At 63.2% G+C, this 55,770-nt stretch carries 56 protein-coding genes and 5 pseudogenes (1 of these 61 only partly in view); 33 read left to right on the forward strand and 28 right to left on the reverse strand.

Translation table 11 applies throughout. The annotated features are described in order from the left end of the window. Positions 1–379 precede the first annotated feature (379 nt). Positions 380–841, reverse strand: coding sequence for an Lrp/AsnC ligand binding domain-containing protein (locus X760_RS61545; protein WP_023720584.1), 462 nt, complete (start codon positions 839–841; stop codon positions 380–382). A 158-nt stretch (positions 842–999) separates the two neighbouring features. Here X760_RS61545 and X760_RS61550 point away from each other — a divergent pair, with 158 nt between their 5' ends. Beyond that, positions 1,000–2,007, forward strand: a complete 1,008-nt coding sequence (locus X760_RS61550; protein WP_023720585.1) for an ornithine cyclodeaminase family protein — start codon at positions 1,000–1,002, stop codon at positions 2,005–2,007. 80 nt (positions 2,008–2,087) lie between these two features. Here the strand turns inward: X760_RS61550 and X760_RS61555 are convergent, their stop codons facing one another. Continuing rightward, positions 2,088–3,020, reverse strand: a complete 933-nt coding sequence (locus X760_RS61555; protein ID WP_023720586.1) for a dimethylarginine dimethylaminohydrolase family protein — start codon at positions 3,018–3,020, stop codon at positions 2,088–2,090. Between the two features lie 33 nt (positions 3,021–3,053). Next, positions 3,054–4,646, reverse strand: a complete 1,593-nt coding sequence (locus tag X760_RS61560) for a metal-dependent amidase/aminoacylase/carboxypeptidase (RefSeq protein ID WP_023720587.1) — start codon at positions 4,644–4,646, stop codon at positions 3,054–3,056. 75 nt (positions 4,647–4,721) lie between these two features. Here X760_RS61560 and X760_RS61565 point away from each other — a divergent pair, with 75 nt between their 5' ends. The 6 genes from X760_RS61565 to X760_RS61590 all read left to right on the forward strand — a co-directional run bounded on the left by X760_RS61565 (position 4,722) and on the right by X760_RS61590 (position 10,054). Next, positions 4,722–5,612 (forward strand): LysR substrate-binding domain-containing protein, encoded by an 891-nt coding sequence (locus X760_RS61565; protein ID WP_023720588.1) that lies wholly within the window; start codon positions 4,722–4,724, stop codon positions 5,610–5,612. A gap of 124 nt (positions 5,613–5,736) precedes the next feature. After that, a complete protein-coding gene (locus X760_RS61570; protein WP_023720589.1) occupies positions 5,737–6,831 on the forward strand; it encodes an ABC transporter ATP-binding protein in 1,095 nt (364 codons plus the stop codon). Between the two features lie 67 nt (positions 6,832–6,898). Further along, a complete protein-coding gene (locus X760_RS61575; protein ID WP_031194461.1) occupies positions 6,899–8,014 on the forward strand; it encodes an ABC transporter substrate-binding protein in 1,116 nt (371 codons plus the stop codon). Between the two features lie 17 nt (positions 8,015–8,031). Beyond that, positions 8,032–8,865: an ABC transporter permease gene (locus X760_RS61580; RefSeq protein ID WP_031194462.1), complete on the forward strand. Its 834-nt coding sequence runs from the start codon at positions 8,032–8,034 to the stop codon at positions 8,863–8,865. Between the two features lie 4 nt (positions 8,866–8,869). Beyond that, the gene (locus X760_RS61585; RefSeq protein ID WP_023720592.1) at positions 8,870–9,676 is read left to right on the forward strand and encodes an ABC transporter permease; all 807 of its coding nucleotides are present in this window, start codon (positions 8,870–8,872) and stop codon (positions 9,674–9,676) included. Positions 9,677–9,766: 90 nt separating this feature from the next. Continuing rightward, positions 9,767–10,054 (forward strand): DUF982 domain-containing protein, encoded by a 288-nt coding sequence (locus X760_RS61590; protein ID WP_023720593.1) that lies wholly within the window; start codon positions 9,767–9,769, stop codon positions 10,052–10,054. A 41-nt stretch (positions 10,055–10,095) separates the two neighbouring features. On the opposite strand, the gene X760_RS61595 is transcribed toward X760_RS61590, so the two are convergent. The 3 genes and pseudogenes from X760_RS61595 to X760_RS61605 form a co-directional block, all read right to left on the reverse strand. Next, positions 10,096–10,404, reverse strand: coding sequence for a HigA family addiction module antitoxin (locus X760_RS61595; RefSeq protein ID WP_031194464.1), 309 nt, complete (start codon positions 10,402–10,404; stop codon positions 10,096–10,098). A gap of 114 nt (positions 10,405–10,518) precedes the next feature. Continuing rightward, positions 10,519–11,583 carry a glycosyltransferase gene (locus X760_RS61600; protein WP_023720595.1) on the reverse strand — a complete coding sequence of 355 codons (1,065 nt, stop codon included), beginning with the start codon at positions 11,581–11,583 and terminating at the stop codon, positions 10,519–10,521. A gap of 473 nt (positions 11,584–12,056) precedes the next feature. Further along, a pseudogene (locus X760_RS61605) lies at positions 12,057–13,458 on the reverse strand (dicarboxylate/amino acid:cation symporter). A 236-nt stretch (positions 13,459–13,694) separates the two neighbouring features. Here X760_RS61605 and X760_RS61610 point away from each other — a divergent pair. Both X760_RS61610 and X760_RS61615 read left to right on the forward strand, forming a co-directional pair. Then, on the forward strand, positions 13,695–15,554 hold the full coding sequence (locus X760_RS61610) for a sensor histidine kinase (protein WP_031194465.1): 1,860 nt from the start codon (positions 13,695–13,697) through the stop codon (positions 15,552–15,554). Between the two features lie 6 nt (positions 15,555–15,560). Further along, positions 15,561–16,916 (forward strand): sigma-54 dependent transcriptional regulator, encoded by a 1,356-nt coding sequence (locus tag X760_RS61615; protein WP_023720598.1) that lies wholly within the window; start codon positions 15,561–15,563, stop codon positions 16,914–16,916. Between the two features lie 24 nt (positions 16,917–16,940). Here X760_RS61615 and X760_RS61620 read toward each other — a convergent pair. Further along, positions 16,941–17,682, reverse strand: a pseudogene (locus tag X760_RS61620) (2OG-Fe(II) oxygenase). A 240-nt stretch (positions 17,683–17,922) separates the two neighbouring features. On the opposite strand from X760_RS61620, the gene X760_RS0138685 reads away from it, so the two are divergent. The 3 genes from X760_RS0138685 (at position 17,923) to X760_RS75045 (ending at position 21,705) form a co-directional block, all read left to right on the forward strand. Further along, a complete protein-coding gene (locus X760_RS0138685; protein WP_198030521.1) occupies positions 17,923–19,608 on the forward strand; it encodes a tetratricopeptide repeat protein in 1,686 nt (561 codons plus the stop codon). Positions 19,609–19,788: 180 nt separating this feature from the next. Then, complete coding sequence (locus tag X760_RS61625) at positions 19,789–20,514, forward strand: 3-keto-5-aminohexanoate cleavage protein (protein ID WP_023720602.1); 726 nt, start codon at positions 19,789–19,791, stop codon at positions 20,512–20,514. A gap of 207 nt (positions 20,515–20,721) precedes the next feature. Beyond that, complete coding sequence (locus tag X760_RS75045; protein WP_084642845.1) at positions 20,722–21,705, forward strand: acyltransferase; 984 nt, start codon at positions 20,722–20,724, stop codon at positions 21,703–21,705. Here X760_RS75045 and X760_RS61630 read toward each other — a convergent pair. After that, entirely contained in the window at positions 21,592–22,794 is a 1,203-nt protein-coding gene (locus tag X760_RS61630; protein WP_023720604.1) for an IS256 family transposase, read from the reverse strand. The genes X760_RS75045 and X760_RS61630 overlap by 114 nt on opposite strands. Here X760_RS61630 and X760_RS76520 point away from each other — a divergent pair. Next, positions 22,765–23,151, forward strand: coding sequence for an acyltransferase family protein (locus tag X760_RS76520; RefSeq protein WP_156948148.1), 387 nt, complete (start codon positions 22,765–22,767; stop codon positions 23,149–23,151). The genes X760_RS61630 and X760_RS76520 overlap by 30 nt on opposite strands. A gap of 164 nt (positions 23,152–23,315) precedes the next feature. Here the strand turns inward: X760_RS76520 and X760_RS61635 are convergent, their stop codons facing one another. Beyond that, entirely contained in the window at positions 23,316–24,170 is an 855-nt protein-coding gene (locus X760_RS61635; protein ID WP_023720606.1) for a hypothetical protein, read from the reverse strand. A gap of 385 nt (positions 24,171–24,555) precedes the next feature. On the opposite strand from X760_RS61635, the gene X760_RS61640 reads away from it, so the two are divergent. The 6 genes from X760_RS61640 (at position 24,556) to X760_RS61665 (ending at position 29,353) form a co-directional block, all read left to right on the forward strand. Then, on the forward strand, positions 24,556–25,059 hold the full coding sequence (locus tag X760_RS61640; RefSeq protein WP_023677254.1) for an Lrp/AsnC family transcriptional regulator: 504 nt from the start codon (positions 24,556–24,558) through the stop codon (positions 25,057–25,059). Continuing rightward, positions 25,056–26,219 carry a saccharopine dehydrogenase C-terminal domain-containing protein gene (locus tag X760_RS61645; RefSeq protein WP_023720607.1) on the forward strand — a complete coding sequence of 388 codons (1,164 nt, stop codon included), beginning with the start codon at positions 25,056–25,058 and terminating at the stop codon, positions 26,217–26,219. The genes X760_RS61640 and X760_RS61645 overlap by 4 nt, the downstream gene beginning before the upstream one ends. 110 nt (positions 26,220–26,329) lie before the next feature. Continuing rightward, complete coding sequence (locus X760_RS61650; RefSeq protein ID WP_023720608.1) at positions 26,330–27,118, forward strand: ABC transporter substrate-binding protein; 789 nt, start codon at positions 26,330–26,332, stop codon at positions 27,116–27,118. A gap of 134 nt (positions 27,119–27,252) precedes the next feature. Beyond that, on the forward strand, positions 27,253–27,924 hold the full coding sequence (locus X760_RS61655) for an amino acid ABC transporter permease (RefSeq protein ID WP_023720609.1): 672 nt from the start codon (positions 27,253–27,255) through the stop codon (positions 27,922–27,924). Beyond that, positions 27,921–28,595: an amino acid ABC transporter permease gene (locus tag X760_RS61660; RefSeq protein WP_023720610.1), complete on the forward strand. Its 675-nt coding sequence runs from the start codon at positions 27,921–27,923 to the stop codon at positions 28,593–28,595. The genes X760_RS61655 and X760_RS61660 overlap by 4 nt, the downstream gene beginning before the upstream one ends. Then, positions 28,592–29,353, forward strand: a complete 762-nt coding sequence (locus X760_RS61665) for an amino acid ABC transporter ATP-binding protein (RefSeq protein WP_023720611.1) — start codon at positions 28,592–28,594, stop codon at positions 29,351–29,353. Before X760_RS61660 ends, X760_RS61665 begins: the two co-directional genes overlap by 4 nt. A gap of 143 nt (positions 29,354–29,496) precedes the next feature. On the opposite strand, the gene X760_RS61670 is transcribed toward X760_RS61665, so the two are convergent. Together X760_RS61670 and X760_RS76525 are read right to left on the reverse strand one after the other, a co-directional pair. Then, positions 29,497–29,919: a hypothetical protein gene (locus tag X760_RS61670; RefSeq protein ID WP_023720612.1), complete on the reverse strand. Its 423-nt coding sequence runs from the start codon at positions 29,917–29,919 to the stop codon at positions 29,497–29,499. Between the two features lie 302 nt (positions 29,920–30,221). Then, a pseudogene (locus tag X760_RS76525) lies at positions 30,222–30,428 on the reverse strand (gfo/Idh/MocA family oxidoreductase); the annotation flags it as partial. Between X760_RS76525 and X760_RS0138700 the strand changes: the two are divergent. After that, a pseudogene (locus X760_RS0138700) lies at positions 30,411–30,608 on the forward strand (polar amino acid ABC transporter ATP-binding protein); the annotation flags it as partial. The pseudogenes X760_RS76525 and X760_RS0138700 overlap by 18 nt on opposite strands. Before the next feature lie 24 nt (positions 30,609–30,632). On the opposite strand, the gene X760_RS61675 reads toward X760_RS0138700, so the two are convergent. After that, the gene (locus X760_RS61675; protein ID WP_023720614.1) at positions 30,633–31,064 is read right to left on the reverse strand and encodes a DUF4440 domain-containing protein; all 432 of its coding nucleotides are present in this window, start codon (positions 31,062–31,064) and stop codon (positions 30,633–30,635) included. A gap of 310 nt (positions 31,065–31,374) precedes the next feature. Then, positions 31,375–31,851 (reverse strand): RidA family protein, encoded by a 477-nt coding sequence (locus X760_RS61680; RefSeq protein WP_023720616.1) that lies wholly within the window; start codon positions 31,849–31,851, stop codon positions 31,375–31,377. A gap of 183 nt (positions 31,852–32,034) precedes the next feature. Here X760_RS61680 and X760_RS79155 point away from each other — a divergent pair. Both X760_RS79155 and X760_RS61685 read left to right on the forward strand, forming a co-directional pair. Further along, a pseudogene (locus X760_RS79155) lies at positions 32,035–32,202 on the forward strand (TetR family transcriptional regulator); the annotation flags it as partial. After that, entirely contained in the window at positions 32,190–32,852 is a 663-nt protein-coding gene (locus tag X760_RS61685) for a TetR/AcrR family transcriptional regulator (RefSeq protein WP_031194470.1), read from the forward strand. The pseudogene X760_RS79155 and the gene X760_RS61685, both read left to right, overlap by 13 nt. A 143-nt stretch (positions 32,853–32,995) precedes the next feature. On the opposite strand, the gene X760_RS61690 is transcribed toward X760_RS61685, so the two are convergent. The 4 genes from X760_RS61690 to X760_RS61705 form a co-directional block, all read right to left on the reverse strand. Next, positions 32,996–34,090 (reverse strand): Gfo/Idh/MocA family oxidoreductase, encoded by a 1,095-nt coding sequence (locus tag X760_RS61690; RefSeq protein WP_023720618.1) that lies wholly within the window; start codon positions 34,088–34,090, stop codon positions 32,996–32,998. Positions 34,091–34,145: 55 nt separating this feature from the next. Beyond that, a complete protein-coding gene (locus X760_RS61695; RefSeq protein ID WP_023720619.1) occupies positions 34,146–34,931 on the reverse strand; it encodes a ThuA domain-containing protein in 786 nt (261 codons plus the stop codon). A 196-nt stretch (positions 34,932–35,127) separates the two neighbouring features. Beyond that, the gene (locus tag X760_RS61700) at positions 35,128–36,657 is read right to left on the reverse strand and encodes a DUF2778 domain-containing protein (protein WP_023720621.1); all 1,530 of its coding nucleotides are present in this window, start codon (positions 36,655–36,657) and stop codon (positions 35,128–35,130) included. Positions 36,658–37,268: 611 nt separating this feature from the next. Continuing rightward, positions 37,269–38,081, reverse strand: a complete 813-nt coding sequence (locus X760_RS61705; protein WP_031194473.1) for a methyltransferase domain-containing protein — start codon at positions 38,079–38,081, stop codon at positions 37,269–37,271. Positions 38,082–38,269: 188 nt separating this feature from the next. Between X760_RS61705 and X760_RS61710 the strand changes: the two genes are divergently transcribed. Further along, positions 38,270–38,692, forward strand: a complete 423-nt coding sequence (locus X760_RS61710; protein ID WP_023720624.1) for a hypothetical protein — start codon at positions 38,270–38,272, stop codon at positions 38,690–38,692. A gap of 198 nt (positions 38,693–38,890) precedes the next feature. On the opposite strand, the gene X760_RS61715 is transcribed toward X760_RS61710, so the two are convergent. Then, on the reverse strand, positions 38,891–39,487 hold the full coding sequence (locus X760_RS61715; RefSeq protein WP_023720625.1) for a cation diffusion facilitator family transporter: 597 nt from the start codon (positions 39,485–39,487) through the stop codon (positions 38,891–38,893). Between the two features lie 113 nt (positions 39,488–39,600). Between X760_RS61715 and X760_RS61720 the strand changes: the two genes are divergently transcribed. The 8 genes from X760_RS61720 to X760_RS76530 all read left to right on the forward strand — a co-directional run bounded on the left by X760_RS61720 (position 39,601) and on the right by X760_RS76530 (position 45,003). Beyond that, positions 39,601–40,008 carry a hypothetical protein gene (locus X760_RS61720; RefSeq protein WP_031194474.1) on the forward strand — a complete coding sequence of 136 codons (408 nt, stop codon included), beginning with the start codon at positions 39,601–39,603 and terminating at the stop codon, positions 40,006–40,008. Between the two features lie 131 nt (positions 40,009–40,139). After that, positions 40,140–41,576 carry a multicopper oxidase family protein gene (locus X760_RS61725; RefSeq protein ID WP_023720627.1) on the forward strand — a complete coding sequence of 479 codons (1,437 nt, stop codon included), beginning with the start codon at positions 40,140–40,142 and terminating at the stop codon, positions 41,574–41,576. 28 nt (positions 41,577–41,604) lie between these two features. Further along, positions 41,605–42,045 (forward strand): DUF411 domain-containing protein, encoded by a 441-nt coding sequence (locus X760_RS61730; RefSeq protein WP_023720628.1) that lies wholly within the window; start codon positions 41,605–41,607, stop codon positions 42,043–42,045. A 7-nt stretch (positions 42,046–42,052) separates the two neighbouring features. Continuing rightward, positions 42,053–42,580: a TlpA disulfide reductase family protein gene (locus X760_RS61735; RefSeq protein ID WP_198030522.1), complete on the forward strand. Its 528-nt coding sequence runs from the start codon at positions 42,053–42,055 to the stop codon at positions 42,578–42,580. Between the two features lie 67 nt (positions 42,581–42,647). Then, positions 42,648–43,331 carry an SCO family protein gene (locus tag X760_RS61740; RefSeq protein WP_023720630.1) on the forward strand — a complete coding sequence of 228 codons (684 nt, stop codon included), beginning with the start codon at positions 42,648–42,650 and terminating at the stop codon, positions 43,329–43,331. A gap of 51 nt (positions 43,332–43,382) precedes the next feature. After that, the gene (locus X760_RS61745; RefSeq protein ID WP_245278647.1) at positions 43,383–44,162 is read left to right on the forward strand and encodes a DsbA family protein; all 780 of its coding nucleotides are present in this window, start codon (positions 43,383–43,385) and stop codon (positions 44,160–44,162) included. Continuing rightward, positions 44,159–44,725 carry a hypothetical protein gene (locus tag X760_RS61750; RefSeq protein ID WP_023720632.1) on the forward strand — a complete coding sequence of 189 codons (567 nt, stop codon included), beginning with the start codon at positions 44,159–44,161 and terminating at the stop codon, positions 44,723–44,725. The genes X760_RS61745 and X760_RS61750 overlap by 4 nt, the downstream gene beginning before the upstream one ends. Before the next feature lie 113 nt (positions 44,726–44,838). Further along, positions 44,839–45,003 (forward strand): hypothetical protein, encoded by a 165-nt coding sequence (locus tag X760_RS76530; RefSeq protein ID WP_023720633.1) that lies wholly within the window; start codon positions 44,839–44,841, stop codon positions 45,001–45,003. A 123-nt stretch (positions 45,004–45,126) separates the two neighbouring features. Here X760_RS76530 and X760_RS61755 read toward each other — a convergent pair whose 3' ends face one another. Genes X760_RS61755 through X760_RS61765 form a run of 3 tightly spaced genes read right to left on the reverse strand, consistent with a single transcriptional unit; the run spans position 45,127 to position 48,121 of the window. Next, a complete protein-coding gene (locus X760_RS61755; protein WP_023720634.1) occupies positions 45,127–46,347 on the reverse strand; it encodes an FAD-dependent oxidoreductase in 1,221 nt (406 codons plus the stop codon). Next, positions 46,344–47,057: a methyltransferase domain-containing protein gene (locus X760_RS61760; protein WP_023720635.1), complete on the reverse strand. Its 714-nt coding sequence runs from the start codon at positions 47,055–47,057 to the stop codon at positions 46,344–46,346. The genes X760_RS61755 and X760_RS61760 overlap by 4 nt, the downstream gene beginning before the upstream one ends. Beyond that, positions 47,054–48,121, reverse strand: coding sequence for a type III polyketide synthase (locus X760_RS61765; RefSeq protein WP_023720636.1), 1,068 nt, complete (start codon positions 48,119–48,121; stop codon positions 47,054–47,056). Before X760_RS61765 ends, X760_RS61760 begins: the two co-directional genes overlap by 4 nt. Before the next feature lie 263 nt (positions 48,122–48,384). On the opposite strand from X760_RS61765, the gene cueR reads away from it, so the two are divergent. Together cueR and X760_RS61770 are read left to right on the forward strand one after the other, a co-directional pair. After that, positions 48,385–48,783, forward strand: coding sequence for a Cu(I)-responsive transcriptional regulator (gene cueR / locus X760_RS0138710; protein WP_031194477.1), 399 nt, complete (start codon positions 48,385–48,387; stop codon positions 48,781–48,783). After that, positions 48,780–49,337 (forward strand): cytochrome c, encoded by a 558-nt coding sequence (locus tag X760_RS61770; RefSeq protein WP_023720638.1) that lies wholly within the window; start codon positions 48,780–48,782, stop codon positions 49,335–49,337. Before cueR ends, X760_RS61770 begins: the two co-directional genes overlap by 4 nt. Positions 49,338–49,342: 5 nt before the next feature. Here the strand turns inward: X760_RS61770 and atzF are convergent, their stop codons facing one another. The 7 genes in view from atzF to X760_RS61805 are tightly spaced (at most 14 nt apart) and all read right to left on the reverse strand, a layout consistent with a single transcriptional unit that may run on beyond the window. Further along, positions 49,343–51,151 (reverse strand): allophanate hydrolase, encoded by a 1,809-nt coding sequence (atzF, locus tag X760_RS61775; protein ID WP_023720639.1) that lies wholly within the window; start codon positions 51,149–51,151, stop codon positions 49,343–49,345. Continuing rightward, the gene (locus X760_RS61780) at positions 51,148–51,498 is read right to left on the reverse strand and encodes a cupin domain-containing protein (protein ID WP_023720640.1); all 351 of its coding nucleotides are present in this window, start codon (positions 51,496–51,498) and stop codon (positions 51,148–51,150) included. The genes atzF and X760_RS61780 overlap by 4 nt, the downstream gene beginning before the upstream one ends. After that, the gene (locus tag X760_RS61785; RefSeq protein WP_023720641.1) at positions 51,491–52,159 is read right to left on the reverse strand and encodes an isochorismatase family cysteine hydrolase; all 669 of its coding nucleotides are present in this window, start codon (positions 52,157–52,159) and stop codon (positions 51,491–51,493) included. Before X760_RS61785 ends, X760_RS61780 begins: the two co-directional genes overlap by 8 nt. Further along, entirely contained in the window at positions 52,159–53,691 is a 1,533-nt protein-coding gene (locus tag X760_RS61790) for an ABC transporter ATP-binding protein (protein ID WP_023720642.1), read from the reverse strand. The genes X760_RS61785 and X760_RS61790 overlap by 1 nt, the downstream gene beginning before the upstream one ends. Before the next feature lie 10 nt (positions 53,692–53,701). Beyond that, on the reverse strand, positions 53,702–54,403 hold the full coding sequence (locus X760_RS61795) for an isochorismatase family cysteine hydrolase (protein WP_023720643.1): 702 nt from the start codon (positions 54,401–54,403) through the stop codon (positions 53,702–53,704). 14 nt (positions 54,404–54,417) lie between these two features. After that, positions 54,418–55,344: an ABC transporter permease gene (locus X760_RS61800; protein ID WP_023720644.1), complete on the reverse strand. Its 927-nt coding sequence runs from the start codon at positions 55,342–55,344 to the stop codon at positions 54,418–54,420. Then, on the reverse strand, positions 55,344–55,770 hold the final stretch of the coding sequence (locus tag X760_RS61805) for an ABC transporter permease (protein ID WP_023720645.1). It continues 698 nt past the right edge of the window; only the last 427 of its 1,125 coding nucleotides appear in the window; its start codon lies beyond the right edge, outside the window; it ends in the stop codon at positions 55,344–55,346. The genes X760_RS61800 and X760_RS61805 overlap by 1 nt, the downstream gene beginning before the upstream one ends.

A 55,770-nucleotide genomic window follows, 5' to 3' on the forward strand; every position in this document is an offset into this window, starting at 1 on the left:
CCTACACGACGCTCTTCCGATCTGTCGAGGCGATCTTTCGAGATGTCGATTCCGAGCGTTCGTGCTATGATTGCGGTCATCTTTTCCGTGTCCCGTGCTTGTCATCCGGGCCGTTCGTTCAGGCCTCATGGAAAAGAGAGGGGCGATCATACTCTAGCTCGGTCCATCACGACCGACGGTTCATCGATCCCACCCCTCCCGCCGCCTGCGGGTGGTGAAGGCCCGCAGGCGGCAACCCACTTTGGCCTCGAAACGACGGAAAATCATAAGACAAGCCGGTCTCCGGCATCTCTGCACCAGGAGGCGCGCTAGGGGGAGCGACAAGGTGGCGAAGATGCGTTCAACGTCGCCCTGAACAGCATTCCCCTCCTCCATCTGATTACACCGGCAAGAGGGCGTTCGGCTTGACATCGGCGATGGAGGCGAAAGTGTGCGTTTCGCGCACGCCGGGCAGAGGCAGGATGACCCGCTGCAGGAAATCCTGGAACACCGCCATTTCAGCGATCCGCGCCTTGACCAGATAATCGAAACCGCCAACCACCATATGGCACTCCAGAACCTCCGGAGCTTTCGCCACGGCTTCGGCGAAGCGGTCAAAGACATGCGGCGCCGTGTGGTCAAGCCTGACCTCGATGAACACCAGCGTTCCCCTGCCGACCTTGCGCGGATCGAGCATAGCCCTGACCGCGGTGATGAACCCGTCGCGGAACAGGCGCTTCACCCGCTGGCTGGTTCCGGTCGGCGACAGCCCGACACGCCCGGCAAGATCAAGCGTCGTCCGGCGCCCATCCTCCTGCAGCAGCCGGAGCAGGCTGCGGTCTATCTGGTCGAGATCGTCCATTCACAATCCACTCTATCTCAGGGATTTGTGTGCTTAATTCACGCACAGATGCCAAAATCAACGTATTTCATCACAAAAAACCTCGCAATAGCCTGCGCTTCCCTCACCCACTCAAAGCAGATGTGGTGAGCCGATTTCGACGAACACAGGAGTGCAGGATGACCAAGGAAGCGTGCAGCCCAGCCGGCAAGAGTGCGGCGGAAATCAGCAAGGGAGCGACCGAGATCCTGGTGCTGAGCGAAGCCGACGTGATGGCGTGCATCGACCTCAGCCAGCTTCTCGACGTTCTGGAAGACGGCTTCAAGGCGCTGTCACAAGGTAAGGTCGTCAATCCACCCCGACCACAGCTCGACATCCCCGGAGCCGGCTACAGCCTCGCCATGCCGGCCTGGATGGAGGACATGAACCTGACCGTCAAGATCGTCAATGTCTTCGAAGGCAACCTGGCCAAGAACCTGCCCAGCCATCTCGCCACCATCAGCCTGTTCGATCCGCTGTCCGGCCTGCCGGTCTGCATCATGGACGGCACCTTCATAACCGCGGTGCGAACCTCCGGCTCCGCCGTGCTGTCGGTGCGCGCGCTTGCCCGCCGGGATGCCAGGATAGCGACAGTGATCGGCGCCGGCGTGCAGGCCAACCAGCACCTGCATCTGTTGCCGCTGGTGCGCGACTTTGCCGAAATCCGGGTCGCTTCGAAGAGCTTCGACGATGCGGCAGCGCTTGCCCGGCTGCATCCGTCGGTGGTGGCGGTCGCCGACCTCGAGGCGGCAGTGCGCAGTTCGGACGTGGTGTGCCTGGCGACCCACTCCTACCAGCCGGTGATCGACGCAGGCTGGGTCCAGCCGGGCACGCATGTCTCGTCGGTCGGGGTGGCGCCGCCCGGCGGAGAAATGCCGATCGAGCTCATCGGCAAATCCAGTCTTTTTGTCGAAACCAAGGATGCGTTCAAACCGACCCCGGTCGGTTCTTGCGAGCTTGCCGGCTTCGACCCGGATTTCGGCACCGAGCTTGGCGCCATGCTGCTCGACCGCGCGCCGGGTCGCGTTTCGAATCAACAGATCACCACCTACAAGGCGATGGGCATTGCGATGGAAGACATGGTCGCCGCCGACCTCGCCTATCGTTGCGCCAAGCGTCTGCGCAAGGGAAAGCTCATCGTGCTGTAGGCGCGTGCCGCGAGCCAGGCGGGTTCGACGTTGCTGACAATGGCGCTTTCGTGGGAGCGTTGGGGCTAAAGGCCGGCCCCTCAGGCCGGCTCGCGCTTCAGCGCCTGTGCCATGCAGTGGATGCCGCCGCCGGTCTTCGAGATCTCGCTCATATCGATGGCCGCGACCTCGAAGCCGCGTGCCTTGAGCTGGCCGATCAGCGCCTGGCTGGACGTCGGCGCGATCACCCTGTCCTTGCCCAGCGACATGAAGTTGCAGCCGAGCGCCATCGTGTCCTGGAACGGCACGTCGATAATCTCGTGGCCCTTGCCCTTCAGCCAGTCGACGATGCCCGGCTCCGTGCAGGCGAGGCAGACGGCGGTCAGCTTCTCGGCGATCGGCACCACCATCAGGTCGATATGGACGTAATATTCGTCGATGAACGCGATGCGGGTCTCCCAGCCCTCCTTGTCGAACCAGGCCTGCACCTGGCGGGCGCCCTCCTCCTGCGTGCGGGCGCCGCCGCAGCCGATCAGCACCACGCCGTCCTCGATGACGTTGAAGTCGCCGCCTTCGAATGTGCCGGCGGTGACCATGTCATAGATCGGGATGCCGAGCTTCTCATAGGTGCGGATCGCCGCGTAGTTCTCGCCGCGCCGCCACCAGTTGGCCATCGCGGTGATGATGACGCCATATGGCGTCATCACGCTGGAATCGCGTGAATAGACCTGCATCGGCAGTTCCGGCGTCGGCTCATGCCAGTGGATGTTGACGCCGAAATGCTCATAGGCGGCGACAAGGTCCTTGTGCTGCGCCTGCGCGATCTGGACATTGCAAGGCGCCTCGCGCAGATGTTTTCGCGATAGCGAGCTGGTCGAGAGATGGCGCAGGAAATTGGGCGAGCCGAGCAGCACGTCGGTCAGCACGTCGGTCTCGTTGGCGAAGCCCCAGGCGGTCAGCTTCTTGGTGCCGCCGGCCGGGTTGCGGCGCTGCAGCGAAAACGGCTCGGTGACGATGCGGTCATGGACGGTCATGGGTTCTCCTCGTGAAGGGGCGGCTTGGTTGAGTCATGCGGCTTGGTTGCTCGGTATCCACCAGTCCCGTCCGCGCGGGGTGGTGATGTATTCCGGCCAGCGAAATCCAATTGGCGGCTCGTAGTCGCAGAGCGGCGCGATCCAGTTCGAGCCGCCGATGCCGCCACCGGTGCGGGCGACGAATTCGTCCATCGCCGCGTCGCGCGCGGCCTCGTCTTCCAACAGGCGAAGTGCTGCCAGCGCGACCGTCTTTGCGGCACAGATGACCATCGGGTCGATGGTGGCAGAAATGCCGCCCAGCGCATTCATCGCCCAGGACGGAAAGGCGTGACCGTTCTCCGAGCGCAATGCCGGGCGAGCGACATAGAACCGCGCCGTCGGCGTATGCCACGACATGTCGGTGTAATCGTCTGAGGTCGAATTGAGCTGCGACGGCGGCAGGTCGCGGCGCAGCACCGCCTCGGCCGCCTGTGGTGCAATCAGCCGCTCCAATTCGTCGATGAATGGTTCCTCGCTCGCCACCCCGCCGGCATTGATCTGGATTTCGCGGGCGATCGCCTTAGCCGTCTCGTCCCAGCGCGGCGGCCCGACCGCCGCCAGCGCGTCGAAGGCAATGCCAGCCATTACGTGATTGGCGAGCCCCGGCCGCGACTTCGACACCCAGTGCCGCTCATAGCGGCAGCCGCCCATCACCGCGACGGCTTCCGCATTGCGGTCAAGCACGGCGGTGACCTGCTCGGCCATCGCCAGCGTCGGCACGCGGATCATGTACTGGATCTCGGCCAGCCCGGCCGGCAGATTGTCGGCGGTCGCCTGCCCCGCCGTCAGGATCGCCTCGCTGATCGACCAGCCGCCCTGATGCGGCAGCATGGAATCGCGTAGCGCCTTCGAGGCCATGTACATCATCATGAGCGCGTCGTTGGCGCCCGGCGCCCGGACCGCCGAATGCTCCTGCGGGATCGGCGCCGCGTTGCCTGCCGCCCTCGACCAATGTTCCGGCTCGTCGCAGATGAAGCGGTAGATCATCGCATAGGCCGCACCGCAATGCGTGTCCCAGCGCGCCGTGTTGCACAGCGGCAGCATGTAAAAAGGATGGAAGGAGATCATGCCCGCCAGCCCATCGTAATAGCCCTTCGCGGCATGGATCGGCTTCGATCCCCTCACCTTCTCCGCCGGCTCTCCGGTGAAGCGCAGCGTGCCCGATATGCCGTGGCGCTGCATCGCCGCCTTGGTCGCCAGCAGCCCGCCGAGGCTGGCAATGCCGAGCCCGGAATGCGGATCGGTGTGGCCGCCGGCCTGTTCGCCGAGGCCCGGACGCGGTCGCTTCACCGTCGCCGCATCCTGGCAATTGCCAGGCACCGCGTCGTACTCGGCATACATGCCGATTGTCGGGCCGGTCCCGTTGGTCCAGTGGGCGCAGAAGGCGGTCGGCATGCCGCCAGAGCCCTCTTCAACGGTAAAGCCTTCGTGCTTCAGGCGCTCGACATACCAGGCGGCCGACTGGTATTCGCGCCAGGCGGTCTCGCCGAAGTCGAAGATGGTCCGCGTCCACGCCGACAGCGACGGCTGGATGTCGTCCAGACAGGCAAGCGCGGTCGCTTGCGCCGAGGTCACCGGTTTCTCCATGGCGGAAAGAAAGCAGTGAAGCGCCTCTCCAAAAAGTGATATGTTTTCCCGGCTCATGCAAATTCGGTTCACCTCTTGAGAATTCCCTCGACGCAGGCGCTGCGCGCGCTCGACAGTTTTGCCCGCCACGGCAGCGTCTGGCGCGCCGCTGACGAACTGCATCTGACCCGCAGTGCGGTCAGTCATCAATTGCGCCTGCTCGAACGCGATCTCGGCTTCGACCTGCTCGCGCGCATCGGCAAGGGCGTGGCGCTGACGCCACGCGGCCAACGCTATGCCAGCGACGTGCGCAAGGCGCTGACGGTGCTAGGCGACGCGGTGACACGCCATGCCGGCACCGGCATCGGCGGCTCGTTCAGTGTCAGTTGTACGCCGGGTTTCGCCTCGCTGTTCCTGTGCACCCATATCGGCGAGTTCCGGCAGATGTACCCCGATGTCGCACTGCGCATCCTGACGCCGCGGCGCCTCGACGACGTCAGCAATGCCGAGGCCGACGCCTTCATCGCCTTCGGCGTCGGCAACTGGCCGAACCGCGTGGTCGAACCATTGTGCGAAATCTCCTTCACGCCGCTGTGCAGCCCCACGCTGCTCAACAAGATCGGCGGCTTCTCCAAGCCGGCAGACGTGCTGCGCGCCAATCTCCTGCATCTCGGTGAAACCGAGGACTGGGCGCGCTGGCTGGCCCTGTCCAAGGTCGAGAACCCCGATCCGGAAGGCGGCATCTTCTTTTCCGACATGAACCTGGTCTTTTCGGCGGCGATTGCCGGCCAGGGCATCGCCATGGGCGACGAGCTGACCAGTCGCCGGGCGCTGAGCGAAGGCCGGCTGGTCCGCCCCTTCGACATAGCGATCAATTCGCCGCGCTCGTATTTTCTGGTCTCCGAGCACGCCAAGGCAGCGCATCCGGTGCTGGAGGCGTTTGGGAGATGGCTGAGGTCGAAGCTGTCCGAGAACAAGGAGCGCTAATCTCCCCCCTCGAGGAGGAGATTGGTGCATAGATGAATCAAATTTGCCGATCAGGCGAAAACTATTCGGTTGCGGTGAGCCGCCGCCCTGCCTACGATTTCGCCTACGCTAAGGAAAGGGCAGGATGCAGCAACCCGGCCGGGCCGCAGAGATCAAGGCAATCGGGATCGGCAAGAGCTTCGGCTCGTTCCGTGCGCTGGACGATCTGACGCTCGATATCGGCCGTGGCGAGTTCCTCACCCTGCTCGGCCCCTCCGGTTCCGGCAAGACCACCTTCCTGATGATCCTTGCCGGCTTCGTTCAGCCGACCGACGGCCGACTTTACAGCGACGGCGTCGACATCACAGAGCGGCCGGCCGAGCAGCGCGCCGCCGGCATGGTTTTCCAAGGCTACGCACTGTTCCCGCATATGAGCGTCGAGGCCAACATCGCCTTCCCGCTCAAGGTGCGCAAGAAACCGGCGGCCGAGATCAAACGCCACGTCGGCGAAATGATCGAGCGCGTCGGGCTCAAGGGCCACGAGAAGAAACTACCGTCGCAATTGTCCGGCGGCCAGCAGCAGCGCGTGGCGCTGGCGCGTGCGCTGGTGTTCGAGCCGGGCGTGCTTTTGCTCGACGAGCCGTTTTCGGCGCTCGACAAGGGCCTGCGCGGCCAGATGCAGGCCGAGATGAAGCGGCTGCACCAGGAGACCGGCACCACCTTCGTCTTCGTCACCCATGACCAGAGCGAGGCGCTGGCGTTGTCGTCGCGCGTCGCCATCTTCAATCATGGCAAACTGCTGCAGGTCGGCGCACCGGACGAGGTCTACGACCGGCCGGACAACCGCTTCGTCGCCGAGTTCCTGGGCGAGATCAACATGCTGCCGCTGAAGGGCGTGCGCCCGGCCGACAATGGCTCGACGGGCCTCTGCGAAGACCGCGCGATCAGCATGCGCTGCAAGGCCGAGAAGGTCCGGGGCGACGCCATCCTGGCGATCCGGCCCGAATACATGTCGATCGCCCGCGAAGCCGCCGCAGGCGAGAACGGCATTGCCGCGACTGCCGTCGCCTCGACCTATCTCGGCGCTGCAACGCGGCTCGATCTGACGACGCGCCAAGGCGCCAAGATGACGGTCTCGGTGCCGAACGAGGTTGCCGCTTCCGCGCTCAGCCAAGGCAATTCCGTCTGGCTGACCTGGCCGGCGGAGAAAGGTTTCCTCCTTCCGGATGGAGGACAATGACGATCGGCGTGGCGAATTCGCCAAGCTGACTTTCAGGAAATACCAACGACAAAAAAGGGGAACTGACATGACAAACCAAACCAAGAAACATTCCATCGAGGCGCTGTCCGCCAGGGCCGTGCGCGGAGAGATCTCGCGCCGGCAGTTCACGCAGCTGGCCGCGCTGGTGCTGGCCGGCACGCCGATGCTGCTGCGCTCGACCGGCGCCTTTGCCGCGGCGAAGGAACTGGTGCTGGTCAACTGGGGCGGCGACGCCATCACCGCCTATGACGCGGCTTACGGCCAGGCCTTCACCAAGGAGACCGGCATCGTCGTTAAGATGGATGGCTCCGGCCCGACCGAAGGCGCAATCGCGGCGCAGTTCAAGAGCGGCGCCCCGACCTGGGACCTGGTCGACGTCGATCCGTTCTCGGCCATCACGCTCGGCGCGCAGGGCATGCTTGAGCCGATCGACTATACGATCGTCGACAAGAAGAAGATGCGCGAGGGCTTCGGTTGGGAACACGCCGCCTCGACCTATTTCTTCTCCTATGTCATCGCCTACGATGCCGAGAAATACGGCAGCCAGGCACCGACCGGCATGGCCGACTTCTTCGACGTGGCAAAATTCCCCGGCAAGCGCTCGCTCTACAAATGGGGCGTGTCGAGCTGGGAAGCGGCACTGCTTGCTGACGGCATCGCGCCGGCCTCGCTCTACCCGCTCGACCTCAAACGCGCGCATGACAAGATCGCCGCCTTCAAGGAAAACGTCGTCGCCTATTGGGGTGGCGGCGCCGAAAGCCAGAGCGTGCTGCTCAATGGCGAGGCGTCGATGGCGATCGTCTGGTCGACCCGGGCTTCGCTCATCGAGCAGGATTCCGGCGGCAAGATCAAGTTCATCTGGGACCAGGGCCTGATCTCGCCCGGCGCGCTCGCCGTGCTCAAGGGCAATCCCGGCGGCAAGGACGCGGCGATGAAGTTCATCGCCAGCACCCAGGACCCGGAGAAGGAACTCATCATGTTCGACAAGCTCGGCCAGGGTCCGGCCAATCCGGCCACCGATGCGCTGATCCCCGCCGACAAGAAGCGCATCAACCCGGTCGATCCCGAGAACATGAAAAAGCAGATCCCGCTCGACATGGATTGGTACGCCAAGAACTATGGGGCAGCACTCGACGAATACACGAAGATCATCTCCGCCTGACAAGCCGGGATAACCGGATGAGAGCATACCTCTCCGACAGGATGGGCGCGGCGCTGTTGATGGCGCCGCTGCTCCTCTTTCTTGTGCTGGCCTATGCCTGGCCATTCCTCGGCGTGGTCAAATGGAGTTTTACGCTGCCCACGCCGGGGCTGGGGCAGTACAATGCGCTGCTCACGGATCAGTTGGTGCAGTCGGTCTTTATCCGCACGCTGCGCATCGCGGCGATCGTGACGATCGTTTCGGTTGCCGCCGCCTACGCCATCACCGTTGTCTGGGTGCGCGGCACGCCGGTGCAGCGCGTCGTGGCCGAATTCTGCATCCTGGTGCCGTTCTGGATCTCGGTGCTGACCCGCGCCTTCGGCTGGGTGGCGCTTTTGTCCAATCGCGGCCTGATTAACACCTGGCTGCAGGCGGTCGGCTTCATCTCGGAGCCGCTGGCGCTGGTGCGCAACGAGTTCGGCGTCATCGTCGGCATGACGCATTTCCTCATCCCCTTCGCCGTGTTTCCGCTGGCCTCTTCGATGCGCAGTCTCGACGACCGCGTGCTGCTGGCGGCGCGCGGCCTCGGCTCCAGCCGCATGCGGACCTTCTGGTCGGTGTTCGTGCCGATGACCCGCTCCGGCATCATCGGCTCGGCGCTGATCGTTTTCGTCTTTTCGCTCGGCTTCTTCGTCACGCCGGCGATCCTCGGCGGCGGTCGTAGCGTGATGATCGCCGAGTTGATCTATCTCCGCATCTTCCAGAGCCCGGACTGGGGCCTGGGCGCTGCGATCAGCGTGGTGCTGGTGCTGTTCGTCGGCGCGCTGATGGCGCTGCTGTTCCGCTATATCAGACCAAAGCAGTTGGTGTAGCGCGATGCCGACCTATCGCCCCGGTCCCGTCTCGCTGGTCCTCGCCGCCCTGGTCGCGCTGTTTCTGCTGTTGCCGCTGCTCGCCGTCATTCCGGTGTCGCTGACGCCGAGCCGCATGCTGGCGATGCCGTCGGGCGAATTGTCGCTGCGCCATTACCGGGCGTTGATCGAGGATCCGCGCTGGATCAACTCGATCCTGCTCTCGATCAGGATCGGCGTCGTCAGCAGCGCCTTTTCCACCGTGCTCGCGCTCTGCTTCGGCCTCGGCGTCTGGATGTTCCAGCCGCGCTTCACCGCAGCATTGGTCGGCTTCGTGCTGCTGCCGATGGTGGTACCGCCGGTGGTCTCGGCAATCACGCTCTATTTCCTGCTGACCTCGATCTCGGGTTTCTCGTCGTTCTTCGGCTATGACACCTGGCTGGGTGTCGCCATGGCGCATGCGGTGATGACGGTGCCCTTCGCCACGGTGCTGATCCTGGTGTCGCTCAGCCAGCTCGACCGCCGCATCGATCTTGCCGCGCGCGGCCTCGGCGCCACCGTGTGGGAGCGCGCCACCCGCATCATCATGCCCAACATCAAGTTCGGCATCGTCACCGCGGCGTTGTTGTCCTTCGTGCTGTCCTGGGAAGAGATCGGCGTCACCCTGTTCATCACCTCGGTCAACGCCATCACGCTGCCGCGCTTGATGTGGATGGGCCTGCGCGACAACATCGACCCGGCGATCGCCGCACTCTCGGTGATCCTGATCGTCATCACGGTGCTGGTGCTTGTGGCGCGCAGCGTCGTGGTCAGGCTGCGCGCGGCGCAGTGAGGGCCGCCTCACTGCCGCGGTGACTGGCGCGAATGAAACCTTGCGCCACGATTTTCGTTATAGGTAGTTCAACACGTCGAAGGCTTCGCCATGAATCAAGGATGGTTTTCCAAGCCGGTTGCGATTGCGGTCGGCATCGTGGGAGATATCCGCAACATTTCCAACGCACGGCAGGCTGTCGAATTGCTGGAAGCCCACTGGCGCGACGCTGGCAGCGCCAAACACGGCTTGGCACGGCGCACATGCCGCCGCGCTATGAGCGACGACCGCTGGACCGAAGCCGCCAGGGACGCGTTCATCGAGGCCGCGCGGGAAGCGCATGTCCTGGTCGAGCGAGCCGTTGAACCGCAGGACCGGTCCAGGCAGGCGGGACCGTGATCGATTTGTGAGCCTCGGTGGTTCGGCCGATCTATTGCATCTCAGGCAGCATGCAGCCTTGGAATGGCACTGACGTCAACCTCGCGCTCCGCGTGCCACGCATCGTAAGCGGCCTGCATCCTGAGCCAGATCGCGGCGCCGTCGCCGAACATCTTTCCAAGGCGCGCCGCGACGGCCGGCGAGACCGGCTTCTTTTCGCGGATGATGTCGTAAAGCTGCTGGCGCGAGATTCCGAGCAGATTGGCGATTTCCACCTTGGTCTTTCCGGTTGCCGGGATAATGTCGTCGAGCAGCGCCCCAGGGTGGGATGGGCAGCGCTCCATCGGACGCATCGGCTTATAACAGGTCATGGGCTGGTTGTCCTTCGGTTGGGTCGCCACGTGCCCATAGTGATATTGCTCGAAATCTACCCGGGTTGCCAGACCTCCCGAAAACCTGGCGGCGTTGTGTCACTGCGCCACCCACTACCCCATAGCGTGGCGGATTCTCTTGGACAGGCGGCTTAAAAATGCCGGCCTCGACGACGCATCGAGCTTCCACGACAGCACCGCCGTGGCCATTTTCCGCGGCAACACCCCGACCGACAGGAACCATGCGGCAAGGATGACGCGCCGCCGCAGGGATGCGGTCATTTCGAGGCTGGCGACGGCGCCGGCCGCCCCGAGCGCCAGCCGGGAATCGTCGGCCACCGGATGTCGGTCTCTGTCGGCGCAGAGCGACGCCAGCCGCTCCTCCAGGTGGACCGGATCGTGGCGGACAGCATCCGACGGCACGATGGTCAGGCCGATCCCGGAGGCCTGGTCCGACAGTGCCTGCATGCGGCGGAAATCGTGGGTTACCCGCCAGCGTGCCCGCTCGGCGAGCTTTTCGCCGAAGACCGAATGGTTGGCGCCGTGGATCCGGTAGGCGCCGAGGCATTCGTCGATGGATTGGACGTGCCCGTACATCGGCGCCAGCGTTGCCAGATAGCCGTCAGCGCCCTGGCGGAACTCCGGCTCCGGTATCGGCATGATCGATTCGAGCGTTGCGCGGTCAAAGGCGAGCCCGCTGGTCACGGTCGTCTGATAGCGGCCCTTGTGCAGGAGTTTCGGCATGACGTCGCCGCTGTCGAAAGCCAGTTCGGGCGGCGGAAAGACATCCTTGATGCGTTGCCCTTCGTCGACGATGTGCAGTCTGGACTGGACCTGGGCGGTTGCCTCGTCCCAGGTCTCGACGATGGTGGAGACGGCGGTCGGATAGAGATAATCGTCGGCGTCGAGGAACAGGACGATCTTGCCCGAGCTCGCTGCGAAGCCGGTGTTGAATGCCGCGGCGTGTCCGCCATTTTGCGCTCGCGGACATGCGAGGATCTCGTCGCGATACGATTCCATGATTGTCGTGGAATTGTCCTGCGATGCATCGTCGACGACGATGACTTCGACATCCGCGTAGTCCTGCTCGAGGGCGCTGTCGATGCTGCGTTTGAGGAACCGCGCGTAGTTGTAGTTCGGGATGATGATGGATACCGGAATTCTCGGGACAGTCTGCATCGCGTTTGACCTCGCATCTTGCTTTGGTTCGGCAAAGGCCCGCTCATGGGCCTGCCCCCCTCTTCAAGCGCCCTCTTGGCGCGCAACGAGTTCCCTGGGAGAAAGCCTGCGCTTTCTATCAGGAGACGGGTCACGTTTCGCTTTGCGACTTCGTACTGAGGCCGCCATGCCTTCGAGGGCTGCTGCCATGGTAAGGGGTCGGCGGCAGCAAAAGCCCAGACGGTTCGGCCAAGGTGATGTCGCAACCGAGCCCGACGGAAAATGTCTCGCCTCGCGATCAGGTCAGGAGCGAAGCGGACGGGTGCCTTGAAGGCATGGCGGATACTGGCCTTCAAATGCGGCTGGAACAAGCCCCGCATCGAAAACAGGGCCACTTCAGGTTGTGTTACAGGCGGCATGCCGCGACGGGCCGGTGCTTTTGCCCCAGAGCCGGCGAACCGCCTCCGGGGCTTATAGTCACGTGGCCGAGACAGTCAGGCGGCCTGCAAACCCGGCAGCGACAGGTCGACTTCCTCCGGCAAGTCGCCGGCCATGGCGGCGGCAAACTTCGTCTGGTCGAGTTCTCCCTCCCAGCGTGCCACCACCACTGTCGCCACCGCATTGCCGATGAAGTTGGTCAGCGCCCGGCATTCCGACATGAAGCGGTCGACGCCGAGGATCAGCGCCATGCCGGCGACCGGCACGGTGGGGACGACCGAAAGCGTTGCCGCCAGNGTCGACGCCGAGGATCAGCGCCATGCCGGCGACCGGCACGGTGGGGACGACCGAAAGCGTTGCCGCCAGCGTGATGAAGCCGGCGCCGGTGATGCCGGCGGCACCCTTGGAGCTCAGCATGGCGACGGCGAGCAGCAGGATCTGGTCGCCGTAGGTGAGTGGCGTGTCGGTCGCCTGCGCGATGAACAGCGCCGCCAGCGTCATGTAGATGTTGGTGCCGTCCAGATTGAAGGAATAGCCGGTCGGGATGACCAGGCCGACCACCGAGCGGTTGCAGCCGGCGCGCTCCATCTTGGCCATGAGGCCCGGCAATGCCGCTTCCGAGGACGAGGTGCCGAGCACCAGCAGCAGCTCTTCCTTGATGTAGCGGATCAGCGCCAGGATCGAGAAGCCATTGTAGCGGGCAACCGCGCCGAGCACCACCAGCACGAACAGCAGCGCGGTCAGGTAGAATGTGCCGATCAGCATGGCGAGGTTGGCGATCGAGCCGATGCCGTATTTGCCGATTGTGAAGGCCATGGCGCCGAAGGCGCCGATCGGTGCGGCCTTCATCAGGATGGCGACGAGGCGGAAGATCGGCGTGGTCAGTGCCTGCAGGAAATCGACGACCGGACGGCCGCGATCGCCGACCAGTGCCAGGGCGACACCGAACAGCACCGAGAAGAACAACACCTGCAGGATGTCGCCCTGCGCGAAGGCGCCGGTGATGGTGTCGGGGATGATGTTCATCAGGAAGCCGACGATGGTTGTGTCGTGCGCCTTCTCGGCATAGGCCGTCACCTTGGTGGTATCGAGCGTGGCCGGATTGATGTGCATGCCGGCGCCGGGCTGGACGACATTGGAGACGACCAGGCCGACGACAAGCGCCAGCGTCGAGAACACCAGGAAATAGATCATCGCCTTGCCGGCGACGCGGCCGACCTTCTGCAGGTCGGAAACACCGGCGATGCCGGTCGCCACCGTCAGGAAGATCACCGGCGCGATCACCATCTTCACCAGCTTGATGAAGGCATCGCCGAACGGCTTCATCGCCTCGCCGGTTTCCGGATAGAAATGTCCGAGCAGCACGCCGGCGGCGATCGCCGCCAGCACCTGCACATAAAGATGCCGGTAAAAGGGAAGTTTGCCGCGCGGCTCGGCGGCAGCGATTGCTGTCTGCATGACGTCCTCCATGGCGCCCCGATCGAAAGCTCGACTCCCCGGGGCAGTTGTTTTGACCAGCAGCCTCGCGACTGCTGAATTCGTGTTTGCAACAGCCGTGCCAGATACGCAGAAGAGCCTTTCATCATTGATTTTGTTGAGCATTCACAAACGTCCGCACTGCTGGACACACAGACAAGTGCGAATCTCCGCATAGGTCGAATTGTGTTTTGTGCGAGTTCATGCACAAATGGGCGATGCTGCAACGCCCCGCCGGTGCCTTGTCTTCGACGCCCGAGCAACTCGCCAGGCGGGCACGCCGAGCCTGGCTGGTGTTTGCGGCCGTCGCCCTGCTGATCCTCACCGCAACGCTCTACGGCGCCGGCCTTTACGGCCGCACCGCCGAGGTCGGGACCCTGGCGGCGCAGGGGCGTACCGACGCCAATCTGAAGGTCGCGCTGCTGCGCGCCGTGCTCGAAAGCCCGCGCGCCCTGCCGCTGCTTCTGTCCGCGGACCAGCAAGTGCGTGACGCGCTGTCGCAGAAAAATGCCGCGGCAATCGATGTTCTGAACCGCAAGCTCGAGGGGCTGGTCTCCGGCACCAAGGCGTCGGTGCTCTATGTCGTCGGCACCGACGGACTGGCGATCGCCTCCAGCAACTGGCGCGAGCCGATCAGCTTCGTCGGCAATGACTACCGTTTTCGCGATTATTTCTCCGGCGCAATGCAGGCCGGAACCGCCGAGTACTTTGCGCTCGGCAATGTCAGCAAGCGTCCCGGCCTCTACATTTCGCGACGCGTCGGCGATGCCGCCGCACCGCTCGGCGTCGTCGTCGTCAAGATGGAGTTCGACCAGCTCGAAGCCGACTGGCGCGAGGCCAACCGCCCGGCCTATGTCAGCGACGAGAACGGCGTCGTGCTGATCACCAGCGTGCCGTCCTGGCGCTTCATGACAACCGCGCCGCTGGCCGGACCTGAGCAAGCCGCGATCCGCGACAGCCAACAGTTCGGCGACGCGCCGCTGGTTCCGCTGCCGATCATGCACCGGCAGGCGCTCAGCCCGGATGTGTCGATCGTCCACGCGGTGACGCCCGGCGGCAGTGAGGCGGAGTATCTCAGCCTTTCCACGCCGGTCCCTTCGACCCCATGGCAGCTCGACTATCTGATCCCGGCCGAAGCGCCGATCGCCGCTGCCGTCCGCGAAATGCGGCTTCTGGCACTGGGTGCCGTCGTCCCGCTGCTCGGCCTGGCCGCGTATCTGTTGTGGCGGCGGCAGTCGGCGCAGATGCGGATTGCCGCCGAACAGGCGGCGCGCACCGAACTCGAACGCCGCGTCGTCGAACGCACCGAGGATCTGAGCCAAGCCCGCGACCGGCTGCAGGCCGAGATAGCAGGCCACCGCAGCACCGAAGCCAAGCTCCAAATCGTGCAGCAGGATCTGGTCCAGGCCAACCGCCTCGCCATCCTCGGCCAGGTCGCCGCCGGTGTCGCCCATGAGATCAACCAGCCGGTCGCCACCATCCGCGCCTATGCCGACAATGCCCGCACCTTCCTCGACCGCAAGCAGACCGGGCCGGCCGAGGAAAACCTCGGCGCCATTGCAGCACTTACCGAACGCATCGGCTCAATCACCGAGGAGTTGAAGGCATTTGCCCGCAAGGGCCGCACCGCCGCCGAGCCTGTTGAATTACGTGGTGTTGTCGAGGGCGCGGTCATGCTGTTGAGAAGCCGCTTTGCCGGTCGGCTCGACGCATTGGCCATCGACCTGCCGCCGCCGAGCCTCAAAGTCATGGGCAATCGGGTCCGGCTCGAACAGGTGCTGATCAACCTCTTCCAGAACGCGCTCGAAGCACTCGACGGCCGCGACGACGCTTATGTGCAGGTATCGGTCGAGGAGACCGCGGACGGCGTGACGGTCGGCGTGTCCGATAACGGACCTGGCATTCCGCCCGGGATTCTCAAGTCGCTGTTCACGCCGTTCAACACCTCCAAGGAAAAAGGCCTCGGCCTTGGCCTCGTCATCTCGAAGGACATCGTCGCCGATTATGGCGGCCGCATCGAGGTTTCAAGCAACGACGGCGGCACCCGCTTCTCCATCCATCTCATGAAAGCAGCGTAAGCCATCATGACGAACGACAATGCCGCGCCGGTCATCTTGATCGACGACGATCGCGATCTCCTCAAGGCCACCGCGCAGACGCTGGAGCTTGCCGGCTTCTCGATCTCGGCCTCTGCGGTGGCGGCCGAGGCGCTGGCCAGGCTCGACGCCGATTTTGCCGGCGTCGTGGTGTCCGATATCCGCATGCCGCAGATCGACGGCTTGCAGCTTTTCAACCGCATCCTGCGGCTGGATGCCGACATTCCCGTCATCCTCGTCACCGGGCATGGCGACATCGCCATGGCCGTCAAGGCGATCAAGGACGGCGCCTACGACTTCATCACCAAGCCTTTCGCCGCCGACCGGCTGGTGCAGAGCGTGCGTCGCGCAGCGGAAAAGCGCCGCCTGGTGATGGAGAACCGCGCCTTGCGCGAGGCGGCCGGAGAGGCGCAGGACGGCCTGCCGCTGATCGGCCAGACACCGGCGATGGACAGGCTGCGCCGCACACTGCGCCAGATCGCCGACACCGATGTCGACGTGCTGGTGACCGGCGAGACCGGCTCCGGCAAGGAGGTGGTGGCAAGCCTTCTGCATCGCTGGAGCCGCCGCGCCAAGGGCAATTTCGTCGCGCTGAATTGCGGTACGCTGCCGGAGACCGTCATCGAGAGCGAGTTGTTCGGCCATGAGGCCGGCGCCTTCACCGGCGCGCAGAAGAAACGGATCGGCCGCATCGAGCATGCCAGCGGCGGCACGCTGTTCCTCGACGAGATCGAAAGCATGCCGGTCTCGACACAGGTGCAGATGCTGCGCGTCTTGGAGATGCGCGAGGTCACTCCGCTCGGCACCAACGAGGTGCGGCCGGTGGATCTGCGCGTCGTCGCCGCCGCCAAGGTCGATCTCGGCGATCCGCGCCAGCGCGGCGCCTTTCGCGAGGATCTCTACTATCGGCTCAACGTGGTGACGATCTCCATTCCGCCGCTGCGCGAGCGCCGCGACGACGTCGCCCTGCTGTTCTTCTATTTCGCCGAGCGCGCCGCCGCCCGCTTCCATCGTCCGGTGCCGGCAGTGCCGGCGACGGTACATCGCCATCTGAGCGACCATGACTGGCCGGGCAATGTGCGCGAACTGGCGCATTTCGCCGAGCGGTTCGTGCTTGGATTGGAGGAAGGCGCCGAAGCACAACCCCCTGCCCCAACTGAATCGAACGCCGCCATGAAGCTGCCGGAGCGGCTGGAGCGCTACGAGGCCGACATCATCCGCGAGGCGCTTGGCCGCAACGAGGGCGATGTCAGGCGCACGATCGAAGCGCTGGGGATTCCGCGCAAGACCTTCTACGACAAGCTCCAGCGCCACGGCATCGTGCGCAGCGATTTTTCCAGGTAATCGCCGCCGGGCCGAGAGGCTCGGTTACTTGGCGTCGTGGAAGATGATACCGACAGTGTGGCGCATGCCGGAGCGTAGCCGGCTGACGCCGTGCCTGAGGTTGACGCGGTAATTGCCCTTGCTGCCCTGGACCGGACGATTGTGGACCGCGAAGGCGACTGCATCGCCCTGGCGCAGCGGCACCACCTCGGCGCGGCTCTGCATGCGCGGACGCTGCTCGGTCAGCACGAATTCGCCGCCGGTGAAATCCTTGCCGGGCTCGGACAACAGGATCGCCACCTGCAGCGGGAAGGCAAGATCGCCGTAGAGATCCTGGTGCAGGCAGTTGAAGTCGCCGGGGACATTGCAGCAGGAGCGGCGTCGGCCGCGTCTGGCCCTGCTCGTGGCATTGCTCGAGGAACGCGGCGTGTTCGTCGGGATAGCGCTGCGCGATACCCATGCGCTCGTTCCAGTCGTTGGCGACCGCAGCCAGGCGCGGATAGAGCGCGGTGCGCAAGCCGCCGATCAGATCGGGCAAGGGATAGCGGAAATAGCCGTACTCGCCCTTGCCGAAACCATGCCGCGCCATGTGGACATGGCTGCGGAAATGGCTCTCGTCCGGATAAAGTCCGGCAATCTGCCGGCACTCCTGCGGCGTCAGCAGCTCTTCCATCACCGCGCAGCCATAGCCGCTCAGCTCATCGGCCAGCTTCCGCCAGTCATATCCGGCAACGCGCACCTCCGCCGATTTCACCGCCGCTTTCGCGCCTATCGAATGGATGGTCATGGCTTCGCCTCCTGTGGCTTCTCTGTCATTGAGATGGGTGAAACGGCGCGCGCGGACCACCCGTTTCTTGCCGGGTGAACTCGTTAGCGATTGTCTCGGGGATTTCGTTGAATACAATGCAGCGGGGCTTGCCGCGATGGGGGGGGGGGCGAATTGAGCGGACGGGTTCGACAAAGGGACGGGGCAGTCCGGCAATTCCTCGTTTGTCTCGTCGCGATGCTGGTCTCGGCGCTCCCGGCCTTGTCCGCCAGCAGCGACTGCGTCAGCGACGACAAGGTCGAGGCCAGCACGCGGATCGCCGCCTGCACGCGCATGATCGAGGATGCGACAGAGCCCCTCGAAAACCGCGGTATTGCCTATTTCAAGCGCGGCAATGCCCTGACGGAACGAGGCGACTATGACCGCGCGATCGCCGACTACAGCGCGTTCATCGGCATCGCACCGACCGTCGCCAGCGGCTACTACAACCGGGGCATCAGCTGGGTCTTCAAGGGCGACTACGACAAGGGCATCGCCGATCTGGACAAGGCGATCAGCCTGGACCCGAAATATGGCGATGCCTACTACAACCGCGGCGTCGCCTGGACCTTCAAGGGCGAGGACGACCGGGCTTTGGCCGACTATGACAGGGCAATCAGCCTCGATCCCGAAGACGGCAGAAATTACCATAATCGTGGGCTGATCTGGTCACGCAAAGGCGACGACGACCGCGCGATAGCCGACTTCGACCGGGCCATCAGGCTCAACCCGAACGACGTCGGTTCCCTGAATGGCCGAGCCGATGCGTTGACCGGCAGGGGCGAAGAGGAGCGCGCGCTGGCCGACTATGACAAGGTGATCAGCCTCGATCCGAAAAACGCACATGCCTACTACCGGCGCGGCAACGCCCGGCTGACGGGCGGCGATTTTGACGGTGCTATCGCCGACTACAACCAAGTGATCAGCCTCGATCCGAACGATGAGAGCATCTGGTACAACAGAGGGGTGGCCTGGTCAGGCAAGAGCGACAATGACCGCGCCATCGCCGACTACGACAAGGCGATCAGCCTCGATCCGAAAGACCCCAAAGCGTACTTCAATCGAGGTATCGCCTGGGCTAGCAAGGGAGACAATGATCGCGCCATCGCCGACTACGACCAGGTGATCAAGCTCGACCCGAAACAAGCCCTCGCGTATAATAATCGGGGCTTGGCCTGGGTGGCAAAGGAGAACGATGTTCGCGCCTTCGCGGACTACAGCCACGCAATCGATATCGACCCAACACTTGCCATCGCCTACAGCAACCGAGGCTTTCTCTGGAACAAGCGAGGTGAGTACGATCGGGCCATCGACGAATACGACCGGGCGATTGGTCTCGATCCGAAAAATGCAAGAATTTACCACAACCGCGGCATTGCCTGGATGGGAAAGGCCGGCGACGGTCGAGCCATTGCTGACTTCGACCAAGCGATCCTGCTCGATCCGAATTATCCGTACAGCTACTCAAACAGGGGTGTTCTCTATTTCTATTCTGGCTCGCTGGCCAAGGCGCAGGCTGACTTTGAAAAGGCGGCCGCGCTCAGGCCCGACTACGCCTATTTTGCCATCTGGCTGGATATTGTTGAACGACGCAACGGTGCGGCGGGCCATTTGCGGAAGGCAGCTTCCAAGCTCGACATGACGAAGTGGCCGGCGCCTGTGGTTCGAATGCTGCTTGGCGAAAAGACGCCCACCGCGACATTGAACGACGCCGATGGCTCGGATCCAACCAAGAAACACGGCAAGTTTTGCGAGATCGGTTTCTACAACGCAGAACTCAGCCGGCTCAAAGGGCAACGCGATCACGCCCTATGGCTTTACAGGCATACCGTCAGCCATTGTCCAAAGAGTTTTATCGAATACCGTGCCGCCAACGCTGCATTACGCGAGTTGGGTGTTTCGCCGTAACTCTGCCCGACGGATGTTCGTTTGCTAAGAAGACTAAGCCGAACAACACGATATAGGTGCATTCTGCCAGACTGATTCAGGCTGTGCCACGTCCATATGTCAGGAGCCTTCGCCAGCGCGATTCCGGTTTTCACTGGCCCGCGCTAGACTGGCAGCAACCGCAACCGGACTGCCCATAGCATGATTGTCCAGACCTGCATCAATGGCGCGCGCAGCGCCGATTTCCACCCCAACCTGCCGCTCGACGCGGAGGCCATGGCGCGCGACGGCGCCGCCTGCGTCGCCACCGGCGCGGCTGAGCTGCATGTCCATGCGCGCGGGCTGGACGGCCGCGAAAGCCTGGCTCCGGCGGCGATGGACCAGACTGTGCTAGCGCTTCGTCGCGCCTGCCCTGGAACGCTGATCGGCGTGTCGACCGGCGCCTGGATCGAGAATGACGACGAGCGGACGCTGGCCGCGATCGCCGCTTGGAGCGAGCTGCCCGACTATGCCTCGGTCAATCTGAGCGAAGACGCCGCGCCCGCCGTCATGGAGAGTCTGCGCCAGCGCGGCATCGGCATCGAGGCGGGGCTTGCCTCCGTCGCCGACGCCGAACGCCTGGTGAGCCTCGACCATGGCAAACGGGTGCTGCGCATCCTGCTCGAAATCTCCGAGCAGCCCTTGGACGCGGCGCTGGAGGTCAGTGACGATATCGCCGCCGTGCTCGACGGCGCCGGGATGCGCCGGGCGATCCTGCTGCACGGTGCCGACGCCACGGTCTGGCCTTTCGTGCACCGGGCGGCGGAACGCCGTTGGTCGACGCGCGTCGGGCTGGAAGACGGCAAGGAGCTTCCTGATGGAACAGTAGCACCCGGTAACGCCGCGCTGACAGCGGCAGCCGTCGCTATCTTCGAGACCAGCCGTTAGCGCGGGGAAACAGCCAATCTCCTCTTCACTGGGGAGATGCCAGGTTTTGACAGAGAGGCAGGCCAAAGTCGGGCGGGTCTAAAGTATAGCCGCGTGCTGGTGTCAGTAAAACTTATCTAAAACTTTACGCATTAATTAAACCAGCAATTAATCAGCACATCAACGACCCCGTGTGTTAATGCTCCCCGCACAGGGGACCATTTTTCGATGAACATCATTCCAGAGAATGATCACGCTGCGCCGCGCCGGGTTCAACAGTATACATCGGTACAGATCCTGCGGGGGCTAGCAGCCCTCATGGTTGTTATCTATCATCTTCCGGCCGCACTGGGCATGCTCGATCTGGGTATTCCCATCCTAAACAGTGGTGTCGATCTGTTTTTCGTCATCAGCGGTTTTGTCATGGTTCTCTCGACGGAGAACAGACGTCGCGACCATCGTGCTTTTTTGATGCAGCGCTTCACGCGCGTCGTTCCGTTCTATTGGGTTATGACCTTCGTCATGGTCGCCGCACTTTGGTTGTTTGCCGGTCGTGCAGTGTCTCTTGAGCAGCTCACCAATAGCCTGCTTTTCATTCCCTATCTCGACACTGTTACAGGTTATGTCCAACCAGTGCTTGGCGTGGGTTGGACGCTCAATCTGGAAATCCTGTTTTACATTCTGTTCGCGGCAACTATGGGTCTTGGCACCTTGACGCAAATGGCCATGGTCGGCGTTGTCTTTGCAATCGCCGTAGCGGCGCGCATCATCTTCAAACCCGCCGCCGATACTGTGCTGTTTTTCTATACCACGCCAATCCTGTTTGAGTTCCTTGCCGGCATGGCTCTCGGCCACCTGGTCGGCAGGCTGGCGCGTTCGCCTGCCGTCCTGGGTGTCTCGGCACTCGTGTTCGCCATCGTGTCCATGCTGGTGATGGGCCTTGGCTTCAACTTGCCGCGAACCCTTGCTCAGGGAATCCCGGCGGGGAACTGTCAGGAATTCTGTGCGCGAGGCCGGTTTCGTCATTGGCTGACGAACCTTTCGCCGAAGACGACGGCNGGGGAACTGTCAGGAATTCTGTGCGCGAGGCCGGTTTCGTCATTGGCTGACGAACCTTTCGCCGAAGACGACGGCGAACTGGGTCTTGGCCTCGAACCATTCGCGCGGCGGTCGTTTCCATTCCTCGGCCGCGTGGTTCAGCACCAAATATAGCAGCTTCATGGCCGCATCGTCACTGGGGAAGTGTCCCCGGGTGCGGACGGCGCGGCGCAGCTTGGAGTTCAGCGCCTCTATGGCGTTCGTGGTGTAGATGATCCGCCGCACGCTTTCGGGATAGGCAAAGAATGGGACGACGTGCTGCCAATTGCGCCGCCAGCTTTGGGTGATCGCCGGATACCGCTGCCCCCAGTAGCTGGCTTCGAAGTCCTCAAGAGCCTTCATGCCGGCTTCGGCGTCCTTGGCCCGGTAGATCGCGCGCAGCGCCGGCACGACGGACTTGCGGTCCTTCCAGGACACGAACTCCAGGGAATGACGGATCAGGTGCACGATGCAGGTCTGGACGACAGTCTGGGGAAAGACGGCGTTGATCGCCTCGGGGAAGCCCTTGAGGCCGTCGACGACGGCGATCAGGACGTCGGCGACGCCACGGCTCTTCAACTCGTTCATGACGCGCAGCCAGAACTTGGCGCCCTCGGTCTGCTCGATCCAGATGCCGAGAATCTCCTTCGTGCCGTCCGGCAGGATGCCGAGCGCGATGTAGACGGCCTTGTTCCTGACGAAGCCCTCGTCCCTGATCTTGACCCGTATGGCATCGAAGAAGACGAGCGGATATACCGCGTCCAGCGGCCGGTTCTGCCACTCGGCCACTTCCTCCAGGACCGCATCGGTAACCGCCGAGATCAGGTCCGGCGACACGTCGATGCCGTAGAGCTCCTCCAGATGGCCGCGGATCTCGCGCACTGTCATGCCGCGCGCGTACATGGAGATGATCTTGTCATCGAAATCGGGAAAACGGCGCTGGTATTTGGCGATCAGCTTCGGATCGAAGGTCCCGGCCCGGTCGCGCGGGATCGACAGCGTCATCTTCGACGTGCCCGTCAGCACCGACTTCCGCGAATGGCCGTTGCGGCGATTGACGCTGCCGTCGGTGCGTTCGTCCTCAAGGTGCTCGTCGAGTTCAGCGTTCAGAATCCGTTCCGAAAGCGCCTTCTTCAGGTCGTCGAGCAATCCGTCCTTGGCAAACACCTCATTCGGATCGCGGCCGGCAAGCAGTTGGTCCAGAAGTTCCTTCTCAATAGCCATGCGATGATTCTCTCCTTTCCATCATCATGGCCTCGCGCACAGAATTCCCGACAGTCCCTCCCGGCGTTGATCCTTGTCGCGGCTTGCATAAGCCTGGAAAGCTACTTCCGGCTTCTTGCTCCTCGCGTGCTGGCAAGGTTGGGTGATGCTTCCTACTCTCTCTATCTGACACATCCTATCGTGCTGCTTGCGACCGCTCCTGTCGTTGCAAGCGCCAATGTATCACCATGGCTCGCAGGCATGGTTATTGTCACCGCCTGCATTGCCGTCTCCCTGGCCAGCTATAGTTTTATTGAGAAGCCGCTTTTGGCGATATCTCGGATGAGCCTCTCCGCCTATCAGGTGAAGGCACAATAAGTTGCGGTTGCGCCTCGCAACGATTTTGCGACAACGACATGCATAAAACAAGAAACTTAAAGCGCGTCGCAGGATCCGTTCAATGCGACGCGCTCTAGATACAAAAATAGCCGCCCGGTTGGACCCGAAGCAGCTTGTTATGCACTTCGACAATGTGTCAGTGGCTACTTTGCAATCATGTAGGCATCGTCAGTGTAGAGTTTGCCAACTCCACCATAGTGGCCCACGCCAAACACGAATGACTGAGGTGTACCTGATCCGTCGGAATCCCGCCCGACCGGCCAGGTTGCGTTCGACGACGATTGCCAAAACACCCCGTCCAGATACCAATCGATGCCTACCCCTTCATAGAGATCCGCGCGCAGCTGAAACCAGCGCCCCTTCGGGGCGGGAACATCGTTAGCCGGATTGTGGACTCCGGCCGCCGCATTCTCCACATGCAGCATCACCACATCGTCAGTCGGATTGTCGGTCAGGTTGACCCACCATGTTGGGTCCTGCTTGAAAGGCGATTGCTCGGTCACCTTGAACTGGAAGATATTCGTCCAGCCGTTTCCCGCGTATTGGTAATCGGAGGAAATGAAAAACCACGCGACATAAGTTCCATCGATCCCTGACGGCGACACCGCCTGGAGCGGACGTCCGAAAGCGTCGTTCTTGGCCAGGCCGCCTGCAAAGAGCCACTCCTTGTAGACTTTGGAGTGGGGCTTCCCGGCATTGATGGCAGCCAGCGTCGTTTCGAACTTTCCGAAGCTGTTGCCGCCGTGCGAGGATACATTCCCTGCGCCGGTCGAGACCAGGCCGCTGATAATTGCGTTCAGGCTGGGATCGGCTTCCGCCGGATTCTCCGCCTGGACGAAAGACCAGTCGGTATAGCACGAGGCTCCGGTGCAAGGCCCCTCCTCCCAGTCCGCTCGCCAGTAGGGCGCATTCTGGGCATATGCGGCGCCAGCTGGCGCCATGGCGGCGGTAATGGTGCAGATTGCCGTCAGCACCAACAGATGAGAAATCTTCTTCATGTCGATCTACCGTTCCTTTCTAAGCTATGGATTCCAGGCACCTCTTGCGCCACTTGCTTCTTTCACCCTCGAACACAGCGCGTCCCGAACGGCGCTGTACCGCCAACTCAAGCCGGCGGCGCTGAACCTTCAAAGGGTATCCGGAAAACAAAAAACCCGCCTCGGGAGGGCGGGTCGGCGGCGCGATTAGCACCATACCCAAATTAGTAGCATAGCTGCCGGCACAAAGCAAGAACAAAATGTGGCATCTGCGACGAAACTGCCGACAGGCACAGGGGCACCGCGGATGACGTGGCTCTTGCCGTTGTTAAAAATCTCTCATAAGGTATTTTCATATCAGAAAGAAAATCCGACCGTTTATTTCCTTTTATGAAAGCCTGAGCGTTTGCGGGAACATCTCGATCAGACCGACCGGCGACTGGTCAAGCTGCTGTCGCAGGATGCGCAGCTTGGCGTCAACCGCCTCGCGGAGAAGATGGCGATCTCGGTGCCGACGGTGCGCATGCGGCTGCGCAACCTGCTCGACCGCAACCTGCTCAAGATCGTCGGACTGCTTAACCTGACCGAACGCCCCGAGCTGATCTCGGCCATCGTCGGCATCAACGCGCAAGGGCGCGGCCGGGCGCGTGAACTGGCGCAGCGCATCTCCGAACTGCCTTTCGTGAACTCGGCCGCCGTCGTCACCGGACGCTTCGACATCATCGTCGACGTAACGGTGGCCGGCGATGTCGCCGATCTCTACCGCGTCACCAGCGAGCTGATCCCCGGCGCCGGTGAGCCGGGCGAAGTCGTGCGCAGCGAGACCTTCGTCGTCATGGCGTCCTGCAACAAATGGGTCAGCCTGCCTGAAGGCTGCTGGTCGGACGAGACGCGAAAGGAAATGGCATGAAGATCGCGGTTCTCGGCGGCCTCGGCCTGCAAGGCCGGGCGGCGATCGCCGATCTCGTTGCCAGCGACGGCGTCGAGCAAGTGGTCTGCCTCGACACCGCAACCGACGGCGCGGCGCGGCTTGGCGGCCTGACCGACCTTGCCCGGGTGCGTTTTGTCGTGCCGGAGGGCGCGATCGGTCCGGTGCTGGCCGATGTGATGAAGGACGTCGACGCGGTCATCGACCTGTTGCCGCAGCCGCTCATGCGCGAGGCGGTGCAGGCGGCGATCGCGACGCGCACGCCGCTGGTCACCACCAATTACGGCAAGGCCATCGCCGATCTCGCTCCCGAGGCCGAAAAGGCCGGCGTCTCGATCGTCACCGAATGCGGGCTCGACCCCGGCATCGACCTTGTGCTCTACGCGCGCGCCGCAAGCCAGTTCGACACCATCACCGCGATCGATTCCTATTGCGGCGGCATTCCCGAACCGAAGGCGGTGGTCGAGCCGCTCCGCTACAAGGTGAGCTGGAATTTCGACATGGTTCTGGTCAGCCAGAACCGCGACAGCGTGCTGGTCGAGGACGGCAACCGGGTCGATGTGCCGGCCGCCCGCCAGCACGACAATCGTTTCATCCACGATATCGAGATCGCCGGGCTGGGCAGGCTCGAGGCCTTCCCCAATGGTGACGCGCCGCATTATGCCGGCATGCTCGCCGCCGCCAAGGGGCTACAGCGCTCCGGCCGCTATTCGCTGCGCTGGCCCGGTTGGTCGGCGTTCTGGGCGCCGCTGAAGCAGCTCGGCTTCCTGTCCGAGGACAAGGTGCCCGGCACCGGCGTCAGCCCACGCGAATTCCTCGGCCGGCTGCTCGGTCCGCAACTGCAATATGGCGCCGACGAAAAGGACCTTTGCGTGATGCGCAACGTCTTTGTCGGCAGCGAAGGCGGCCGCCGCAAGACGGTGACCTCGGAGCTGGTCATCGAACGCGACCTCGCCTCCGGCCTGTTCGGCATGAGCCTTGGCGTCGGCTATCCCGCCAGTATCGTGGCGCAGATGCTGGCACGGCGCGAGATCGCCACGCCCGGCCTGCTCAACCCGCTGCTGCATGTGCCCGATGGCCGCTTCCTCGACGAGCTGGCCAGGCGCGGCATCAAGGTCGCCGAAACGGTGAGCTGGGATTGAAGATTTTCGAACGGTGGTTGCCGCCGGCAACGGCGCCGCCGCTCAAAAGGCGCCCCGATGGGGTGAAACAACAAGTGGAACAACAAACGACAACAAGGAGGAATGCCCAAATGAAGATTGCCAAGCTTTTCATCGCCGGACTTGCGCTCGCCGGCCTCACCGCTGCCGCCAGTGCCGGAACGCTCGACGAGATTACCAAGCGCGGTGAGTTGCGCGTCGCCGTGCAGACGCAGGGACCGCCCTTCTCGCTGGTCGGCGCCGCCGGCGAACGCACCGGCAGTTCGGTCGAACTCGCCGAACTGATGGCCAAGGAAATGGGCGTCAAGATCACCTTCCTCGACTTCGACTGGGACGGCCTGATCCCGGCGCTGCTGTCGGGCAAGGCCGATCTTCTGGTTGCCGACATGACGCCGACACTGGCGCGTGGCATGAAGGTCGCCTTCACCAAGCCTTACATGTACACGGGCAGCACCGTCTTCACCAAGGCTGGGACCGCCTTCAAGTCCACCGAGGACTGCAAGGCCAAGGGCACCAAGATCGCGGTGCTGCTCGGCGCCACCGGCGAGAAGGAAGCCAAGGCCGCCTTCCCCGATGCCGACATCAAGAGCTACAAGGGCGGCGGCCCGCTGCTGCTCGACGCCGTCAACAACGGCCAGGCCGATTGCGGCGTCAACGACGTCTCGGCGGTCAAGGGCCAGTCAACCGCTTATCCGGCCGGCAGCTTCATCATCATGCCGGACATGCTGTCGAAGGAGCCACTGGCCTTCGCCACGCGCTATGACGAGCAGGACCTGCTGACCTGGATGAACCTGTTCCTCGACCAGGTCAGCCTCGACGGCCGCCTGCAGAAGAACCTCGATTACTGGGTCAATTCCGACGCCTGGAAGAAGGATCACTGAGTAGAGGGAATAGGGAGTAGGGAGTAGGGAGTAGGGAGTAGGGAGTAGGGAACGCTACTCGCTACTCGCTACTCGCTACTCGCTACTCGCTACTCGCTACTCGCCATTCACCAGTCACCAGTCACCGCCTCACCATGCTCGAAAACTTCAGCTTCCGCACCATCGTCGAATATCTGCCCCTGTTCGGGCAGGGCCTCGTCACGACCGTGTGGCTGTCTGTCCTCTCCTTTGCCGGCGCGCTCGCCGTCGGCATCGTACTCGCCGCGATGAACCTGCAGCGCGGCCGGCTGTTCCGCGTCCCGGCCAAGGCCTATATCGATGCAGTGCGCGCCACGCCGCTGCTGGCGCAGCTTTATTTCCTCTATTTCGGCCTGCCGCGGCTCGGCTTCGTCCTGCCCGAGCTCGTCGTCGGCATCCTGGCCCTGTCGCTGAACAGCGGCGCCTATGTCGCCGAGATCATCCGCGCCGGCATCCTGTCGATCCCGCGCGGCCAGGTGGAGGCCGGCGTCGCTTCGGGCATGACCTATGTCCAGCGCATGCGCCTCGTCATCCTGCCGCAGGCGTTTAAGGTGACGATCCCGCCGCTGCTCGGCCAGGCGATCGTGCTGGTCAAGGATTCCGCGCTGTTGTCGCTGATCTCGGTCGCCGAACTGACGCGCGCCGGACAATTGCTCGCTTCCGACCGCTTCATGCCGGCCGAAGGTTTTATCACCATCGCCGCCTTCTACCTGCTGCTCTATTACGGGCTGAAGGGACTGGCGGCACTCTCCGGGCGCTGGCTCGGCCTGGCGGGGGCACGGACATGATCTGGCAGCAACTGCAAAGCATCGCCGGCAGCTATCCCCTCGCCTTGCGCGGCCTCGGCATGACCGTGGTGCTGTCGTTGATCAGCCTGGTGCTGGGCACCTTGCTCGGCTTCGGCCTCGGCATCCTGCGCACAGGCGGCAACCGGCTGATCAGCAGCGCGATCGGCGGCTGGGTCGACCTGATCCGCGGCACTCCGTTCCTGGTGCAGATTTTCCTGATCTTCTTCATCCTGCCGGAACTCGGCATCGAGCTCGACGCCTTCACCGCCGGCATCATCGCGCTGACCAATCTGGCCGCCTGCTTCATCTGCGAGATCGTCGTCGCCGGCATCCGCTCGGTGCCGACCGGCCAGGTCGAGGCGGCGCTGGCGTCCGGCCTGTCGCGCTGGCAGCGCATGCGCCAGGTGGTGCTGCCGCAAGCGATGCGCATCGTGCTGCCGCCGCTGGTCGGGCAATATGTGCTGCTGATCAAGGATTCCTCGGTCGTTTCGGCCATCGGGCTCACCGATCTCACCCGCGTCGGGTGGCTGGTGGTGCAGCGTGTGCCGAACGGCCTGCTCGTCTTCTTCCTCGTCGGCGTCGGTTATTTCATCGTCTGCTACCCCCTGATCATGCTGGCCCGACGGCTGGAACAGCGCATGGGCGCAGCCCATGGCGAGGTGCAGCTATGACGAACCTCAGCAGCAAGAATGGTGCCGGCATGATCGAATTTCGCGGCGTCAACAAATGGTTCGGCCAGCTCAACGTGCTGAAGGACATTACGCTGAGCGTCGAGCCGCGCGAAGTGGTCGTCGTCTGCGGCCCGAGCGGCTCGGGCAAGAGCACCTTGATCCGCTGCATCAACGGGCTGGAGACGATCCGCGACGGCGACCTGACGGTCGACGGCCAGCGCCTCGGCGACCCCGCCACCAACATGACGCGACTGCGTACCGAGATCGGCTTCGTCTTCCAGTCGTTCAACCTCTATCCGCACAAGACGGCGCTCGAGAACGTCACCCTGGCGCCGATCCATGTCCGCAAGATCCCGCGGACTGAGGCCGAGAAGGCCGGGCGCGAGCTGCTCGCCAAGGTCGGCCTCGCCGACAAGGTCGATGCCTATCCGGCGCAGCTCTCAGGCGGCCAGCAGCAGCGCGTGGCGATCGCGCGCTGCCTCGGCATGCGCCCTAAGATCATGCTGTTCGACGAGCCGACCTCGGCGCTCGATCCCGAGATGATCTCAGAAGTGCTCGACGTCATGGTCGCGGTCGCCGAGGAAGGCATGACGATGATGGTGGTGACGCACGAGATGGGCTTTGCCCGCAAGGTCGCCCAGCGCGTCGTGTTCATGGACGCCGGCGCCATTGTCGAGAGCGGCACCCCGGACGAGTTCTTCTCCAACCCAAAGACCGACCGCAGCCGCGCCTTCCTGAGCAAGATCCTGCGGCATTAGGGTTCAAACTCAACTCAGCTGGCTGTCGTCGATGGCCGAGATGGATGGAAAGCGGCCCTTCGCTGGACGTTCCCTAATACGACAGATGCGCGCCGGGCTTCCTCTTAGGGCGGCCATTGCCGCACTTCCACCAGCCGCTTCCCTTATGCGGGCATCAAATCGATGACCCGCATGATCGCGACCGCACTGCTCGTGTTCTGGGTGCCTTCTGTCGTAGCGCCATTAGCGCAGGCCCAAACATCGCCCTTCTTGACTGTGAACTTTTGTTTGTTGTGAACGACCGAAAGTTCTCCCTCAGTCATGTGGCAGAGCATGTCGTTCTTCATCATGTTGTCAGCCGTCTTCGCTCCGGGCTGAATGACAACATCGCGCAGCTTCACCGTTGCATAGGCTGGTATGACCGACTTGCGCTCGCCAAGCGCTACAACTCTGACGCCGGGTGAGACCTCTTTGCCCTCATCGGGGCCGTAAGTCTGGGCGGCTGCTGGTGTCCCCCAAGCGATCAGAGGCGTTGCGGCCAGTGTAAGACCGAGTGCAAGTGTGGATCTACGATTGACGGCTTCCATTGTTTCCTCCCTGTTCAAAAGTTGGTCGGAAAGGCAGGCCAACAATCAACGATGGGCCGTTGCGGCGAAGAGTCAACTGACCTTCCGAGTTAGTTCAGTCTCGCTCGCGGCTAGCGAGTTTCACAAACCACTCGGGTCGCCGAGACGGAGAGGGGAAATTGCGCTGACCATGTCATTGCGTGCGACCTTGTCCCGACATCAAAGACATTTCGTTCTTGCGAAGGCCCTCGCTGCCAAAGACCCCTCTCCGGCCGCTTTGCGGCCACATCTCCCCCCGCTTGGCGGGGGCGAGGAAGCCAAACCTATTGCATATCGGCGTGGGTGCTCAATTCGGCCCTCTTCTCATCCGAGACGACGGCGAGGTCGAGGACCTTCTGCAATTCGGCAGCATGCCGGAACGACGGTTCGGCCTGGACGCCGTTGCGGACTGCATCGATGAAGCGCTGGTAGTTGGTGGGCACCGTTCCGGCGTCCAGAACTTGCCATTTAGCGTTCTCGACGTCTTCGCCGAGGAAGGCATGACCATGATGGTGGTGACGCACGGGATGGGCTTTGCCCGCAAGGTCGCCCAGCGCGTCGTGTTCATGGACGCCGGCGCCATCGTCGAGAGCGGCACCCCGGACGAGTTCTTCTCCAACCCGAAGACCGACCGCAGCCGCGCTTTCCTGAGCAAGATCCTGCGGCATTAGGAGGGCATTAGGACAAAGCGGACCTCAGACGATGCCGTGCTTTCTCAACAGCGCCTGCTCGTCGTCTGATATCCAGCCGAAAACCTTCGGCTCAGCGTCCAATTTCTGCACGAGGTAGTGGACGTCAAAATCTATCGCCACCTTCGATTGATCCCTGCGGGCATAGGTTGCCGTCCAGGCGACATGGGCCACGCAATGATGTTCGTCTATCGGCGAGAGCCTGAGGTTGCGTATCCGCATTTCCTTCGTACCTATGGCGCGATAGTGCGCATAGCCTTGCGCCATGACCTGCTTGAGTTGCCCATCGTTCTTTCCAGTCATGACCCCGGCGGGCGAAGCCGCTATGAAGTCCGAAGCATACAGCGATGCGACTTCATCCATGTCCATGTCGCCGCCGAGGGACTGGTTGAAAAAGCGCTCATATCTCTCGAATAGCTTCCTTACGCTGGTTTCCATCATTTCATCTCCAGGTGAGGCTATGTTGGGTGGGAGCAGGAAACGCTCCGCCGATCTCCGACATCCGCAATGGCCTCAGCCATGATGACTTCGTCCCGGGGGTGGAGCAAGGAGCGAAGCGACGCGGCGCAGACCCTGGGATGACGAATGCGTGGTGCGACCCGATTGTGCACGACTTCGATGCCACCCTTGTCGCCGCAGACGCAACAAGCGAAGCCCTGTTGCTCGGCCCTCGTGATGGCGAGCGCGCGGCTGTCGGAGGCGCGCTCGACCCATTTCAATTTGGGCGATCGGAGCTATAGCCGCGCCCCTAGTCAAGCACGACCACGGCCTCCACCTCGAAGAGCATCGGGTCGATTGCAAGCTTGGGAACGGGAATTAGAGTCTGCGCCGGCAGCGCCTCGCCGAACATCTCCTTGACGTTCTTGGTCAAGACCCCAAGCTTGGACATATCGTGATCGACCACAAAGACCGTGAGCTTGGCGACCTGATCCGGCCTGGCACCGAGCGCATCGAGGGCGGTGCGCAAATTTGCGTAGGCCTGCGCAACCTGGACAGCGAAGTCGGGCGACAAGGCTCCCGTGCTGTCCTGGCCGCCCTGTCCGGAGATGTAGGCCAGCCGGGCTCCGCGGGGCGTGATCACCGCCGTGCTGTAGCCATTCGGCGATGGGTCATAGAGGTTTTGTGGATTGACGATGGTCAGCTTGAGATCATTCGCTGTGGCAGTGGAAACGCCCATGGTCATCACGATTAACCCTCCGATAAGCAGGCGCTTGGCGCGTGGCATGATTTTCTCTTGGCTCTGCCGACTGCGAGCAAGACACCCTCGCGGCCGGCATGATTGATATCGGCGATCGACTCGTACGCCGCACGAGCCAGTCGCATGGTACGTCGTACGAGTCAATCGTTCAGGATCGACATTCGTCGCGTTGCCGGTCAAAATCGACGGCCCGAACAGCGAGGAAGACGGATGGCAGCCAAACGTAGCGGCGCCCGGAGCACGCGGTCTCAGCGGACAAGCGGGTCGCTCCAGCCCGTGCAGAAGCCGCGCAGTGAACCGCCTCTCTCGCGGGAACGTATCGTGGCGACCGCGGTAGAACTGCTGGACGCTCAAGGGGTCGACGGATTGACGATGCGAGATCGGAAGAGCACACNGTGCAGAAGCCGCGCAGTGAACCGCCTCTCTCGCGGGAACGTATCGTGGCGACCGCGGTAGAACTGCTGGACGCTCAAGGGGTCGACGGATTGACGATGCGTCGGCTGGCCGATCGCCTCGGCTCGGGCGTGATGAGCCTATATTGGCACGTCGACAACAAAGAGGATGTCTTTGATCTGGCGCTCGATTCGGTGCTCGAATATGGCGGACCGCCGCAACTGGTTGAACCTCGAGACTGGCGCGGAGAAGTCGTCCATATGCTCGAAGACTGGCGCGCCAGCATGCTGCGCCATCCTTGGTCGGCATCGCTGTTGCCGCGCCGGGCGCTCGGCGCGAACATCCTCAGTCGCCTTGAACTGCTGAGCAAGACCTTGTCCAGGGCCGGTGTGGCGGACGCAGATTTGAACGTCGCGATATGGTCGCTGTGGAACTATGTGATGGGCGCCACCATCAGCCGGGCGAACTTCGACCTCTCGGACGACGGCAGAGCCGACACGCAGCAGCGCCTTACAGGGCTCAGCGAACGCTATCCGACGATCGAACGCTCTCGTCTGCTGTTGGATAACGATTGGGATGGTGCTTTCCGGAAAGGCCTCGGCTTCCTGCTCGATGGCCTCTCTCCAAGACAATGAACTCTGCTTTCAGAGCCGTGACTTCCTGCCGTGAATGGCGGAGATGCAAACTCGGTTTTGTTTTGACCCTGACCGCCCCCGCCCCGCCGCGAGGAACCCAGGCCTATTGCGCATCCGCGTGCGTGCTCAATTCAGCCCGCTTCTCATCCGAGACGACGGCGAGGTCGAGGACCTTCTGCAATTCGGCAGCATGCCGGAACGACGGTTCGGCCNCGCTTCTCATCCGAGACGACGGCGAGGTCGAGGACCTTCTGCAATTCGGCAGCATGCCGGAACGACGGTTCGGCCTGGACACCGTTGCGCACTGCATCGACGAAGCGCTGGTAGTTGGTCTGCACCGTTCCGGTGTCCAGAACTTGCCATTTGGCGTTCTCGACGTCTTCGCCGATGCAGGCTTTCAGCTCTGAGCCGGTCAGATTGTGCACGACTTCGATGCCGCCCTTGTCGCCGTAGATGCGCAGACGGAGTTCGTTCAAATGGCCGGTCGCCCAGCGGCTGGCATGGACGACGCCGAAGGCGCCATTGCTGAAATCCAGCGACATCGTGAAACTGTCATTGGCGTCGAGCCCGTACTCGCCGATGCGGTTGCCGGGCGCCTTGTCGAAGGATCTCAGCCGGCAGAACACATGGTCGATATCGAGCGCCGCGCCATAGCTGGCGAAATCGAGGATGTGGATGCCGACGTCGCCCAACACGCCATTGGAGCCATGGCCGCGCGACAGCCGCCACAGCCATTTCGGATCGGTGCGCCAGTCGCCCCAGAACTTGGACACCAGCCAGCTCTGCAGATAGGACGCCTCGACATGCCTGACCGTGCCGATCTCGCCGGCCAGCACCATGGCGCGCGCTCTCTGCAGCGGCGCGACGTTGCGATAGGTCAGGTTGACCATGTTGATGATGCCGGCCCGCTCGGCGGCATTGGCCATCTCACTGGCCTTCTCGAAATTTTCGGCCAGCGGTTTCTCGCACAGCACCGGCTTGCCTGCCGCGATCAGCATCATGGTGGTCGGATGGTGGATGCGATCCGGCGTCACGTTCGCCACCGCATCGAACTTGCCCCATGCCAGCGCCTCGTCCAACGACGCGAACCGGTTGGGGATACCGTAGATGTCCGAAAACTTGTCGACACGCGTACGGTCGAGATCGACGGCGCCGATCAGTTCGACGCCCTCGATCTTGCCGAACTGCCTGGCGTGCTCCTCCGCCATCCAACCGGTGCCGAGTATCAAGAGGCGCATGATTCTTATCCTTAGGACAGGGCTTTATCTTCTTGTTCGACCATGGATTTGTGGTCTAGCGAAAGCCGGCTTCGCCGGCGGAATGAAGTTTTCCGCCGCGCTCGACGATCGGCTCGAGCGCCTTTTCCGCCGGCACGTTCGGCGCATCGAGGATGGCCGGATTGGAGCCGAGCGGGTTGTGCGCCCATTTCACCGCATTGCGCAGCACCTTGTGGACGTTGGCATCGTGATAGGTCGGATAGGTCTCGTGGCCGGGCCTGAAATAGAAGATGTTGCCGGCGCCGCGGCGATAGGTCAGCCCCGACCGGAACACTTCGCCGCCCTGGAACCACGAGATGAACACGGTCTCGAGCGGCTCCGGCACGGCGAACTGCTCGCCATACATCTCCTCGTTCTCGAGCTCGAAATACTCGCCGATCCCGGCTGCGATCGGGTGGTTGGGGCTGGTCACCCAAAGCCGCTCGCGCTCGCCCGCCTCGCGCCATTTCAGCGTACAGGGCGTGCCCATCAGCTTCTTGAAAATCTTCGAGAAATGGCCGGAATGGAGAACGATCAGCCCCATGCCCTCCCAGACACGGCGCGCCACGCGCTCGACCACTTCGTCGGCGACGGCGCCATGGTCCTTGTGCCCCCACCACAGCAAGACATCGGTCTCGGCCAGACGGTCGGCCGGCAGCCCATGCTCCGGCTGCTCCAGGGTTGCCCACGACACCGAAATCTCGGGGTCGAGCTTCAGCGCATTGGCAATCGTCGCGTGCATGCCCTCGGGATAGATGCCGGCGACCACCTCATTGGTTCGCTCATGGATATTCTCGCCCCAAACGACAGCGCGTATTGTCATGATGTCCTCTTGATTGTTTGAAGCTGGAGCCGCCCGACCGGTCAGTCATAATATCCCCGGCCGGGAATGAAAACCGTTTCGCGGCCGGCTGCTGACAATCTGTTGGAAATCGGGCGGGAAAGTCCACGCGGCAAAACCAGCGATGCCGGCGCTGTTCCCGCCGACATCTCACATGTTTGCGCTGCCTGCGAATAACCTAAGCGCCGCGGCCCTCTTGGGCGACGCGTGTCAGCGGCTTCGACAGCCGCGGCACCACGACAAGGCGCTTGATCTTGCCTTTCTTGTAGGCGGCGAGGAAGCGGGCATAGTCCTTGAAGACGACGCAGCCATTGGATTCGGCGCGGCCGCCGCGCAGCATGTAGGTGTGGGCGAGCAGGCCGTCGCGGCCATATTTGTTGCTGCCGCTGGCAGGGGTGAGACGCAGTGCCTCGACGCCGTGGAAGCGCGATTCCCGCAGCGTCAGATTGTAGGTGTCGGGCGGCGTCGGACCGACATTCTTCTTGTGAACGTAGCGCGGCTGGTCGACCATCGAACCGTATCCCGAATGTGCCTCCAGCCGCGAGCCGTCGGGCATATAGACGGTCTTGGCCGAGATGTCGTAGACGGCCACGCCGCTGCCCATGCCAGGCGTGGTGAACAGGTTCCTGAAGGCCCCGCCGAGTCCGCCGGAAGGCATGTCGGGCTTGGCATAGGCCAGCATGTCGCCGCCCTGCGTCTTCGACCGTTTGCCCGGCTTGCCCGACACGGCCGGCACTGCCGCTTGTGACGAATTGCGAGGCGACAGGCTGCCGGGTTGCGTCTCGACCGGCGGAGCATCGGCCGTCTGGACCTTGCTCGCCCTGGATGCCTGGGTCTTCGATGCCTGGGCCTTGGATGCCTGGGGCGGCTCCGTTTTTGCTGCCTGATCCTTTGGCGTCCGGTCTTTCGGCGCCCGGTCTTTCGAGGCTTGAGTCTGGGGCGCCGGCTGATCGATGACCGCCCGCGGACGCAGCGTCGGCAGCGGAATGCTGTCGGGCATGTCGTCCTGCGGCGGCAGCGAGGCCAACTGGACCTCAGGTTCTTGCGGCTCTTGTGAAGCCGCGGGCTCGCTTGCCATGACGGCTGCCGGGAGCACGTCGATCATCTGCTCCGGCAACGTATTCGCCAGCGCCAGCGCCAGGCGCGACGAGCGTTCGATCTCCGCCACCGCCGGCCCGAAGCGCACCGATGGCGGGCCGTTCGGGTCGGGTATGCGTACCGGCTCGGCGAACCGGGCATCGGCCGGCAGGCTGGCGAGCATGACGGGTGAGCCGGAGGAGGCACGGGCAAAGGCAGCGGCAAGCTTTTGCGGCGACAGCGCGGCTTTGGCCACCACGTCGTCGAAGCTGGATTGCCGCGATGCATCGGCGACAAGCGGCACGGTATTGCGCTTGAGACGCGCCGATTTTCCCTGGTGAACGAAGTTCGACGCCGACCGCAGGCAGTTGGCATCGCATCCGTGCTGCAGCAACTGGGCCGACAGCGCTGCGTTTGCCGCGGCCCATGTCGGGGCCTGCGCCTTTGCAAGGCTGCGGCGAGGATCGGCGAGCGCGATGGTGCGCGGCGCGAGCAGGCTTTGCGGGAGACCGTTGGAAGCGGCGGTGAGCGAGGTTCCCATCGAATAAAGGCCGGCCAAGGTCGCCACCGACCATAAAGCAATGGCTGCGCCGACGGCCGGAACCGCGACCCAGCGCAGGCCGGGCCTCATCGAAGTCAATCCAGTTGCAGGACTGTCACCCCGGGTTTTCGCACTTACAAACGCCATTCAACCACTCTCAATCGGCCGTTGCCGGCTAGCGGATTTCGCAGCCGTGACATTCACAGTTCGCCTGGTGCCCCCAGCACACTTCGCGTCTGTTGCCGATTGATTCAAAAGATGGACAAAGTTGGTTAACCAATCCCTCTACCGACCGCCGATTGGGCGACGGTCACACCGAAAAACGCCCTCCAAAACCTGCATAGTTGGCAAAACTGCCCTCCAATGATGACTTTGCTGCCCGTTTTTGTCGGCCGAGTCAAGAAAGCGAAATGACTAGACCTTGCTGGGCGGAGTCGGCGACGGCTGCCAAAGTGAAGCCAGGCCGACCAGAATCGCGCCGCCGGCAGCCGCCGCCATCAAGCCCCGGCGATCGGTCGAACTGGCGATTATCGACCTGCCACTTGTCGACCTGCCACTCGGGCGAATGAACGATTAACGTCCGGGAATTCAGGATAGCGGCAAGACGTTTGCTGCTCAGCGCTGGAACGGAATACCCAGCACCTCAAGCAAATTCCAGGAAAAGTGTGAAACGGTTTTCCGCCCGGAAAACGATGAACCGTTCAGACCACAGCCATGATTATGTGAGCCTGGATTTTGGCAGCAACCCCGCCGCTGCCATGCCTGTCTGCAATCGCGGCTGCGGCGTAGTCGGTTGCAGCATCCAGTTTTCCCGCCTCCCTGGCCTCGATTTCGTTGCGAAGGAGAGTGCCCTGGCAATAAGCAACGGCCGGAAGGCGCGGCGAGGAGGCACGGCTTTGTTCGGCCCTCGTCTCGATCACCACACCGGAAAAACCTGCGTCCTCCAGTTCGCGGCGGATCAGTGCCGTATCGTGGTAGCCATGCGGCGTGCGGGCCAGAAAGCGCGGCGGATCGTTCGGAAAAATCCGCGCCAGAGCATTCGTCACATCGTCGGCAAATACATTCTCCTCGATGCGATCCCATACGCTGAATAGGAAATGTCCGCCAGGCTTCAGAACTCGCCGGGCTTCGCGGTAGGCAGATGAGCGGTTGGGAAAGAACATCGCACCGAACTGACAACAAACGAGATCGAAGGCCGCATTTTCAAACGGCAGCGCCAGAGCATCGGCCTGGCGCCATTCGATGCGATCGTCGGGAGCTTGCCGCGAAGCGGCGTAGTCGAGCATCGGCTGGTTGAGGTCGGTTACGACATAGCTTGCACCGGAGGACAGTTTTGGCGCCAATGCGCGGGTCACAACACCGGTGCCCGCGGCGGTTTCCAGAACGGCCCTGGGCGACAAGGACGCGGCCCGTCGTGCAAGATCTGCGGCGAACGGCTCGAAAATCAACGGCACCATATAGCGGTCGTAGTTTTCCGGAATCGAGCCAGCGAACACCTTGTCCGTTTCCAACATTGCTATCCCCCGCCGTCCGTTTTATGGCTCGTCAGCATAGCATGGAATTGTCTGTTTTTCGGTCGCATTCGACCGAGCGGCGGTTCGCTCATGGACCCTCCGAAACGGCGTTCTGCAGTTATCTGCAAATGTGCTAACATAGAGTGGCCATGCACATTGGTGCGCGGCCAACATAATGGGAGGACGCGATGAAAACCATAAATCGCAGGTCTGCAATTGCGCTCGGCGTGACGGCGGCCGCGGTAACGCCTTTGTTCACGCTGGCGGCAGCTGCAAAGGCCAAGAAATACGGCCCGAAGGAAGGCAGGGAAATAGCCCCCGGCGTCAGGGTAGTTGAGGTCGGCACCGGCAATTCCGATATCCCCGCCTACAAGAGCATCTCAATTGTCGATGTGGTCTTTCAGCCGGGAGCAGCCGCTCCCGCAATGGTAATGGACAACGACATGGTATGTACCATTGCCGCCGGTGAATTCACGATCAAGAAAGCCGACAAGCAATTCAAGCTCAAGGAAGGTGACATGTATACCTGCTCCAAGGGCAAGACCGAGGCGGCAGCCAACACCAGCAAGGTGGTCGGCATCCACCGCATCGCCGTCTTGATACCTGCCTAGCGCATGCCAACGAAAACCGGCCCGCGTCCTCGTCCGGGACGCGAGCCTTTTTGATGATGTTCGTGGCGGTTTCTCTCTCGGTCCGCTTTGCAAGTGTGCGTTTATATTAGAGATCACGCAAGTTTCTGGATCACTGCCGGCCGGTATGCGCCCTGCATTGGCGGATTAGCAATCCGGCAGCGCGCTGAGCGTTTGGCTTCACGAAACGGCTCGGTGCTCTTCCCGGGCAGCCTCCCAGACCTCGCGCGCCGCGTCTGCATTCAGTGCCGCAATTCCCAGCCCGACGATCAGATCCGGCCATGCCGAGCGCCATAGGAAGGCGGTCACCAGTCCGGCCAGTATGATCGCGATGTTGGCGACGGCGTCGTTGCGGGCCGAGAGGAATGCCGCCCTGGTAAGACTGCCGCTGTGGTGGCGGTAGCGCGCCAGCATGTAGGCGCATGACAGGTTGACCGCCAAGGCGCCCAACCCCGCCAGCGTCAGGGCCGTTGGCTGCGGCGGCACCGGCATGTTGAACTTTTCCCACGCGGTCCACAGCGTCGCCAGGCCCGGCACCAAAAGGATAAGTGCCAGCGCCATGCCGACCCGCGAGCGGGCACGCAGCGACCATCCCATGGCGAGCAGTATCAGGAGGTTGACCGAGGCATCTTCCAGGAAATCGACGCTGTCGGCGAACAGCGACACCGAGCCGATCGCCAGCGCCACGGCGAATTCAATGCCGAAATAACCGAGGTTCAGCAGCGCGACGACAAGCACCACCCGGCGAAGGCCGTCCGACGTAATGGCTTGCTGCATGGTCTGTCCCGATGTGATGGTGTTGATGTTATTGCTGGCCGCCCCGGCTCTCGATGGTCTCGATCTCGCAGGGGCTTGCAAAAACCGCTATTTGAGGCCAGCCTAGGCCGAACATGGCACGTCTGTCACCAAAACACCTCCTGACTATGCTGCTCGCGGTCCTCGTGATCGCCGGGTTCAGCCTGTCCGCCGCTCAGGCTGCCGTCATGTCGGCCAGGATGGCGATCGACAGCCGCATGACCATGGCCGCAGATGCCGGCACCACCGACGCCGACATGGCCAAGATGGCCGATGCCAAGGGCGGCGACTGCAGCGCTTGCCTCAAGAGCTCGGCCGACAACGACAAACCGATGCAATGTGCGCCGACCTGCGTCGCACCGGTTCTGGCGGTGCTGCCGGAAGCTCTCCCCGTGACGGGACTGCTGCGGGCAGAGCTGCCGCCGGCGCTTCCCGCCGCGTTCCTGCACGGGCGAAGTCTGTTGCCCGAGCCATTCCCTCCAAGACCCAGCGCTCTCGTCTGACGCCGTTTCTGCCGTTTCCGCGGCTGATTGGCGGCGTTTGATCGTCCGGCTGCGCACAATGCGCAGCGGGCGCGGCAGCAATCCAATCGACGTAGCGACGTTCGCCGTCGGTTACCGCAGGGGTCACAAGGGTGAATTCCGTTTCAAGTCCGTTCATAACGCGCCGCAAATTCCTGTTTGCGGCAGCCAGCATTGCCGCCTCCGTGCCGATCCGCCCTGCACTGGCGCTGGCTACCGGCGAACACCGGATCAGGGTGGCGCCAGGCCAGGCACGGCTCACCGGCCCCGATGGTCCGCGCACTCCGGTATGGGCCTATGATGGCACGGTCCCCGGCCCGACACTGCGCTTGCGCCAGGGGCGGCCCGCTCGCATCATCGTCGAGAACGGACTGGGCGAGGACACCACGGTTCACTGGCACGGCATCCGGCTGCCGAACGCGATGGACGGCGTGCCGGGATTGACCCAACCGCCGATCAGGCCGGGCGAAAATTTCGTGTACGAGTTCACCCCGCCCGATGCCGGCACCTTCTGGTACCATCCGCATGCCGACAGCCTGGTTCAGCTTGGCCGTGGCCTTGCAGGCGCACTGATCGTCGAGGAAGCCGAACCGGTCGCGGTCGACCGCGAGCTTCTATGGCTGCTGCAGGACTGGCGGCTCACCAAGGATGGGCAAATCGCTGCCGGCTTCGGCAACATGATGGATGCAGCGATGTCGGGCCGCGTCGGCAATGTCGTCACCGTCAACGGTGCACCGCCGGCCGACCTGACCGTGAAGGCCGGCGAGCGCGTCAGGTTGCGGCTGGCCAATGCGTCACTCGCTCGCATCATGGCTTTGCGTTTCGAAGGCCACCGTCCGGTCATCGTCGCCATCGACGGCCAGCCCTGCGACCCGCATGAGCCGGAGGGCGGACGCTTGGTGCTTGCGCCCGCCATGCGCATCGATGTCGTGCTCGACATGCAGGGCGACCCGGGCAAGCGCTACGCGGTGATCGATGAGTTCTACGACGGCCTTGCCTACTCCCTGACCGCGCTCGCCTATGACGCCGGAGCACCGCTGCGCGATCATCCTCTCGATGCGCCGCTTCGCCTGCCGGCCAATCCGCTGCCGGCCCCCGACCTGGCCAAGGCCGAACGGCATGAGATCGTCCTGCAGGGCGGCATGATGGGCGGCGGCAAGCTGGCCGGCGTCGGCGGCATGATGAGCATGGCGATGCCCGGCATGAACGGCGCCGCCGCCTGGGCAATCAACGGCATGTCGATGACCGGCGACGGCCACGCGGGCATGGCGCCACAGTTCACGCTGGAACGCGGCGCCACCTGCCGTCTCACCATGCGCAACGAAACCGCATGGTGGCACCCCATGCACGTTCACGGCTTCAGCCTGTCGGTGCTTTCGCGCAACGGCTCGCCGGTACCGCACCGGCAATGGCAGGACACGGTGCTGCTCGCCCCCAAGGACACGATCGAATGCGCCTTCGTTGCCGACAATCCCGGTGACTGGATGCTGCACTGCCATGTCGCCGATCACCAGATGGCCGGCCTGATGACAGTGTTCCGCGTGACCTGAAAGTTTTGTCCAACCAAGGAGAACTGCAATGAAACTGACCTACCGCCTAGCCGCACTGTCCCTGCTGATCGCAACGCCGCTGCCTGCCTTCGCCGCCACGATCAACGCCGTCATGTACAAGAACCCGCAATGCAGCTGCTGCGAATCCTACGCCAACTATCTCGAGCACAACGGCTTCAAGGTCGACATCAAGCCGGTCAACAATCTCTCTCAGATCAGCAGCGATGCCGGCGTGCCGGCCGACCTCGAAGGCTGCCACACGCTGATGGTCGACGGCTATGTCGTCGATGGCCTGGTGCCGGTCGAAATCGTCAAGAAGCTTTTGACCGAACGCCCTGCCATCACCGGCATAACGCTGGCCGGCATGCCGACGGGCGCTCCAGGCATGGGTGGTGAGAAGCAAGGCCCCTTCGTCGTCTACGCCTTCACCAAGGACGGCAAGGCACCCACCGTCTACGCGACCGAGTGAGGCTATTGTGAGCAAACTGGCCATGGTCCTGATTGGCATGCTGCTAGCATTTTCGCTGCCGGTATCAGCCGCCGAGCCGACGCAGAACTTTGTCGTTCACGAGGCGCCCGCCCCCGTACCGGAAATCAGCTTCGAGGATGGCAATGGCAAGCCGAAAACGCTTGCGGATTTCCACGGCAAGGTCGTGCTGCTCAACATCTGGGCGACATGGTGCGCGCCCTGCCGCAAGGAGATGCCGACGCTCGATCGTCTGCAAGCCAAACTGGGCGGTCCGGATTTCGAGGTCGTCGCGCTGTCCATGGACCGTGCCGGTCCTGAGATTGTGAAGAAGTTCTTTGCCGAGATCGGCATCAAGCACCTCGCCCTCAACATCGATGCCTCGGGCAAGGCCATGTTCGCCATCGGCTCCGTCGGCCTTCCGGCAACCCTGCTGATCAATCGCGACGGCAAGGAGATCGGCCGGCTGATTGGGCCGGCCGAATGGGACGCGCCCGACATGGTCGACTTCATCGGCAGCCGCATCGCTGCCGAGTGAGAAAGGAACAGATATGTCCGGGTTGAAGGCTCACTGCCTTGCATCGGCTTTGAACGAGTGGAGGTGTTTGCTGCTGGGCGCCATTGCCATTGCGGCGCTGACCGTGGGGTTTTCGTATCGGGCGCAAGCCCACTCGCTCGACGAAATCGACACCATGCTTGAGGGCGACGAGAAATATTTCCAAACGATCGACAAGCCGGCGCCTGAATTCACGCTGCGCACCGCCGATGGGCGTGTCGTGCGAACGGCAGATCTGCGCGGCAAGGTGGTCGTCCTCCACTTCATCTACACATCGTGCCCGGATGTATGCCCCCTGCATGCCGAGAAGATCGCCGAGGTCCAGAAAATGGTGAACGGCACGCCGATGAGAGGCCAGGTCAGCTTTGTGACCATCACCACCGACCCCGCCAGGGACACGCCGGACGTGCTGCGCAGCTACGGGCAGACGCACGGGCTCGATCCCGTCAATTGGCTGTTCCTGACCACGACGGCGGATCAGCCGGAGGATGCGACCCGCAGACTGGCGGAGGCCTTCGGCCACAAGTTCACACTGACGGACGATGGTTATCAGATGCACGGCACCGTCACCCATGTGATCGACAAGGAGGGCCGCTGGCGGGCGAATTTCCATGGCCTGAATTTCGCTGCGGTCAATCTCGTCACCTTCGTCAATGCGCTCACCAACAATGTCGAGCGCCCGCACCATGAGCCGGAAACGGGATGGTGGGCGACGATCAAGGGCATGTTCTGAGGCACCATTCACATGCCGGCGGTCCGGCGAAACAGAGGGAAGGAGAACCCTGTGATCCACAAATCCAATTCATGGCGCGGAGCCATTGGCAAAATGGCCCGTGCCTTCGTCCTGGCCGGTGCGACGGCCTGGCTCGCGCTCGGTATCCACGGTAAGGCGATCGCCGCGGGCGAGATGTCCCAGGACCAGTTCGACCAGCGCATCCACGATTATATCCTCGCGCATCCCGAGGTCGTCATGGAGGCGCTGCAGAGCCTCGATGCCCGCCAGCGCGAGGCCGCGGCAAAAGAGGCGAAGGCTGCCCTGGCGGCCAAGGCCGACGATATCTTCCGGGACCCGGCGAGCCCGGTCGGCGGCAACGCCGAAGGCGACGTCATCATGGTCGAGTTCTTTGACTACAACTGCCCCTATTGCCGCCAGGTTGCGCCGATCCTGGCGCAAGCCGTGGCCGACGATCCGCAGCTCAAAATCGTCTACAAGGAATTCCCGATCCTCAGCACGGATTCCGTATTTGCTTCCAAGGCGGCTCTCGCCGCAATGCGCCAGGGCAAGTACATGGCATTCCACAAGGCCTTGTATGCGGTGAAGACGCGGGTGACCGAAGCGGTCGTGCTGAAGGTTGCTGCCGACGTCGGTCTCGATGTGGCTAAGCTGAAGACCGACATGCAGCGGCCCGATATCCAGGCGTCGATCGACCGGAATACGCAACTGGCACAGGCGCTGAAGATCAGTGGAACGCCAAGCTTCGTCGTTGGCGAGCAGATTTTCCCCGGCGCGACCGACCTCGCAACGATGAAGAAACTGATCGAGCAAGCGAGGAACAGCAAATGAGCCGGATATGCCATCCAACCCGACGGACGGTTGTTCTGGGCAGCGCCTTTGGCGTCGCTGCGGTCGTCGGCTTGCTCAAGGGGCCGGATTTGACGATCGCCGCGGAGGATTCCGATCTGGTGCGCCGCTTCAAATATCTCAGCCAGAACGGCAACAGCACGTGTTCGGCCAAGTTCACGGAGTCGATTGCGACCATGCCGGCGATGTCGCGGATCACGGGCTCGTGCTGCAGCCCAATGGAGACAAAGCGCTATGCCGAGCAGGTGAACGGTTTGGCCAGGTACCGCGAGATCGCGATGATCCCGAACGATCCGTACGATATTCCGGCCGGCATCGCACAGAAGATGATGCCCTACTACGATGTGAAACTCTCCGGCGACGAGCAGCAGGCCTATGACTATGCGATGGCCAATTCCAACGAGAAAGGCCCTTGCTGCTGCCAATGCTGGCGCTGGAAAGTGTATGGCGGATTGGCGAAGTTCCTGATCCGCGAGCAAGGTTTCACCGGCAAGCAGGTCGTCGACGTCTGGGATCTCTCGGACGGCTGCGGCGGAGGTATGTGAGACGGCAAGGACAGGACACTTCCGGTTGGCGGGACAAGGCGACAGGCGGCCGATCGGTTTCCTAGTCGTCTTGACCGAATTCCACGGCGAGCTAATTGCCTTCGCAGTCGCCGATGCTTACCGACGAAGGCGGGCCTTCACTGACCGTAAAGGTGATTGCAATGATGAATGGTCCAATGGGTACGTGGATGATGGGCGGCATGGCGCTCGTCTGGGTCCTGGTGTTCGTCGCCCTCTTGCTCGCGATTGCAGCCTTGGTCAAATACCTGCGAACCTGAAGCCGCGGACGCAGTCAGGTATACGACTATGCGATGACAAATTCCGGGGAGAAGGAGCCAGCTGCTGCCAACTGTGGCGGTGGCATGTAAGGCGACCAGGGCAGCACGACGCCGCGTCACTCGTCAGGCAAAGCCGGGAACCCGCTTGGTCTTGCCGCTCAGTTGCGCGCCCAGTGTCAGTGTCTGCGGGAAATTCCGGACGATCGCCGCCATCAAGGTGGCGCTGCCGGGGCGAAGGGCAATTCCGGCAAGGGCCGCGGCAGCGTAGACCCGTGTCGAAAACAGTCTTTTCCAGGCCGCCTCATAGCGCCTGGCGGCAGCCTCGCGCCCTGCTCGGCCACCTGGCGCGGATGCGAGTTCGCAAGCCAGCAGCCAGCCGGACTGCAGCGCCATCGAGATACCCTCGGCGATAACAGGATGAGACTCTCCGGCTGCGTTGCCGACGCGGAAGATGTCCTCTTCGTAGAACGAGCGGATTCCCGGCCGGATCGGACCTGCGGCAAGCCACGGACCGTCGAGAAGCGCCGGTTCCAGAGCGTCCCGCACGCCCCGGCATGAGTCGACGAGATGGCGGGAGACCGCATCGGCGGCCGGCACATGGCTCCGGTGTTTGGGGCCATGTTGTTTACGCAACCGCGCCAGCATATCGCGGCGAATGCAGCACGAGATCGACAAGCGGCCATGATCGGCCGAGACCATGCCGCCATAGCCGCCGGGGAAGGCCAGCAGAGGCATCAAATCCGGCGCCAGCGACGACCCGGTGAAATGCGCCTTGAAGCCGAGCAGGTCCGACGGGCGATTGGCCTTTGCGAGCTGGCTGGGCAGCGGCCCCGGTTCCCAGGAGCCGTGTGCGGCGACAATCACCGGGGCGCGCAACATCGCCGTTTCGTCCCCGGCTTGAATTCGTACCCTTTGCATCTCGCCGTCCCGGTCGATGGCGACGGCGCGGCAGGGCTGGAAGATTTCGACACCCGCCGATCGCGCCGTCTGCAAAAGCAGAGAGTCGAGAATGTCCCGGCCGAGTGCCCGGCCGAAGCCGTCTTTTGCAGGAGGCCCAGCTCCTGCACGTGGCATTGCCGCCTCGACGCAGGTTTCGCCGGAAAACAAACCGACGCGGCGGATTTCGGGGCCGGCATCGGTACGCCAGGCATCGCCGATCTCCAGCTGGTCGAGAAGCGCAAGATTGCTTGCCGAGATGTATTCGCCGCAGACCTTGCGGCGCGGAAATGCGGTCTTTTCCACAATTGCCACGGCCCATCCGCGCCGGGCCAGCGTGAGCGCGACGGACGTCCCCGCCGGGCCGGCACCGATGACGATCGCGTCATGAGTCGACAATCGCGTCATGAGTCGCTGCCGGCACTGGCGCCGACGAAGATGTGGGAGAAGAGGCCGGCGCGCCGCTCCTCGACCGGTTTGCCGTTGGCCGCAAGCCAGAGACCGGAAAGCTCGCTGCCGCGAAAGCCGGCACGCACGCTTTGCGCCGCATCGTTTCGTGTGACGTCATTGGCGCCGATTGCCGGGAGAAGACGGGTCGCGGCCAGCGCCAGTTTCGCCCGCAACGGCTCAGTCGCCAGCAGCAACGGGGCTTTCGGCCTGATCAGCGAAAACAGACGCACGAGCTGCGCATCGTCGAGATGATGCAGGAACAGATTGACCGTGACGGCGTCGAACCGTGCGCCCTCGATCTTTCCTGCCCAGTCGAAGACATCGGCGGTGATCCCTTCAGCCTTCCATCCCAGCCTGTCAAAATCGCCGCGCAATTGCGCGGTGACGAGGCTGACGCGGTCGAGCATCATCAGTTCGACCCCAGGCCAATGCCTGGCCATGCGCCGCGCCACCGCCAGCATGAAGGAGCCATCGCCGGCGCCGATCTCCAGAATGCGGCGTGGCGGCTTTGGCACAAACCTCCTGAGCAACGACGTCATGATCGGCACCTGAAACATCAGCATATTGATGCGCCGAAGGTCGCGGCGCGCGGTCAGCGCTCGCGGATCGTCGGCCGCAAGGCCGTCAAGGATTTCCGGCGCAAGCTGCCGATGCTCCAGGCCGCTCATGACACCGTTCGAAAGAGCATGGTTTCGGCCGTCAGCCCGGGTCCGAACGACATGCCGCAGCCGAGCAGGCCGGCAGGCGCCTTCAGCATCTCTTTCATCACGAACATGACGGTCGCCGACGACATGTTCCCGTATTGGCGCAACACCGCGCGCGATGGTTCCAGCGCGGTGGGCTCCAGTTCCAGAGCCCTTTCGACGGCATCGAGCACCGAACGCCCACCCGGGTGCACGGCCCAAAGGTCGATCGCCTCGGTCGGCCGGCCACCGAGGATGGCGGCCTGGTTGCTCCGCAACGCTTCATGAATCGCTGCCGGCACTTGGCCGGAAAGAACCATTTCGAATCCGTGGTCGCGAATATTCCAGCGCATCAGATCCCGCCGCTCCCTCGCCACCAGACAGTGAAAGCTATCGAGCTCGATGCCGAGCGGCTCGGAAGTGATGAGCGCAGCCGCACAGCCGTCTCCCCAGAGGCAGAACGACAGCAGTTTTTCCAGTTCGGTGGTTTGACGCAGGTGCATCGTGCAGAGCTCGATATTGACCAGCAGGACCTTGGCCTGCGGGTCGGAGCGGACGATGTGACGCGCCAGCTTGAGGCCGTTGATCGCCGCGTAGCAACCCATGAAACCGATCATCGTGCGTTCGACCCCGTTCGGCAGCCCGCAACGCGCAACCAGCTCGAGATCGATGCCCGGCGCCGAAAAACCGGTGCAGGTAGTGACGATAAGATGGGTGATGCGGGAAGCGTCGCCGCCAAGTTGCAATCCGTCGATGCCCTTTTGCGCCAGAACAGGTGCGGCATCGTCGAACATCGCCATTCTCATGGCCGTTCCGGGAAACGCGCCCCGAATGAAGGTCCCGGCCAGGTCGGCGGATGGTCCTTCGGGATCGGACGCCGGCGCAAAGCAGGAATAGCGGTGCTCGATGCCGGCAAGATCGGCCATGCGTTCGAAGATCCTCCGGCGATCGGCCGCGAGCATCGAGGCCGCGAAACGCAGGTAGAATTGATGAACCTCGTGCTCCGGCACCGCTGTCGCGATCCGGTTGATATAGGCCTTGACGGGCATGTTCTATCTCCTCGGCGTCTGCACGGCGTAACGTGCCGCCGGAGGGTCCTTGCTGATCGGTACCTGGTGCCGGGCGCCGAGTTTGAGCGCTGTTCGATAAACGTTTCCGAAAACTGATTTCTTCCCGAAGGTTCAGTATGCGCTGTTGGCAGGCAAACGGTTGGAGCCGGCGGGCGGTTGCGTCGGGCATCCAAAATCGCCACATCATGTTGACCTTCCATCTACTGGAAGGTCTATTTCCTCCGATAAAGGAGATTTCCGATATGAACATCGGCGTCGCATCCGAAAAATCCGGCCTACCGGCCAAGACGATCCGCTACTACGAGGACATCGGGCTCTTGCACCCGGCCCGGACAGACAATGGCTATCGCGATTACTCGACGGCCGATATTCACCGGCTGCGCTTCCTGCAGCGCTCGCGAAGCCTGGGGTTTTCGGTCGACGAATGCCGCCAGTTGCTCTCGCTGTACCAAGACAGGGAACGTGACAGCGCTGACGTGAAGGCGATCGCGAAAGCCAAGTTGGTGGAGATCGACAGGAAGATCGCCGAACTGGTCGGATTGCGTGGCTTGCTTCACCATCTGGTCAGTCACTGCCACGGCGACGAGCGGCCGGAGTGCCCGATCATCGACGAGTTGGCGGGACAAGGCGTGGCCCAGTGAGGCTCGCAGCCGCTCTAACAGTGCTGTCGCTTGCCTGCGTCTCTGTCGTGCTCGCTGCCGCCCATTCGAGCCGTGATGCGGTCATCGAGGCTCGCCAGGCCTCGATGAAGGAAATGGCTGCGGCGGCAAAGGCGATCGCCGGGATGTTCGACGGCAAGCGGGCGTATGACGCCGCGGCTTTCCAAGCGGCGGCCGAGGCCATCCGCGCCCGCACCGGCCCTTCCCTCATTGCCGAATTCCCCAGCGCGACATTGGGTGCGCCTTCAGGCGCCAAGCTGGATATCGACCCTGCCCGCGCGGAGTTCGAAGGGCTGGCTCGCCACATCGGGACGCTGGCCAGCGCCCTGGCCTCCGACGCCGAGCGGGTGCCGCCGCGCATTACCGACGACATGAGAATGGGTTCCGGCCCGGCGATGGGCGGTGGCAGCCTGCTTGGCAAGCGACCGGGGACGGCGGAAGCCGATCCCGCCAAATTGCCGGCGGAGCACCTCCTGCATCTCATCTTGCAGGATTGCTCGAGCTGCCACTCGAAGTTCCGGCAAAAGGTCGAGTGATGGCGTCAGCTCCGCAGCTGCTGATCCGCCATGAAATTGCGCCAGCCGCCGAAATGCGAAATCTCTTCTGCATCGGTAAGGCCGGCACTTTCAACGAGGAAGCCTTTCGGCGAAGTTCCGTCGTCGAGCAGAAGCGTCCCGATGCCGAGCGGCGGCGGGATCGCCGCGACGAAGCGACCGAAGGCTTGCGGCGACAGCCGCCAGACTTCGACCTCGATGGCTGTGCCCTTGCCATTGCAGGTGCGCTCGAGCCCCGGTCTCGACACCGACTGGCCGGCGAGTGCGTAAAGCCGGTAGAGCGGCGCCGTTCTCGCAGCCCGGGCGAAAATCGCGCCGAGCTGCTGCAACTGGCCGTTCAGCGCCATCCCCGATAGATGCGCGCCGACCACGGCCAGCTCGATCGTGCCTTCATCCACGTCCACGCGGATATCGCCACGCGGCGGCAGCGGCCAGCCGGTAGCGCCCAGCGCAAGGCCGCTTGCCGCATGGACATCGCGCGCAAGCGACGCCGTCAGATGGTCCTTGCCCGCCGCGGCAAGCAAGGTGACGCTCATCGGCAAACCGTCGCTGCGGGTTCCGGTCGGCACGGCGATGCCGCACATGTCGAGCAGATTGACGAAGTTGGTGTAGGTGCCGAGCCGGCTGTTGGTGACGATAGGGTCAGCCAACACCGCTTCGACTGTGTAATGCGTCGGCGCGGTCGGCACACAGAAAAGATCGACCGAGGCGATAACCGGCGCAAGCTTGGCCTTGTAGGCCTGCAAGGCATAGAGCCCGTTGAAGGCGTCCGCTGCGGAAAGTTTTCGCGCACCGCCGATGATCTGCCGCGTCACCGGATGCATGGCCGCCTCGTTGGCATCCATGAAGTCCCTGATCGCGGTGTAACGCTCGGCCACCCAGGCGCCCTCGTAAAGCAGATTGGCGGTGGCGTAGAAATCGCCGAACGGGATTTCGACCAGCCTGCAGCCCAGCGTCTCCAGCGAGGCAAGAGCGGCCTCGAAGCCCGCCTGCATCGCCTGGTCGCCGAAGAACGTCCGATCGGCCTTGGCCGGCACGCCAACCGTCAGCACCGGTGGGCGCGCGGCAAGCGGTTGGATGCCGAGGTCACGTGAATAGGGATCGGCGTCGTCCTTCGCCGCCGCGACCTCGAACACGCTGTAGGCGTCGTCGACGTTGAGTGCGAAGACGGAGACGCAGTCGAGCGTGCGGCAGGCCGGCACGACGCCGGCGGCCGACAGCGCGCCGACGCTCGGCTTCAGCCCGACGATGTTGTTGAGGCCGGCGGGTATGCGGCCCGAACCGGCGGTGTCGGTGCCGAGCGCGAACGAGACGATGCCACGCGCCGTCGCCACGGCCGAGCCGCATGAGGAGCCGCCCGGCACCAGTGTCGGGTCGATCGCATTCCTCGGGATTGGATAGGGCGTGCGCACGCCGACCAGGCCGGTAGCGAACTGGTCGAGATTGGTCTTGCCGACGACCAGCGCGCCGGCGGCCTTGAGCCGCGCGACGACGGTGGCGTCGTTCGCCGGCAAGTAGGCATATTCCGCGCAGGCCGCCGTGGTCGGCATGCCGGCAACATCGATGTTGTCCTTGACCGCGAACGGAACGCCCCACAGTGGCTTTGCCAACGGATCGAACGGGCCGAGCTTTTCCGCCTCGGCAAGCATCTCCGCCCTGCTCGCCAGATGGATGAAGATGCCCGGGTCATCGGCCGCCGCGAGCCGCGCATGGACCGTATCGATCATATCGCCAATACTGAGGCCGGCCTGATAGGCGGCGTGCAGGCTCGCTATGTCGAAGCGGATGTCGCTCATTCGGCCTCGCCCTGAATGACGACCGGCAGGTTCCACTGGATGAGTACGACGCAGCCGTCTTTTGTCCACACCGAATGCTCGGTTCCAACCGGGTTCAGGATCACACTGCCCGCTGCATAATCGCCGTTCTCGTCGCTCTGCGAGCCTTCCAGCACGATGATCGTTTCCAGCCCGGCGTGGCGGTGACGCGGCACGCCGGCGCCCGCCCGGTAGTTGAGAATCGCGACCGACGGTTCCGTCGATCCCCCCTTGAGCAGCCAATGCACCGTGATGCCTTCGCGAAAAGGCTCGAATGGCAGATCACGCCAGCCCCCTTGGATGAGGGCCTGGTATGCAATGTTAGGCATTGGAAATTCCCTCGAGCACCTGGTCCGTTGTCGCCGTCCAGCCGACGATCGCGCCCTGCGCCCTGATCATGGCAAGGGCTGCCGTCTTGAACTCCGGAAAATAGCTCTCCGTCGCATCCTCCGCCAGCAGGCATTCATAGCCGCGGTCGTTGGCCTCGCGCATCGTCGTCTGCACGCAGACCTCCGTCGTCACCCCGGCAAAGACCAGTTGCTGTGCGCCGAGCCGCTTGAGGTCATCGCCGAAGCTGGTGGCATAGAACGCGCCCTTGCCGGGTTTTTCGATGACGATCTCGCCAGGCAATGGTGCAAGTTCATCGAGGATCGCCGTTCCCGGTTCGCCGACGATCAGCACGCGACCCATGGGACCGATATCGCCGATGCGGATCGACGGATTGCCGCGATTGCGCTTGGCCGGCGGCAGATCCGAAAAATCTGCCTTGTGGCACTCCATCGTGTGGATCACCGGCAGGCCAGCGGCGCGAAACCCTTCGAGCAGCCTTTTCACCGTCGGCACGATCGCCGTGATCCGGCTGACGTCGTTGCCGAGGCTGGCGCCGAAGCCGCCGGGCTCGGCGAAATCGCGCTGCATGTCGATGACGACCAGCGCCATCGCCTCAGGCTTGAAGGCAAACGGGAACGGCAGCGCCTCGATCTCCGCCATCAATGATGTCCCGCCATGTGCTCGCCGATCGTCTGCACGCTCGCCTGCGCGATCGGCGTCTCGTAGACCAGCGCGCCATCCGACATGACGAAGATGCGGTCCGAGAGCTCAAGCAGCTCGTCGAGGTCCTCCGACATCAAAAGCACTGCAGCACCGGCATTGCGCGCCTTCATGATGCGGGCGCGTATTTCGGCGACGGCGGAGAAGTCGAGGCCGAAGCAGGGGTTCGACACGATGAGCAAATCGACCTCGCCGGTCAGTTCCCGCGCCAGCACCGCGCGCTGCACATTGCCGCCCGACAATGATGAAATCGGCGAAGCGAGCGAGGCCGTCTTGACCTTGAACTGTTCGACAAGACGGGCCGCGTAGTCCCTGATCGCGCTCATCCTGATCCAGTTGACCGGCTTGCCGGCCTCGTTGAGGTCGAAGGTCCGGAAGGCCATGTTTTCGGCCACCGTCATCCGCGGTGCGCAGGCATTGCGCAATGGCTCCTCCGGAATGAAGCGGACATTGAGCGTGCGCGCCTCGCTGCGGCTGGCACCATAGGGCGAGCCTTTCACCAGAACGTCGCCCGCATTGCGTGCCCGCTGTCCGGCAAGGACTTCGAGAAACTCCTTCTGGCCGTTGCCGGAGATGCCGGCGATGCCGACGATCTCGCCGGACTTCACGTCGAGCTCGCCGATGTCGATGCTTTTCAAGCCGGTGCGGTCAGGCGCCTTCAGCGACTTTACCGTCAGCACCTGCCTGGCGCCGGCCGGCACCGGAGCGCGACTGTCGAGTGCTGCAATCGGTTGGTCGCCGATCATCATCGCCGCCATCTGCTTGTGCGAAAGTTCGGAGACCTTTCCGGTTCCGGTCAGCCTGCCCTTGCGCAACACGGTGATGTCGTCGGCAAAGGCCGTCACCTCGTGGAATTTGTGCGAGATCATCAGCACGGTGAGGTCGCCTGTCCTGGTCATGTCGCGCACCAGGCCAAGCACTTCCTGTGCCTCGCCAGGGGTGAGCACCGAAGTCGGCTCGTCGAGCACCAGGAAACTGCGGCCGAGATAGAGCTGCTTGACGATTTCGAGCTTCTGCTTCTCGCCGGCCGCAAGTTCCGCCACCTTGACGTCGAGCGGCAGCTTGAACGGCATCCGCTGCATGAATTGCGCAAGTGCGGCGCGCTCCTTGCGCCAGTCGATGACGCCCGGCACTTTCTCGCGGGAAATGACCAGGTTTTCCGCACCGGTCAGCGACGGGACGAGGGTAAAATGCTGATAGACCATGCCTAGCCCGAGCGCCGAGGCATCCTTCGGGCTGGCTATCGCGACCTCGCGGGCATCGACCAGCATGTCGCCGGCGGTCGGGCGGTAAAAACCCATCATGCATTTGACCAGCGTCGACTTGCCGGCACCGTTTTCGCCGAGCAGCGCATGGAATGATCCCGCTGGCACCTTGATCGAGACATCGTCCAGCGCGGTGAAGGCGCCGAAGCGCATGGTCATGCCGATAGTCTCGACGCCGACGGCTTTCTTGACGATGGTTCCGCTCAAGATCGCCCCCTCACGGCAGCTGCGCGACGAAGGACGCCGAGCTCGACACCGCGCCGAACACGCCGCCCTGCATCTTGATCATCTTGATCGCGGCGAGATGGTTGCCGTAGTCGGTCGCGCCGCAGCAGTCCTCAAGCATCACGCATTCGAAGCCGCGATCATTGGCCTCGCGCATGGTCGTGTGGACGCAGACATCGGTGGTGATGCCGGTCAGCACGATGTTTTCGATGCCGCGCTGGTGCAGGATCAGCTCCAGATCGGTGGCGCAGAACGAGCCCTTGCCCGGCTTGTCGATGATCGGTTCGCCCGCCGCCGGATAGAGGTCGGGGATGATATCCCAGCCTGGTTCGCCGCGCACCAGGATGCGCCCGCAAGGTCCGGGGTCGCCAATGCCGGCATTGATGCGGCGTGAGCGCCAGCGCTTGTTGGCCGGCAGGTCGGCGAGATCGGGCCGGTGGCCCTCGCGCGTGTGGATGATGGTGTAGCCCTGGGCCCGCATGGCTGCAAGCACCGACTTGATCGGCTCGATCGGCGCCCGCACCAGCGAAAGATCGTAGCCCATATGATCGACATAGCCGCCCGGCCCGCAGAAATCGGTCTGCATATCGATGATGATCAGAGCCGTATTGTCCGACCGCAGCTCGCCATTGTAGGGCCATGGATAAGGGTCGGCGTCGATGTAGCGCTGGGTGATCTCGGCTCTGGCGTTCATCGGGAAAACTCCAGTCATTTGGTGATCGACAACTCGCCCGGCGCGCCGGCAAGCGAGCGGCTCGGCGACGAGGTGGCGATCATGATGATGAGCGTGAGGATGTAAGGTGCGGCGTAGAAGAGATAGTAGCCCTGCGTTACCCCGACCGATTGCAACGCCGGGCCTAGCGCCCCGGCGCCGCCGAACAACAGTGCCGCGGCAAAGCAGCCGAGCGGGTTCCAGCGTGCGAAGATGACCAGCGCCACCGCCATCAGCCCCTGCCCCGACGAGATGCGTTCGGTCCAGCTGCCGGGGTAATAGAGCGACAGATAGGCGCCGCCGATGCCGGCGAGCGCGCCGCCGACGCCTGTCGCAAGCAGGCGCACGGTGTTGGGATTGAGGCCCATGGCGCGCGCCGCATCGGAGCTGTCGCCGACGACGCGTACGATCAGGCCGGCGCGGGTGTTACGGAAGGCCCACCACAGGAACAGCGCAAGTGCGGCCCCGATCAGGAACAGCACGTTGACGTTGAGCGCCGCCTGCACCTGCGGAATATTCGACCAGCCACCGAAGGCGATGGCCGGCAGGTCTGGCGCCGAGGGCTGGATGAACGGCTTGCCGAAGAAGAAGGCGAGACCCGAGCCGAACAGCATCAGCGCGATGCCGATGGCGATGTCGTTAACCCCGCGGAATTTGCAGATCCAGCCATGGAACAGCCCGAAGCAAAGACCGGCACCGGCGGCAGCCAGCACGCCGAGCCATGGCGAGCCGGTCACCACTGCTACCGCATAGGCGGTCATTGCGCCGAAGACCAGCGTGCCTTCGAGGCCGAGATTGATGCGGCCGGAGCGCTCGGTGATGGCTTCGCCGAGCGACACGAAGATGAACGGCGTCGAGACGCGGATGGCGCCGCCGAGAATGGCGAGCGGCACGCCCCACAGGCCGATCTCGGTCGCGTCCATCAGGAGCCCCTCTTCCACAGATCGGGATTGAAAACCTTGAAGCGGCCGTAAAAGGTTTCGCTGAACAGGATGACCACGAAGAGCATGCCTTGCAGCACCAGCACGGTGGCGTCGGGCAGGTCCATGCGGCGCTGGATCAGCCCGCCGGAAGCGCCGATGCCGCCGAGCAGGAAAGCGACCGGGATGATGGCGAGCGGATTGTGGCGGGCGAGGAAGGCGACGAGGATGCCGGTATAGCCGTAGCCGGCGGCGAGCGAAGCGTTGGCGCTGCCTTGCACGGCGCCGACTTCCAGCATGCCGGCCAGTCCGGCAAAGCCGCCGGCGAGCCCGGTAAAGCCGACGATCAGCGGGCCGACGGCAAGCCCTTGCACCTGGGCCGCCCTGACATTGCCGCCGGCAATGCGGGCGGCAAACCCCCAGCGCGTC

The organism is Mesorhizobium sp. LSHC420B00 (assembly GCF_000503055.1).
In the GTDB taxonomy this organism is placed as follows: domain Bacteria; phylum Pseudomonadota; class Alphaproteobacteria; order Rhizobiales; family Rhizobiaceae; genus Mesorhizobium.

Coding starts and splice junctions, on each gene's coding strand:
- X760_RS61615 (WP_023720598.1), top strand. CDS start 15,561: ATGACGAACGACAATGCCGCGCCGGTCATCTTGATCGACGACGATCGC.
- X760_RS61575 (WP_031194461.1), top strand. CDS start 6,899: ATGACAAACCAAACCAAGAAACATTCCATCGAGGCGCTGTCCGCCAGG.
- X760_RS61755 (WP_023720634.1), bottom strand. CDS start 46,347: ATGACGCGATTGTCGACTCATGACGCGATCGTCATCGGTGCCGGCCCG.
- X760_RS61720 (WP_031194474.1), top strand. CDS start 39,601: ATGGCACGTCTGTCACCAAAACACCTCCTGACTATGCTGCTCGCGGTC.
- X760_RS61700 (WP_023720621.1), bottom strand. CDS start 36,657: ATGAGGCCCGGCCTGCGCTGGGTCGCGGTTCCGGCCGTCGGCGCAGCC.
- X760_RS61795 (WP_023720643.1), bottom strand. CDS start 54,403: ATGAACGCCAGAGCCGAGATCACCCAGCGCTACATCGACGCCGACCCT.
- X760_RS61760 (WP_023720635.1), bottom strand. CDS start 47,057: ATGAGCGGCCTGGAGCATCGGCAGCTTGCGCCGGAAATCCTTGACGGC.
- X760_RS61780 (WP_023720640.1), bottom strand. CDS start 51,498: ATGCCTAACATTGCATACCAGGCCCTCATCCAAGGGGGCTGGCGTGAT.
- X760_RS61600 (WP_023720595.1), bottom strand. CDS start 11,583: ATGCAGACTGTCCCGAGAATTCCGGTATCCATCATCATCCCGAACTAC.
- X760_RS61585 (WP_023720592.1), top strand. CDS start 8,870: ATGCCGACCTATCGCCCCGGTCCCGTCTCGCTGGTCCTCGCCGCCCTG.
- X760_RS61630 (WP_023720604.1), bottom strand. CDS start 22,794: ATGGCTATTGAGAAGGAACTTCTGGACCAACTGCTTGCCGGCCGCGAT.
- X760_RS61580 (WP_031194462.1), top strand. CDS start 8,032: ATGAGAGCATACCTCTCCGACAGGATGGGCGCGGCGCTGTTGATGGCG.
- X760_RS61660 (WP_023720610.1), top strand. CDS start 27,921: ATGATCTGGCAGCAACTGCAAAGCATCGCCGGCAGCTATCCCCTCGCC.
- X760_RS61675 (WP_023720614.1), bottom strand. CDS start 31,064: ATGGAAACCAGCGTAAGGAAGCTATTCGAGAGATATGAGCGCTTTTTC.
- X760_RS61635 (WP_023720606.1), bottom strand. CDS start 24,170: ATGAAGAAGATTTCTCATCTGTTGGTGCTGACGGCAATCTGCACCATT.
- X760_RS61665 (WP_023720611.1), top strand. CDS start 28,592: ATGACGAACCTCAGCAGCAAGAATGGTGCCGGCATGATCGAATTTCGC.
- X760_RS61590 (WP_023720593.1), top strand. CDS start 9,767: ATGAATCAAGGATGGTTTTCCAAGCCGGTTGCGATTGCGGTCGGCATC.
- X760_RS61550 (WP_023720585.1), top strand. CDS start 1,000: ATGACCAAGGAAGCGTGCAGCCCAGCCGGCAAGAGTGCGGCGGAAATC.
- X760_RS61670 (WP_023720612.1), bottom strand. CDS start 29,919: ATGGAAGCCGTCAATCGTAGATCCACACTTGCACTCGGTCTTACACTG.
- X760_RS61730 (WP_023720628.1), top strand. CDS start 41,605: ATGAAACTGACCTACCGCCTAGCCGCACTGTCCCTGCTGATCGCAACG.
- X760_RS61785 (WP_023720641.1), bottom strand. CDS start 52,159: ATGGCGGAGATCGAGGCGCTGCCGTTCCCGTTTGCCTTCAAGCCTGAG.
- X760_RS61650 (WP_023720608.1), top strand. CDS start 26,330: ATGAAGATTGCCAAGCTTTTCATCGCCGGACTTGCGCTCGCCGGCCTC.
- X760_RS61655 (WP_023720609.1), top strand. CDS start 27,253: ATGCTCGAAAACTTCAGCTTCCGCACCATCGTCGAATATCTGCCCCTG.
- X760_RS61710 (WP_023720624.1), top strand. CDS start 38,270: ATGAAAACCATAAATCGCAGGTCTGCAATTGCGCTCGGCGTGACGGCG.
- X760_RS61715 (WP_023720625.1), bottom strand. CDS start 39,487: ATGCAGCAAGCCATTACGTCGGACGGCCTTCGCCGGGTGGTGCTTGTC.
- X760_RS76530 (WP_023720633.1), top strand. CDS start 44,839: ATGCTTACCGACGAAGGCGGGCCTTCACTGACCGTAAAGGTGATTGCA.
- X760_RS61555 (WP_023720586.1), bottom strand. CDS start 3,020: ATGACCGTCCATGACCGCATCGTCACCGAGCCGTTTTCGCTGCAGCGC.
- cueR (WP_031194477.1), top strand. CDS start 48,385: ATGAACATCGGCGTCGCATCCGAAAAATCCGGCCTACCGGCCAAGACG.
- X760_RS61625 (WP_023720602.1), top strand. CDS start 19,789: ATGATTGTCCAGACCTGCATCAATGGCGCGCGCAGCGCCGATTTCCAC.
- X760_RS61750 (WP_023720632.1), top strand. CDS start 44,159: ATGAGCCGGATATGCCATCCAACCCGACGGACGGTTGTTCTGGGCAGC.
- X760_RS61800 (WP_023720644.1), bottom strand. CDS start 55,344: ATGGACGCGACCGAGATCGGCCTGTGGGGCGTGCCGCTCGCCATTCTC.
- X760_RS61560 (WP_023720587.1), bottom strand. CDS start 4,646: ATGGAGAAACCGGTGACCTCGGCGCAAGCGACCGCGCTTGCCTGTCTG.
- X760_RS61595 (WP_031194464.1), bottom strand. CDS start 10,404: ATGACCTGTTATAAGCCGATGCGTCCGATGGAGCGCTGCCCATCCCAC.
- X760_RS61680 (WP_023720616.1), bottom strand. CDS start 31,851: ATGCCACGCGCCAAGCGCCTGCTTATCGGAGGGTTAATCGTGATGACC.
- atzF (WP_023720639.1), bottom strand. CDS start 51,151: ATGAGCGACATCCGCTTCGACATAGCGAGCCTGCACGCCGCCTATCAG.
- X760_RS61705 (WP_031194473.1), bottom strand. CDS start 38,081: ATGTTGGAAACGGACAAGGTGTTCGCTGGCTCGATTCCGGAAAACTAC.
- X760_RS61765 (WP_023720636.1), bottom strand. CDS start 48,121: ATGCCCGTCAAGGCCTATATCAACCGGATCGCGACAGCGGTGCCGGAG.
- X760_RS61545 (WP_023720584.1), bottom strand. CDS start 841: ATGGACGATCTCGACCAGATAGACCGCAGCCTGCTCCGGCTGCTGCAG.
- X760_RS61610 (WP_031194465.1), top strand. CDS start 13,695: ATGCTGCAACGCCCCGCCGGTGCCTTGTCTTCGACGCCCGAGCAACTC.
- X760_RS61645 (WP_023720607.1), top strand. CDS start 25,056: ATGAAGATCGCGGTTCTCGGCGGCCTCGGCCTGCAAGGCCGGGCGGCG.
- X760_RS61695 (WP_023720619.1), bottom strand. CDS start 34,931: ATGACAATACGCGCTGTCGTTTGGGGCGAGAATATCCATGAGCGAACC.
- X760_RS61570 (WP_023720589.1), top strand. CDS start 5,737: ATGCAGCAACCCGGCCGGGCCGCAGAGATCAAGGCAATCGGGATCGGC.